The sequence below is a fragment of the Micromonospora sp. NPDC049044 genome, from assembly GCF_040649215.1.
Classification (GTDB): Bacteria; Actinomycetota; Actinomycetes; order Mycobacteriales; family Micromonosporaceae; genus Micromonospora.
In genome coordinates this window covers 1-57,355 of the sequence record NZ_JBEZFA010000039.1, presented here as the reverse complement: position 1 = coordinate 57,355, position 57,355 = coordinate 1, and the positions used below count along the sequence as shown (strand labels likewise).

Sequence of the window (57,355 nt, the reverse complement as noted above, 5' to 3'; positions counted from 1 at the left end):
CCGACCCAGCCCCCCGACGGCAAGCAGTGCCACCCCGTCCCGCGCCGGCAGGAGCCCTCGCAGGAACGCGTCGTAGGCGGCTGCGCGCCCCTGCCGGGCGGGTTCCCCGATTCCCCCGGGGACGCCGATGGCCTCGTTGATCAAGAGATTCGCGTCACCGTCAGCGGTGTCGCCTGACGCGTCCTTCTTGATCAACGAGGCCATGTCGGTAGCGGTCCAGATCAGAGCGCGTCGAGGCCGCGTTCGCCGGTACGCACCCGGACGACCTCTTCGACACCGGTGACCCAGACCTTGCCGTCACCGATCTTGCCCGTGCGGGCCGCCCCGACGATGGCGTCGACCACCTTGTCCACGTCGATCTCGTCGGTGAGCACCTCGACCCGGATCTTGGGCAGGAACTCGACCGTGTACTCGGCACCCCGGTAGACCTCGGTGTGCCCCTTCTGCCGCCCGTACCCCTGAACCTCGCTGACGGTCAGCCCGGCCACCCCGAGGGCGTGCAGGGCCTCCTTCACCGCGTCCAGCTGGTACGGCTTGATGACCGCGGTCACCAGCTTCATGTCCAACCCCTCCATCCCAGGAACGTTAACCGGCGACCTTTTCGCTTACCGGCTCGGCGGGCTCCGCCTCCGGCTTGGCGCCACTCGTCGTGCCGCCACCGGGGGTGCCGATGCCGGCCATCGCGAACGCGCTGCCCGTGCCGCCACCGGCCGGGGACAGGTCGTAGCTGCTCTCGGCGTGCTCGGCGATGTCGATGCCGTCGACCTCCGCCTCACCCTTGACCCGGAAGCCGATCGTCTTCTCGATGACGAAGGCGAGCACCCAGGCGACGCCGAACGACCAGGCGGTGACGATCAAGCCGGCGAGGGCCTGCCGTCCGAGCTGGGTGACGCCGCCGCCGTAGAAGAGGCCGTCGGAGGCGCCCACCACGTCGGTGATCGCGGCGTTCACCGAGTTCGTGGCGAAGAGACCGAGCCAGAGCGAGCCGATCCAACCACCGACGAAGTGCACGCCGACCACGTCGAGGGAGTCGTCGTAGCCGAGCTTGTACTTGAGGCTGACGGCGAGCGCACACACGGCACCGGCGACGATGCCGAGCAGGACGGACGCCCACGGGGCGATGAAACCGCAGGCCGGGGTGATGGCGACCAGACCGGCGACGGCGCCGGACGAGGCACCGACCATCGTCGGCTTGCGGGTCTTCACCCACTCGACGGCGATCCAGCCGAGCACCGCCGCCGCCGTGGCGAGCTGGGTGTTGATGAAGGCGAGGCCGGCGACCGAGTCGACTGTCAACTCCGAGCCGGCGTTGAACCCGAACCAGCCGAACCACAGCAGACCGGCACCGAGCGCGACGAGCGGGATGTTGTGCGGCTTCATGCCCTCCCGCGGCCAACCGAGCCGCTTGCCGAGCACCAGCGCCACGGCCAGGGCCGCCGCACCGGCGTTGATGTGCACAGCGGTGCCACCGGCGAAGTCGAGCGCGTGGATGTCACCGCCGATGATGCCGCCGCCCCACACCCAGTGCGCGACAGGGAAGTAGACGAGCGTGGCCCAACCGAAGGCGAACAGCAGCCAGCCGGCGAACTTGGCCCGGTCGGCGATGGCACCGCTGATCAGCGCGACGGTGATCACCGCGAAGACCATCTGGAACGCCATGAACACGTAGAGCGGGACCCCGATGCCGCTGGGGTTCTCCGCCGTGGCACCCCACAGGTCGGTCTCGGCGAGGAAGGTCTTGGTGCCGAGGTACGCGCCCGGGTCGCCCCAGAAGCCGTTCACGTCGGTCCCGAAGGCGACGCTGAAACCGTAGAACCACCACAGAATAGAGATGAGCCCGATAGCGGAGAAGCTCATCATCATCATGTTGAGTACGCCCTTGGCCCGGTTCAGGCCGCCGTAGAACAGCGCCAGTCCGGGGGTCATGAGCAGCACGAGCGCTGTCGAAACCAGCAGCCACGTGGTATTGGCGCCGTCGATCGTCGGTGCTTCAGGCACGCTGGCCTCCTAAAGGTGAAGTCCTCCTTCGCGGCTTTCCGGGGCAGCGTCGCCCGTAGGCCGGTTGCGCGGAAGCTTCGCGGCCGGCTGTTTCACCCACGGTCCCGTGCGGGTTTCCGGTTCGTGACAGCTTGTTTCGGACGTGTCACGAAGTCCGCACAGTCAGCGGCATGGACAATGGCGGATCGTTCGGACGGCGTACGTCGATGGCTGACCGGTCAGACGCATCGACCGGTCCGCTTGACGGGACCGGCCGAGCATCGACCGGTCCGCGCTCAGCGGAGGGCGTTCTCCAACGCGTGCCGCTCGTAGTCGAGCAGCCGGAGATCCCGCATCGGCCGGCGCAGGTGGCCCTTGTGCACGATCCGGACGAACGCCGGCTCACCCGCGGCGGCCATCCGCCGGATCCCCTCGACGTGGTCCACGATCCGTTTGCGGATGGTCCGGATCAGCCGGTGCCGGTCGCGCGGGATCAACCCGTACGCGTCGGCGAAGAGCCGGAGCCGGCGCGGCCGGTCCGGGTGCTTCCAGCCCAGCGTGATCGAGTCCCGGTCCGCGAAGATCGGCACCCAGGTCCACGCCGCGTACGCCACGTCGTAGATCCGTGCGCCGGGCGAGGCGAGATCGAAGTCGATGAGCCCGAGGGTGCCGTCCGGCCGCCAGATCACGTTGTGCGGCGCGGCGTCGTGGTGGCAGATCACCTCGGTGTCCGGCGGCGGGGGCCCGAACGAGCGCCAGACCGCCTGCGGTGGCGGGGTGAATCCGTACTGCGCGTCGTGGAACATCCGCAGCATCGTGGCGACGGTGACCAGCGCCTCGTCGGTCACCCAGTGCGGGGCGAGCGGATATTCGCCGCACTCCCCCTCCAGGTACGACAACACCTCACGGTTGCGCTCGTCCATGCCGAGCGCTCTCGGGGCACCGGTGAAACCCACGTACTCCAGGTGCCGCAGCAGGGCGTGCACCGACGGCGTCCACGGTCCGGCGTTGCGGCGGACCGTGTCACCGACGCGGACGACGGTGCTCACGTTGCCGCCGTGCAGCGGGATCTCCTGCGAAGTCACGTACGGTCTCCCGAGGCGCTGCGAGGGGTGGCCGGGCTCACGCCAGCCCGCGTACGCGCGGTTGTCACTGGACACCCGAGACTACGCGTCCCGTCCGGTGGCCTCGGTCCCCAGCAACGCGTCGACGAACTGCGCCGGGTCGAACGGGGCCAGATCGTCCTTGCCTTCGCCGAGGCCGACCAGCTTCACGGGGATGCCGAGCTTGCGTTGCACGGCGATCACGATGCCGCCCTTGGCGGTCCCGTCGAGCTTGGTGAGCACCACCCCTGTCACGTTCACCACCTCGGTGAAGACCCGGGCCTGCTCCAGGCCGTTCTGGCCGGTGGTGGCGTCCAGGATGAGCAGCGTCTCGTCGATCGGGCCCTGCTTCTCCACCACGCGCTTGACCTTGCCCAGCTCGTCCATCAGGCCGACCTTGTTCTGCAGCCGGCCGGCGGTGTCGATGAGCACGGTGTCCACGCCGGTGTCGATGCCGCGCTTGACCGCGTCGAAGGCGACGCTGGCCGGGTCGGCGGCCTCGGGCCCACGGACGGTCTCCGCGCCGACGCGCGAGCCCCAGGTCTCCAGTTGGTCGGCGGCGGCGGCCCGGAAGGTGTCCGCGGCGCCGAGCAAAACGCTCCGGCCGTCGGCCACCAGCACCCGGGCGATCTTGCCGCAGGTGGTGGTCTTGCCCGCGCCGTTGACTCCGACGACCAGGACCACGGCCGGCACGCCGTCCTTCGGGGCGGTCCGCAGCGACCGGTCCAGGCTCGGGTCGAGCGCGTTCACCAACTCGGCGGCGAGCAGCGCGCGCAGCTCGGCGGCCGAGCGGGTGCCGAGTACCCGGGTGCGCTCGCGCAGCCGGTCGACGATGTCGCGGGTGGCGTCGACGCCGACGTCGGCGGTGATCAGGCTGTCCTCGATCTCCTCCCAGACGTCCTCGTCGAGGTGGTCGCGGGCGAGCAGGCCGAGTAGGCGCTTGCCGAAGACGCTCTGCGAGCGGGACAGCCGCGAGCGGAGCCGGACCAGTCGCCCGGCGGTCGGCTCGGGCACCTCGACCTGCGGTTCGAGCACCGGCGGTGGCTCGACCAGGACGCCGGTGGACAGATCGGACTCCGGTGCCTCGACCGGCGGGCCGGCGAGATCCTCCTCGGCTCTGGTGTCGACCTCGGTGCGGGGAAGCGGGGGCTCGGGCCGCCGCCGCAGTCGCGGCACGACAAGCCCGACCGTGCCGGCGATCAGCACACCGAGCAGGACCAGAGCGAGGACGAGATATTCGGCCATGCCGGAATCCTGTCAGATGCCGGCGACGGCGTCCCAGCCACCGCACCCCGAGCGGTGCCCGGAGTCTCCACCACCGCCCCCGGCCGGTGCCCGCAACCGGCGGTAGGCTCGGCCGCATGCCCGCCGCACACCTTCTCATCGGCCCCTTGCTGCGGCGAGTCGTCGACACCCGGGCGACCATCTGGGTGGAGACGGCGGCGCCCGCCGTGGTCACCGTCCGCACCGCCAGCGGCGCCACCGGCACCGCGCCCACCTTCTCGGCGTACGAGCACCACTACGCGCTTGTGGTGGTGCAGGGGCTGACCCCGGGCAGCGAGACCACCTACGAGGTGCTTGTCGACGACGAGGTGGTCTGGCCGGTGCCGAGCACCGGCTTCCCGCCGAGCGTGATCCGCACCCGGGCCGCCGACGACCGGGACCAGCCGGTCAACCTGATCTTCGGCTCGTGCCGGGAGACCACCCAGCACGCCACCACCCGGAAGCTGCCGCCGGACGCGCTCGACGCGTACGCCCGGCGGATGATGGCCGACCCGGAGTCGAACCCGCTGCCCGACCTGTTGGTGCTGCTCGGCGACCAGGTCTACGCCGATGTCACCTCACCCACGGTGCGCCGGTTGCTGCGTCGACGGCGGCGGCGGCCGAAGGGCGCCCCTGCCGACCAGGTGGTGAGCTTCGACGAGTACACCAAGCTCTACCTGGAGTCCTGGCGTGATCCGGAGATCCGCTGGCTGCTCTCCACGGTGCCGAGCGTGATGATCTTCGACGACCACGAGATCATCGACGACTGGAACACCTCCGCGGCCTGGCGGGCCGAGGTCCGCGAGCAGCCCTGGTGGCAGGAGCGGATCGGCAGCGGGCTGGCCTCGTACTGGGTCTACCAGCACCTGGGCAACCTGTCCCCCGACGAGATCACCGCCGACCCGGTCTTCGCGAAGGTCGCCGCCGCCGAGGACGCGACGAGTGTGTTGCGCGAGTTCGGGCACCGGGTCGACCAGGAGTCGGACCTGGCGCACGACACCGAGCGCTGGCGGGCCGTGCAGTACCAGTGGAGTTACGCACTGGATCTGGGCCGGACCAGGTTGGTCATGCTCGACAACAGGTGCAGCCGGGTGCTCGAACCGGGCAGCCGGGCCATGCTGCCACCGGGCGAGTGGTCCTGGTTCCTGGACCAGGCGCACGGGGTCTACGACCACCTGGTGGTCGGCGCGTCGCTGCCCTGGTTGCTGCCGCAGGGCATCCATCACATCGAGGCGTGGAACGAGAAGCTCGCCGAGTCGCGCCGACCCTGGGTGGCACGCGGGGCGGAGAAGCTGCGCCGAGCGCTGGACCTGGAGCACTGGGCCGCGTTCCGGCGCTCGTTCGAGGCACTCGCGGAGACCTTCGCCCGGATCGGCACCGGCACCCCGAGGGAGTCCGGCGCGCGGGTCGGCGCCGGTCCGGCGTACGCCCCGCCGGCGTCGATAAGTGTGCTCTCCGGGGATGTGCACCACTCGTACGTGGCCCGGGCCCGGTTCCCCGACCCGGCGGTGGTCACGCCGGTGCACCAGCTCACCTGCTCGCCGATCCACAACCAGGTGCCGGCCGGCATCCGTCCGCTGATGCGGATGGGCTGGTCGGCGGGGCCGGCGGGGGCGACCCGGGCGTTGGCCCGTTCGGCCGGCGTACGGCGGCCGGGGGTGCGCTGGCGCAAGCTCGCCGGTCCCTACTTCGGCAACGCGGTCGCCACCCTTACCCATCGGGGGCGCGGGGCGGACGTGGTCATCGAGGGCACCACGAAGGACGGGCACCTACAGCAGGTGATGCGGCGCCGACTCTCCGGCGGCGACGAACCGACAGCGCCGTAGTCTCTACGCCGTGGATGAGCACCTGCCGGAGCCGATCCGGGCGGTCGAGCACGAGTTGACCGCTCTGCTGCGTCGTGGGCGGGCGGTTTCCTGGGAAATCGCCCGGGAAGTGCATCCGAACCTGGAGCCGAACACCTACGGCCTACTGCTCTGGTTGCGGCGCAGTGGGTCGATCCGGTTGACCGAGTTGGCGGCGCGGCTCGGTGTGGGCAAGGGCACGCTGAGCCGGCAGATCAACGCGCTGGAAGCCCTCGGGCTGATTCACCGCGACCCCGATCCGAGCGACCGGCGGGCCGCGCAGATCCGCCTCACCGAGGAGGGGCAGCGCCGGTTCGACGTCGCCCGCGCCGCCCGGTCGGGTGAGTTCCTGCGCGCGCTGGACGGCTGGCCGAGCCGGGACGTCGAGGAGTTCGCCCGGCTGCTCGGCCGGTTCAACGACTCCTGGCAGTAGCGCCGGTCGGCCGGGAATAGGGCACCGGTCCGTCAAGTTGTTGCTTCAGGCAACCAAGGCATACGGTTGCTTCAGGCAACTCACAGGCGGCCCCGTGCGCGTCAGCCCGCCGCCGTTCCACCTCGACTCCGCTCGGAGGCAACACACGATGAGCCAGGCCACAGCCCCCACTCGGGCGGCCGCCGTCGACATGACCCACCGGCAGATTCTGGAGGCCCTCTCCGGCCTGCTGCTGGGCCTGTTCGTCGCGATCCTCTCCTCCACGGTCATCTCGAACGCGCTACCGCGGATCATCACCGAACTGCACGGCGGCCAGTCCGCGTACACCTGGGTTGTCACCTCGGCCCTGCTCGCGACCACCGCGACCACCCCGATCTGGGGCAAGCTCGCCGACCTGACCAGCAAGAAGACTCTCGTACAACTAGCCCTCGGCATCTACGTGCTGGGCTCGGTGCTGGCCGGCCTCGCGCAGGGCACCGGAGAGCTGATCGCCTGCCGGGTGTTGCAGGGCATCGGCGCCGGCGGTCTCACCGCGCTGGCCCAGGTGATCATGGCCACGATGATCACGCCGCGCGAGCGGGGCCGCTACAGCGGCTACCTCGGCGCCGTGATGGCCGTCGGCACCATCGGTGGCCCGCTGATCGGCGGCGTGATCGTCGACACCTCGTGGCTCGGCTGGCGCTGGTGCTTCTACGTCGGCGTGCCGTTCGCCATCGTCGCCCTGATCGTGCTCCAGAAGACCCTGCACCTGCCGGTGGTCAAGCGGAAGGCGCAGATCGACTGGTGGGGCGCCACCCTGATCACCGCTGCCGTGTCGCTGCTGCTGATCTGGGTCTCGCTCGCCGGTGACCAGTTCGCCTGGGCGTCCTGGCAGACCGCCGCCATGGTTCTCGGCGCCCTGGTGCTCGGTGCGCTGGCGATCCGGGTCGAGACCCGGGCCGCCGAGCCGATGATCCCGCCGCGGCTGTTCCGCAACCGCACCATCACCCTCGCCGTCGTGGCCAGCATCGCGGTCGGTGTCGGCATGTTCGGCGCGTCGATCTTCCTCGGCCAGTACTTCCAGATCAGCCGCGGGCAGAGCCCGACCATGTCCGGCCTGATGACCCTGCCGATGATCCTCGGCCTGCTTGTCGCCTCCACCGTCATCGGGCGGGTCATCACCAAGACCGGCCGCTGGAAGCGGTACCTGGTGATCGGGTCGGCGCTGCTCACCATCGGCTTCGCGCTGATGGGCACGCTCCGCGCGGACACCAGCTTCGCCCTGCTCAGCGTCTACATGCTGGTGATCGGTGTCGGCCTGGGCATGACCATGCAGAACCTGGTCCTCGCCGTGCAGAACACCGTCGGACCGCACGAGCTCGGCGCGGCCAGCTCGGTGGTGGCGTTCTTCCGCAGCCTGGGCGGCGCGATCGGCGTCTCCGCCCTCGGCGCGGTGCTCGCCCACAAGGTCAAGGACTACACCGCCGACGGGCTGGCCCAGCTCGGCATCCCCGCCTCCAGCTCCGGCAGCGGCGGCACCCTGCCCGACGTGCACACCCTGCCCGGCCCACTGCGCGCCGTTGTGGAGAGCGCGTACGGCCACGGCGCCGGCGACATCTTCCTGGCCGCCGCCCCCTTCGCACTCGTCGCGCTGATCGCGGTGGCCTTCATCAAGGAGGTGCCGCTGCGCCAGCACAACGGCAACCCGGTTTCCGACGAGGTCGAGCGGGAATCGACAGTCGCAGCCGGCGCGGGCACGGCAGTGGTCCCTACCGGTGAGCAGAGGTGAGGTAGCCCGATGAGCGTGGGAGCACCGGACCGCGAGGAGTACGGCCCCCGGACCCGCCCGCTGCCCTTCGAGCGGGGCACTGACGGACCCCGGGTGGTCCTGGTGGGCGTGGACGGCACCCGCACCTCCGAGCGGGCCGGTGCCTACGCCGCCGGCCTGGCCCGCCGGCAGGGCGCCGCCCTGGTGGTGGTCTTCGTCAGCTCGGCCGGCGGGCTGACCGCGCTGGTGCCCGGAATGGACGCCGGCGCGATCCAGCGCACCCACGACGAGGTGGCCAACGAACTGCGCCGGGAGTGCCGGCGGGCGGCCGAACAGTTGGGCATCCCGGTGACCTTCCTGTTCCGGCGCGGCGACGCGTGCGGCGAGTTGTCCTCGGCGGCCGACGAGTTCCAGGCCGACATGGTCGTGGTGGGCACCTCTGAGCAGGCCGGTCACCGGCTGGTCGGCTCGGTCGCCACCCGCCTGGTGCGCGCCGGCCGCTGGCCGGTCGTCGTGGTGCCCTGATAACCCGTCGCGGGATGTCCGGTGTGCCGGGCAGGATGCGCGGCATGACGTGGACCGCACCCAAGATCACCCGGACTCCCGAACCGTACGTCGGCGACGAGCGCACCATGCTCGACGGCTGGCTCGACTACCACCGGCAGACCCTGCTGCTCAAGTGTTCCGGGCTGACCGAGGAGCAACTGCGGACGCCGAGCGTGCAGCCCTCCGGGCTGACCCTGCTCGGCCTGGTCCGCCACCTGGCCGAGGTGGAGGCCTGGTGGTTCCGGGAGAACTTCGCCGGCCAGCAGGTCGACTACCCGTACTTCACACCGGAGACGCCGGACGCCGACCACGACGTCAGCGACGCCGACGCCGAGGCCGACTTCGCGATCTTCCACCGCGAGGTGGCGCTGGCCCGCGAGGCCGCCGCCGGGCACTCGCTCGACGAGACGTTCACCGAGGTCGGCAGGAAGAAGCGCCTCTTCAACCTGCGCTGGGTGTACGTGCACATGATCGAGGAGTACGCCCGACACAACGGCCACGCCGACCTGATCCGGGAACGCATCGACGGCGTCACCGGCGCGTGATCGGGCACCCCTCAGTCCGGTCGTCCAGCCGACAGCAGGTGCTCGCCCAGCGGGGTCAGCGTGTGCACCACTGACGAACCGGCCCGGTGGGTGGCGATCAGCCCGGCCCGGCGCAGGGTGCTGGTGTGCTCGCTGGCGGAGGCGATCGAGATGCCCACCGCCCGGGCCACCTGTGACGTGCTGAGGCCGTCGGCGACCATCCCCAGCACCGCGGCCCGGCTCCGGCCGAGCAGGTGGGCGAGGGGTTCGCCGGTGGCCGGTTCCCGCCGGGCCGGCCGGATCGGGTAGGTCAGCACCAGCGGGCCGGCCGGGTCGTCGAGCACCGCGGGCTGTGGCACGAAGTACGAGGGCACCAGCGTGACCCCCCTGCCGTCCGGCGACAGAGCGACGTCGCCGCCGAAGGCGCACCGGTACGACAGCTCGTACGTGTCAGCCGTCGGCGTGAAGTGCAGATAAGGGCTGAGCCCCCGGAGTACGCGATCGAGCCCGGCGTCCACGATGGCTCGACCGCGCACCGCCCGGTCGGCGCGCACCGCCGCGACGATCGTCTCCCAGTACGCGCCCACCGCCACGGCATGGAACGCCTGCATCGCCTCGAGCAGCCGGCGTACCGCTGCCGGTTTCCCGTCGGCGAGCGGACCGGCCCGGGGTGGTAGCTCGCCGGCCTCGATCCGGGGTCGTAGCTGCTCGGTGAGGGTCGCCGCCGGGGTGGCCGCGACCTCGACCAGCGCCGGGCCCAGCTCCCTGCCGAAGCTGGGCGGGGTGAGGAAGTCCGGGAACCACCGCTCGTGGCGGCACAGGTCCAGGTAGGGCCACATGACCGGACGCAGCGCGGCCCGGGTACGGGCCCGCCAGACGACCAGATGGTCCGGCACGGTGCTCTGGAACACCCGTTGCCCGGCCGCGCCCAGCTCCAACAGCACCGACGGCTCGGAGCGCAACACGGTGCGGCTGAGGTCCGCCGCGCTCAGGTGCAGAGTCACCACGGCATCGACGCTAGCCACCTTTCGGGCAGGCGCGAAAGGGGCTGGATACGGCCCGGCGGTGCGGTGACCCTCGGGACATGAGGAAGCTGCTGGTATCGGCCACCGCCGGCCTGACCGCGCTGACCGGCGTCGTACCCGCGCCGGCTCTCGCGGTCGGCCCGCGCCCCGACACGTACGTGATCGCCCGGACACCAGGGGTGCTGCCCGAGGGGATCGCGGTGACCCGGGACGGCACCCTCTACGTCACCAGTTTCGGCACCGGCGCCGTCTACCGTGGTCACGTCCGCGACCGGGAGCTGCGACAGTTCCTGCCACCGGGGGCGGACGGACGCACCCGGGCCGCCGGGTTGCAGGTCGACCGGCGGGGCCGGATCTTCGTCGCCGGCTGGGACACCGGCACGCTCTTCGTGTACGCCCCGGACGGCGAACTGCTGGCCCGTCGGACCGGGCCGGGCGCCGCCCTTAACGACCTGGCGTTGACCGCCGACGCGGTCTACGTCACCGACTCGGCCACCGGCGCGCTGTGGCGGGCGGCGCTGGACGGCCCGAACGTCGGCGACCTCGTACCGTGGCTCACCGCCGCTGACTTCCCGGTCGCGCCGGGCTTCCTCAACGGCATCGTCGTCACCGACGGCGGGCGGATCGCGCTCGTGGCCGACCAGGGCAACGGTCAGCCCGGCACGGAGCGCCTGTGGCGGGTCGACCTGGTCCGGCGGACGGCCACGACCGTCGAGGTGGTCGACGGCCAACTGGGCGCGGACGGGCTGCTGTTGGAGGGCGACCGACTCTACGGGGTGGTGAACTTCCCCGACGGCGCCGGCGGCTGGGACTTCGCGGTGAATCTGGCGATGCTGGACGCCGACCGGCGAACCGCCCGGGTGGTACGGCAGTCCCGTCCGGCCGGCGTGGCGCAGTCACCGACCACGATCGTCCGGGACGCCGGCCGGCTGCTCTGGGTGAACAGCCAGCTCAACGCGCCCGCCCCGGCACCACCCTTCACTGTCACCCAGGTCCCCGGGCTGCGCTGACCCGACCCGACGCGCGAGCGTCGGCTGACCGGGCCACCGCGATGTCGCCCGGCTCAGTACGCCAGGGCGGCGCGCAGGTAGCGGAGGTCGGCGTGACCGCCCCAGCGGTGCGCCGACAGCCCGGCGGCCCGGGCACCCCGCACGGCCCAGTCCTCGTCGTCGACGAAGAGCACCCGGGCCGGTGGGGTGGCCAGCGCCTGGCAGGCCGCCTGGAAGTACTCCGGGGCCGGCTTGTGCACACCGACGACCGACGAGTTGACCACCACGTCCAACTCGCCGACCAGGTCGAGGGCGGCCAGGTCGGCATCGAGCAGGTCGGTGGCGTTGGTGCCCAGCCCGACCCGGACGCCGGCGGCCCGTACCTCGCGGACGAACGCCAGCACCTCCGGATCCACCTCGCCCCGGTACCGCTGCCACTGCTCGACGGCGGCGCGGGCCCGCTCCGGGCTGCCCACGGAGTCGGTGAGCGCGTCCGCCACGCTCGCCATCCAGTCGGCGTGGCTGATCTGGCCGGTCAACACCGGTTGGAGCTGACCCCACTGCATGGCGATCTCGCCGAGCACCCCCTCGGAGAGGCCGTACTCCCGCTCGACCCCGGCGGCCACCGCCGGATCCCACCGACGCAGTACGCCGTCGAAGTCCAGCAGGAGCGCCGTCGCGCGTTCCCGAGCCACTACCCGTTCTCCTCGCCGCGGCCGTGCCGCCTGTCGTCCTCGTCGGTCCGGTTGAGCCGTTGGCTGATCACCTGGGTGACACCGCTGCGCATGGTGACGCCGTAGAGGGCGTCCGCGATCTCCATCGTCCGCTTCTGGTGCGTGATGACGATCAGCTGGCTCTTCTCCCGCAACTGTGCCATCAACGTGATCAACCGGCCCAGGTTGACGTCGTCGAGGGCCGCCTCCACCTCGTCCATGATGTAGAACGGGCTGGGCCGGGCGCGGAAGATCGCCACCAGCATGGCCACCGCGGTCAGTGACCGCTCGCCACCGGAGAGCAGGGAGAGCCGCTTGATCTTCTTGCCGGGCGGGCGGGCCTCCACCTCGACGCCGGTGGTGAGCAGGTCGTCCGGCTCGGTGAGGATCAGCCGGCCCTCGCCACCAGGGAAGAGCACGTTGAACACCTGCTCGAACTCCCGGGCGGTGTCCTCGAAGGCGCTGGCGAAGACCTCAAGGATCCGCTCGTCCACGTCCTTGACCACTGTGAGCAGGTCCCGACGGGTGGCCTTGAGGTCCTCCAACTGCTCGGAGAGGAACTTGTACCGTTCCTCCAGCGCGGCGAACTCCTCGAGCGCGAGCGGATTGACCTTGCCGAGCAGGGTCAGCTCCCGTTCCGCCTTGGCGGCCCGCTTCTCCTGCACCGGCCGCTCGTACCGGACCGGCTCGGGCACCGGCAGACCGTCGCGTTCGGCCGTGGCGATGTCGACAGGGGTCGGTGGGACGGGTTGGGTCGGCCCGTACTCGGCGACGAGCGTCTCCACGTCCAGCCCGAAGTCCTCGGCCGCCTTCGCCTCCAACTGCTCGATGCGCAGCCGCTGCTCGGCGCGGGCCACCTCGTCACGGTGCACCTGGCTGGTCAACCGCTCCAGCTCCGCGCCGAGCCGCTTGGCCGCGCCGCGTACCTCCTGGAGCTCGGCCTCGCGGGCGGCGCGTTCCCGGGCGACCGCGTCGCGGCGCTCCTCGGCCGTCGCGATCGAGGTGGTGAGCCGGGTGAGGACCTCCCGGGCGCCGCCGGCGACGGCGCGGGCGATGCCCGCACCCCGGGTGCGCGCGGCCCGCCGGGCCGCTGCGCGTTCCCGGGCGGCCCGCTCCGCGGTGGCCTGCCGGGTCAGCGAGTCGGCCCGGCCGGCGATCGAGGAGACCCGCTCCTCGGCGGTACGCACCGCGAGCCGGACCTCCATCTCGTTCTGCCGGGCCTGCGGCACCATTGCCGCGAGCTGGTCCCGATCCTCGGTGGACGGCTCGGCGTCGACCGGGGTCTCCTCGGCCAGCCGCAGCCGTTCCTCCAGCTCGTCGAGGGTGGCGAGGTCCCGTTGCCGGGCCGCCTCGGCACGGGACCGGGACTCGCCGAGGCGGTCGGTCTCCGCCTTCGCCGAGCGGGCCGCCGCGCCCAACTCGGCCAGCCGGCGGGCGGCGGCGTTGCGGTGGCTCTCCGCCTCGCGCTTCTCGGCGGCGGCATGCTGCACGGCCTCCTTGGCGGCGGCCACCTCGGCGCGCGCCTCGACGAGCTGGTCGCGCAGCTCCGCGCCGGAGCGTTCGGCGGTCAGTCGGTTGGCGCGGGCCTCCTCGACGGCCGCCTGCACCTCGATGTAGCTGGGGGCCTTGGCCGACCCGCCGGCCGCCGCGTACGCCCCGACCACGTCACCGTCGGGGGTGACCGCCCGCAGCTCGGGGTTGCTGGCGACCAGCTCGGCGGCTGCGGCGAGGTCGTCGACGAGCGCCACGTCGCGCAGTGCGCGGTGCACGGCCGGACGCAGCTCGGCGCTGCACTCGACCAGGTCCGGAGCCCACCGGGCGTCGTCGGGCAGCTTCGGGCGTAGCGCGTCGGCGGAGCCGGTCATGCCCGGGCCCGCCGGGCTGCCGACCAGCAGACCGGCCCGGCCGGCGTCGGAGATCTTCAACAGCCGCATCGCCTCGACGGCCTCGTCCACCCCGCTGACGGCCACCGCGTCGGCCAGGCCACCGAGCGCGGCGGCCAGCGCGGCCTCGTGACCCGGCGCGACGGTGAGCAGCCCGGCGAGGCTGCCGAGCAGGCCCGGTACGTCCCCCGCGCGGGCGAGCAGCGCTCCCGCGCCGTCCTTGCGCCGCAGGCCGAGGGCGAGCGCCTCCTCCCGGGCCTTCCAGGTGGCGGCGTCCTTCTCCGCCGTCCGCTCGGCGTCGGCGAGCGACCGCACGGTGGCCTGGGCCCGCTCCTGCGCGGCGACCGCTTCGGCGTGCCGGGCGTCCAGGTCCGCGTTGTCCCGGTCGGCCTCGGTGGACTGGGCGGCCACCGCGTCCAGGTCGGCCTGCGCCTGCTCGGCGCGGCCCAACGCGTCGGCGTGCGCGACGGCGAGTCGTTCGATCTCCTCGCCGGCACTTGTGGTGCGGGCTCGGGCCGAGTTGACCTGACCGGTGAGCCGGGCCATCCCCTCGCGCCGGTCGGCGATGGCCTTGGCCGCCGCGACCAGCTCCCGCTCGGCGGCGGCGAGCTGCCGTTCCAGTTCCTGACGGTGCTCGACCGCCTCGGCCAGCCGGATCTGGTCGTCGGTGAGCGCCGCGCGCAGCTCCTCCTCCTGCTCGCGGACCCGTTCCGCCTCGGCCTCCAGCTGGTCCGGGTCGCGGCCGGGCCGTTCGTCGTCGCCACTGGCGCTGAGGTGCCGCAACCGTTCCCGGGCCAACTGCTCGATCGAGCGGAAGCGTTCCTGGAGGGCGGAGAGCTTGTACCAGGTGTCCTGGGCGGCGGCGAGCAGCGGCGCGTCCTCCGCGAGGGCCGCCTCCAGCTCGCCGAGGCGGCCCTGCACCTCGACGTGCTCGCCCTCGATCTGCTCGCGCCGCTCGCGCAGCGCTGTCTCGTCGGCGATCTCCCGATCGAGCGTGGTGCGCAGGGTGGCCAGGTCGTCGGCGAGCAGGCGCAGCCGGGCGTCGCGCAGGTTGGCCTGGATGGCTGCGGCACGGCGGGCCACCTCGGCCTGCCGGCCCAGCGGCTTGAGCTGGCGGCGCAGCTCAGTAGTCAGGTCGGTCAAGCGGTTGAGATTCACTTGCATCGCGTCGAGCTTGCGCAGCGCCTTTTCCTTGCGCTTGCGGTGCTTGAGGACGCCGGCCGCCTCCTCGATGAACGAGCGGCGGTCCTCCGGCTTGGCGTGCAGCATGCCGTCGAGGCGGCCCTGCCCGACGATGATGTGCATCTCCCGGCCGATGCCGGAGTCGGACAGCAACTCCTGGATGTCGAGCAGCCGGCAGGTGTTGCCGTTGATCTCGTACTCGCTCTCGCCGGAGCGGAACATCCGGCGGGTGATGGAGACCTCGGTGTACTCGATCGGCAGCGCGCCGTCGGTGTTGTCGATGGTGAGGGTGACCTCGGCACGGCCCAGCGGCGCGCGGCCGGCGGTGCCGGCGAAGATGACGTCCTCCATCTTGCCGCCGCGCAGCGCCTTGGCGCCCTGCTCGCCGAGCACCCAGGCGATGGCGTCGACGACGTTCGACTTGCCGGAGCCGTTCGGGCCCACCACGCAGGTGATCCCGGGCTCCAGCTTCAACGTCGTGGCGGAGGCGAAGGATTTGAAGCCCTTCACCGTCAGGCTCTTGAGATACACCTTCTCGATCCTCGTCCGGTGGCCGCCGTACCGTCGCCGGCTGTGGGGACCTGGGTGAACTCGCAGACTAACCCGGTGGTGGAAGCGGGCGGGCACGCGACCCGCCCCGGGCCGCGTGGAGCGCGGGCGCGAGGCGGGAGCGCGCTGTTGTTCCGGCGGTCACGAGAGGGACCCGGGCCGTTCATGATCGGCTTATCGCAAGGGCGAGCTAATCGGATACCCGAGGACGAGCTAAGGGCGGGGCCACCGCAAGATCGCAAATAGTCGGCACCGAAAGGGGCCGGACAGTGTTGCGCGCCGGCACAGAGGTGTCGGCGCGCATTTTGCGAGAGTGCGATTCAGTTTTGCGACACGGAGATCAGGTCAGTGCCGGCTCGGCCAGACGGAGCAGATCGTCTGCCTCCGCGGCGGCCGCCGCAAGCCGATCATTGTCGGCACGCAACCGGGTGATCTCGAACTCCAGTGCCTGAACCCTGGAACGCAGTCGGGTGACCTCGTCGAGCAGACGCCGGTCGGGCGCTGCACCTACGTGGCCGTAGAGGGCCTTCGCCATGCTGACTCCTTGATATGCGCTGCCGGAAAGGCCGGCCAACGCGCGCCCATTTATACGCGGCTGTCATTCCAGGCTGTATCTGGGCATGACCGGGCGCGACTGGCGACACCTATATATTGAGCCGCAAACCCCTCCTTCGTCAAGTTCTCGCAGGCCGTAGATCATCTCCACGTCGACCTGTCCACTTGTCGGGGGGCTGCCGCAATGGCACGGACACTCTCTGTCCGGACTCCTTTACTGTACGCCCGGATCCGAGGAATTCCCCACGCTCGCGTCCGACTTCCCCTTAACTCTTCCTTAGCCACGTTGCCGCAGCTCGCGGGCACGCCGTAGCGTCACCCCGGCCCGCAACCGACCCGTGGAGGCATAGGCGTGTACGGCTGGACCGACCCGATGGACCCGAACGGCGCCGCCCGGCGCGCCGAGCGGCCGACCGACGAGCCGACCTGGCTGCACGACCGTCCGGAGCCCCGCTCGGCCTACCTGTTCGGTGACGACCCGAACCAGGCCGACGACGAGTGGCACCGGGAGCAGCCTCCGACCGGCTGGCAGTCGGACCCGGAAATCCCCGGCGAGCCGGCCGACGCGCAGACCGCCGCCTGGCCGGGCCAGCACCCGGAGCACCAGCCGACCGAGAGCTGGCACGACGGCCGCCCGGCCGGGGCGACCACCCACCGCTGGCAGCCCGACCCCGACCCCCAGGCGACAGGTGGTTGGCGGTCCGAGCCCGACCCGGAGACGACAGATGGTTGGCGGCCCGAGCCCGACCCGGAGACGACAGGTGACTGGCCCGCTGGTGCCGGCCGGCCCGGCGAGGGGAGACACCGCTCCCGCCGCCGCTGGCGACGGCCGGTGATGATCGGTGGGGCCGCCGCGGCGGCCACCCTCGTGGTGAGTCTCGGCGTCGGCGCGCTCGGGCTACCCGGCGGTGACGACGGAGGCAGCCAGCCGACGGCCGTCGACGACACCTTCGCCGCGTCGGAGGCACCGACCGAGGAGCCGACCCTCGACACCCTCGCCGCGCCGTCCCCGACCAGCACGCCCAGCCCGGCCCGGCCGAGCCCGACCCCGAGCAGGACCGTCAAGCCCACCCCGGAGGCGTCGCGTACCACCGCCGCGTCACGGCGCGGCACGCCGCGCAGCAGCGCGCCGACCACGAGCACGAGCAACGGCTCCAGCGGTTCCACAGGCACCGTCAGCGCCCAGGCCCGTGAGGTGGTGGACCTGGTGAACGCCGAGCGGGCCAAGGCCGGCTGCGCGGCGCTGGGCATCGACGACAAGCTGATGACCGCCGCCCAGAAGCACAGCCAGGACCAGGCCGACCACAAGAACATGTCGCACACCGGCAGTGACGGCAGCAACGCCGGCGACCGGCTGGACCGGGTCGGCTACACCTGGCGCACCTACGGCGAGAACGTGGCCTGGAACCAGCAGACCCCGGCTGCGGTGATGGACGCCTGGATGAACAGCTCAGGTCACCGGGCCAACATCCTGAACTGCGCGTTCACCGAGATCGGCGTCGGGATCGCCAACAGCAACGGGCCGTACTGGACGCAGGTCTTCGCGGCGCCGCGCTGACCGCGCGTCGTTCGCACCCCCGCGCTCGTTTGACCCGGTGAGGTACGCCGGGCCGGAGCGTGGGGGCGGCGTACCGGTGAGGGCGGCGACGGGCCGTCCGGGACCCGGGAGCTGCCGATGCGGATCCGGCCGCGGCGACGTGTCGCCGTACGCCCCCTGCGCCGCGTCCTGTCGGCAGGCGTCGTACTCGTCCTGACGGTGCCGGCGTACGGATGCCGCGCCGAGCTGACCCCTCCCGGCGCGCCGACCCGGTGGCCGGCCGCACAGGCCCGCCACTGGCAGTGGCAGTGGCAGCTCAGCGGCCCGCTCGACCCGGCGGTGGAGGCGGATGTCTTCCTGCTCGATCCGGTGGACACCACCGCCGCGCAGACCGCCGAGCTGCGGTCCCGGGATCGCCGGCTGATCTGCCAGGTACACGTCGGCTCGGTCCGCGCCGCCGACCCGGACGCCAGCCGGTTGCCGACCGCCGTGCAGGGCGCCGCCGGCCGCCGACCCGACAGCCGTTGGCTGGACGTCCGCAGCTGGGACGCGCTGGAGCCGGTGCTTGCCGACCGGTTGCGGCTGTGCCGGGGCAAGGGTTTCGGGGCGGTGGCGTTCGCCGACGCCGACGGGTACGCGTCGCGCACCGGCTTTCCCCTCGACTTCGACGACCAACTGTTGTTCAACCGCCGACTCGCCGAGCTGGCCCGCTCGCTGAGCCTCTCCCCCGGGCTGGTCAACGACGTGCCGCAGCTCGCCGCGCTGGCCCCGGACTTCGACTTCGCGGTGAACGAGGAGTGTGTCCGGCTGGGTCAGTGCGCCAAACTGTTGCCGTTCGCCGACGCGGGCAAGCCGGTCTTCCACGTCGAGTACGACGCCTCGACCGACGACTTCTGTGTCACCACTGTCGGCTATGGCTTCGCCTCGATCCGCAAGGACCGCAACCTGGATGCCTGGCGGGAAGCCTGCCCACTGCCCTGAACCGGCGGTGGCCGGGCTGCCGTCGCAGCCCGGCCACACCCCGGCCCGCCCCCGCCACACCCCCGCCCCGCCACACCCGCCCCGCCGTCCCCGCCCCGCCCCCGCCGCTTGATCGACTCGACTTTCCTGATGTCGCGGTATCGGGCGGGCTGGGATACCGCGACATCAATGAGACCGAGTTGATCAAGCGGCGGGGCGGGGCGGGGACGGCGTGGGCGGTCTCCGAGTGAGGTCAGGGCACCGGCACCAGTTCCGGGGCCGGGGCCGGCGGATCGGCCGGCGCGACCGCGGGGCGCGGGCGCAGGAAACGCGGGGCCCACCAGTTGGCATCGCCGAGCATGGTCATCAACGCTGGCAACACCACTCCCCTGATGATCGTGGCGTCCAGCAGGATCGCCGCCGCCAGACCGATGCCGAGTTGCTTCATGTCGATGGTGCTCAACGTGGCGAAGATCGAGAACACGCCGACCATCACGATCGCCGCGCTCGTCACCACCCCGGCCGACGAGGTGATCCCGTACGACACGGCGTCGCGGTTCGGCATGCCGGCCCGGATCCCCTCACGGATCCGACTGACCACGAAGACGTGGTAGTCCATCGAGAGGCCGAAGAGCACGACGAAGAGGAACAGCGGCAGCCAGGACACGATCGCGCCCATCGAGGTGAAGCCGAGCAGCCCTTCGGCCCACTCGCCCTGGAAGACCAGCACCAGCAGCCCGTACGCGGCACCGGCGGAGAGCAGGTTCAGCGCGATCGAGCTGGCCGCGACCACCACCGACCGGAACGTGAACACCATGACCAGGAAGGTCAGCACCAGCACGAAGCCCATCACCAGCGGCAGCTTGTCCCGGACGTGGGACGCGTAGTCCTCGCTGTCGGCCACGCTGCCGCCGACCGCGTACTCGATGCCGGGGATGCCCCGCAGCTCGGCCGGGACCAGGTCCGCACGCAACCGCTCCAGCGACTGCACCGAACGGTCGTCACGGCTGGCGTACGGGGTGGCGACGTCGAGCACCGACACCCGCCGGTCGGCCGACACCTCGATCTTCGGGCCGTCCGCCTCGGCCGGGGCGAACAGCGGATCGCCGGCGGCCCGGGTGGCCAGGTCGGTGAGGGCGGCGCGCACCCGGTCGGCCTGCTCGGCCGGGGCCCGGACGGCCACCACGTGGTTGGTGCCGGTGCTCGGGAACGCGGCGGTGAGCCGGTCGTACGCCTGCATCGCGGGGGTGGTGCGGGGCAGGTCCTCCATGCCGGGGAACTTCAGCTTCATGCCGAGCGCCGGCGCGGCCAACGCGAGCAGCAGGCCGACGGAGATGACGAGCGTCACCACCGGAGCGCGCAGCGCCGGCCGGAGCAGCGCCGGCCACAGCCGGGGCGTGCGGGGCTCGCCGTGCCGGCCGGTGCGCGGGGCGGTCAGTCGCCAGAGCAGTGGCACCCGGGGCCGGTCGACCCAGCGGCCGAGCCTGGCCAGCAGGGCGGGCAGCACGGTCAGTGAACCGGTCACGGCGACGGCGACCACCAGGATGGAGCCGATCGCCAGGGAGGAGAAGACCACGTCACCGGCGAGCAGCAGCCCGGCCATCGCGATGATCACGGCGAAGCCGGAAACCACCACGGCGTGTCCGGAGGTTTCCGCGGCGATCTCCACCGCGTCGAGGCCGGCGCGGCCCCTGGCCCGTTCCTCCCGCTCCCGGCGGATGTAGAACAGCGAGTAGTCGACCCCCACCGCCATGCCGATCAGCAGGATCACCGGTGACGTGGTGTCGGTGGCCGGCACCAGGTGCGAGGCGAACGTGGACAGTCCCATCGCGGCGGCGACCGAGGAGAGCGCCAGCAGCACGGGGACGCTGGCCGCGATCAACGCACCGAACGCGATGATCAGGATGGCCAGGGTGACCGGCAGGCTGAGCAACTCGGCGCGTTCGAAGTCCTTGCCCAGGGTGTCGTCGAGCGCCTGGCCGATCGACGGACCGCCGACCTGCTCGACCCGCAACTGCGGGTGCGCGGTCTGCACGGCGGCGGTGACGTCGCGCAGCGGCTGCACCCGGTCCGAGGCGGTCTCGGGGTCGCCGGCCATGGTGATCGGCAACAGCAGCGCCGAGCCGTCCCGGGCCGTGACCGGCTGACCCACCTCGGCGACCCCGGTGACGGTACGCAGCCGGGCCGCCGCGTCGTCGGCCGCCGCCTTCGCCGCCGCCGGGTCCAGCGCACCGTCCCGCGCGGTGATGAGCACGTTGTCCACTGCCGGGTCGTCGAAGTCACCGGCGTCCACGATCAGGCTGGCCCGCCCCGCCTCACCGATCGCCTGGTCGGCGCTGGTGGCCTCGTTGAGGCCGGCGGCGTTGCCGCCCACGAAGCACACCGCCACGAAAACGACCCACAGTGCGATCGCCCGCCACGGGTGCTCGGCGCTCCACCGCGCCAGCCGCACCGTCACCGGTCTTGCCCCCATCTCGGGTCCCCCTGTCACGTCAACCCCCTGCCAACCGTGCTGACGTTAGGTGCGTGACGAGGCGGTCACATCGGGGAACGGCCCTGGCCCGCCCCGGAGCCGGCACACCGAGGACGAACGGTCCACCAAACGGGCAGCGGAGCGCGATTCGGGCGTACACCGGGGTGCGGCCCGGAGCGTCCGGCGGCGACCCGCCGGTGCCGACCCGGAGCCGGCTCCGGGTCATCCCCGAAGGGAACCCCGGGGCCGTGGTTGGCAGCGCGGGCAGCTGTACGAGGATCGGTTCATGAACGCCTCACGGCGGATCGGCGTTCCGCACCGCCGGCACGGCTCGCCCTCGCGACCGTAGGCGTTGAGGGCCCGATCGAAGTAGCCGCTCTCGCCGTTGACGTTGACGTAGAGGGCGTCGAAGCTGGTGCCACCCACGCTTATCGCCTCGGCGAGCACGTCGCGGACGTGGCCGAGCAGGCGTTGCGCCGCCGGCCCGGTCAGCGCGTCGGTGGGTCGGCCGCCGTGCAGCCCGGCACGCCAGAGTGCCTCGTCGGCGTAGATGTTGCCCACCCCGGAGATCAGGGTCTGGTCGAGCAGTGCCCGCTTCACCTCGGTGTGCCGGCGGCGCAGCGCGGCGACGAACTCCACGTCGGAGAACTCCGGGTCCATCGGGTCGCGGGCGATGTGCGCGATCTCGTCGGGCAGTTCGGCGCCGCCCTCGCTCACCGAGAGCCCGCCGAACGTGCGCTGGTCGACGAAGCGCAGCTCCGGACCGTCGTCGGTGAACCGGAACCGGACCCGCAGGTGGGTCTCGTCCGCGGTGCCGGGTGGCTGGAGCAGCAGCTGACCGGACATACCGAGATGGCCGATGATCGCGTCGCCGCTGTCCAGTGGCAGCCACAGGTACTTGCCGCGCCGACGGACGTCCAGCACGGTCCGGCCGGCGAGCACGTCGGCGAAGTGCACGCCGCCGGGGACGTGCCGGCGCACGGCACGCGGGTGTCGGACCTCGACGGAGGCGATCCGACGGTCGACGACCCACTGGGCCAGCCCCTGCCGGACGGTCTCCACCTCGGGTAGCTCAGGCACGCCGCAGGCCGGTCTCGTGGCCGTCGGCACCCCCGGCCGGCAGGGCCTGCGCCAGGTGGTCGGCCTGCTCGGCCTCGGCCGCCCGAGCGGCGCGTTCGAGCGGACCGAACGGCTCATCCCGGTCGGCCGAGCCGTCCGGGTCGACCAACTGGCCCCGGCCGTCGCCGCCGCTCCGGCCGGACTGGCCATCGCCGGCCTGACCGGTCTGGCCGTCGTCGCCGGCCCGGCCGTTCTGCTCGGCGAGCGTTCGCCAGGCGGCCTCGGCGGCCCGCTGCTCGGCCTCCTTCTTGCTGCGCCCCTCGGCGCCGCCGTACCGGTTGCCGGCCACCACCACCCAGGCGGTGAACGTCTTGAGGTGATCCGGGCCGGTGCCCTCGATCCGATATTCCGGGACGCCGAGCCCGAGCGCCGCCGTCAGCTCCTGAAGGCTCGTCTTCCAGTCCAGTGCGGCACCCCGACCCGCCGACTCGGCCATCAACGGGTCGAAGAGCCGGTGGATGACGATCCCCGTGGTGTCCAGGCCGTACTGGAGGTAGATCGCGCCGAGCAGCGCCTCGAGTGTGTCGGCCAGGATGCTCGCCTTGTCCCGGCCACCGGTGGTCTCCTCACCCTTGCCGAGCAGCAGGTACGCGCCGAGGCCGTCCGGGCCCAGACCACGGGCCACGTCGGCGAGCGCCCGCATGTTGACCACGCTGGCCCGCAGCTTGGCCAACTGCCCCTCGGGCAGGTCCGGGTGGTTGTGGAAGAGCGCGGTGGTGATCACCACGCCGAGCACCGAGTCGCCGAGGAACTCCAGCCGCTCGTTTGTGGGCAACCCGCCGTTCTCGTACGCGTACGAGCGGTGGGTCAGGGCGCGCTGGAGCAGCTCCGGTTCCAGGCTCACGCCGAACGCGGCTTCCAGGTGACCGACGGACGCCCGCCGCCGCTTGTCGTTGCTCATGATGTGCGTACCTCGGTGTCGGTGGAGCGGTCGGTGCGGTCCATCGCGGCGTCGCCGTCGAGCAACGCCGAGACCAGATCGGTGGCGCGCCGCCGCCACAGGTGGGCGGCGAGGGCTATGCCGGAGGCGACGTCGTCGGCGCGAGCGGATCCGTGGCAGACCACCACCGTCCCCGCGACGCCCAGCAGGGCGGCCGCCCGGGGCGCCCCGCCCTCGGCGGGTGGGCCACCGGCCATCGCGTATGCGCCTTCGATGGCCTTGAGCAGCACGTTACCGGTGAAGCCGTCGGTGACGACCACATCAACGCGCGAGCCGAGGGTCACGTCGTACCCCTCGACAAGGCCGACGTAGCGCGCGCCACCGGGCAGCGGCTCGACGGCGAGCAGGGGGTCGGTGGCCCGGCGGACCCGGTCGCCCTTGCCGGCCTCGGTGCCGACCGACAGCAGGCCGATCCGCGGCGCGGCGATCGAGTGCGCCACCGCGGCGTACGCGGCGCCGAGTACGGCGTGGCGGGCGAGGGTGGCCGGGCGGGGCTCCAGCGAGCCGCCGACGTCGAGGAGGACGACCGGCCCGGCCACGGTGGGCAGGGTGGCGGCGAGCGCGGGTTGGCGGATCTCCGGCCAGCGGCCGAGGCCGAGCACGGCAGCGGTGACCGTGGCACCTGTGGCGCCGGCGGAGACCAGGGCGTCGGCGGTCCCGTCGCGAACGGCGGTGACCGCGGCCCGGACCGTGCTCTCCGCACGGGCGGCGCTGGGATGGTCGGCCATGCCGACGACATCACGAACGGGCCGCACCGTGATCCGCGCACGTTGCGGCGGATCGAGGGCAGCGATCAGCTCGTCGGCGACCTCGGCCGGGCCGACGAGAAGCAGGTGCAGGTCAGGGTCGGCGCGCATGGCCCGCAGAGCGCCGTCAACCACGACGGCGGGAGCGTCGTCCCCGCCGAGGAGGTCAACGGCGATCCGCGCGGTGCCCGGCTCCACCGGAACGCCGGCCGGAGTGGGCCGGCCAGCGTCGGCGGAAGCCGGGGCACCGGGCGAATGCCAGGGTGCGCGCGCCGCCCGACCTGGGGTCGGGGGCGTCACTCGGCGTCCAGGTCAGACCTCGAGAACCTGGCGGCCGTTGTAGGTGCCGCAGACGGAGCAGGCGGCGTGCGGCAGCTTCGGGGACTTGCACTGCGGGCACGCGACGGTCGCGACCACTGTCGCCTTCCAGTTCGCCCGGCGGGACCGGGTGTTGCTGCGCGACATCTTGCGCTTCGGGACGGCCACGGTTCTTACTCCTCTGTAACGGTCAGTTGCGACAGGCCCGCCCAACGCGGGTCGATCTGCTGGTGACTGTGGTCGGCCGGCAGATCGTCCCAGTGTGTCCCGCATTCGGGGCACAACCCTGGGCAGTCCTCCCGGCAGAGCGGGTTGGTCGGCAGCGTGAGCACCAACGCGTCCCGCAGCGCCGGCTCCAGGTCGATCAGATCGCCCTGCATCCGGCCCACCTCGTCCTCGTCGGTCGTGGCGTCCGTGGTGCTGTCCTCGTACGCGTACAGCTCCTGGATCGTCACGCCCATCGAGTCGTTGATCTCGCGCAGGCAACGGCCGCACTCACCCCGGACGGGACCGGTGATGGTCCCGGAGACGAGCACGCCCTCGGACACCGACTGCAACCTCAGATCGAGGTCGAGGTCCGCGCCCTCCGGCACGCCGATCAACTCCACACCGAGGTCCGCCGGTGCCGGCACGACCCGCTGGACCTCACGCAACGCGCCAGGGCGGCGCGGCAGGTCCCTCGTGTCGAGGACCAGCGGCGACCTGGGGTTGAGTGTTGATGGCGAGTGCTTGGGCATAGTCAGACTCCGGCCGGTGAGAGGCCGACAAAAAAGGTTACCTGGGTGACCCCCGGACCGTCGAACCGGGGGCGACACCCGAGCGAGAATGTCGGCTGGTGAGGTGCCGCTCAGAAGGGTAGCGGGCGTTCCGCCTCATCCCCACCGAAGGTGCCGATCTCCCGCAGCGCGTGCATCTTGTCCCGGCCCCGCTCTATCGAGGCCAGGGCCCGGGTGAGGAACTGCTCGAAGTTGGCGAGCGCGGTGTCGACGTAGTCGTCGACCTCCTCCCTCAGGCGCTGGGCCTCGGCCCGGGCCTCGGCGATGATCCGCGCGCCCTCGTGCTCGGCCGACACGGTGATCTCGTTCACCGAGACCAGGCGGGCGTGTTCTGCCTCACCCTCACTGATGATCCGGTCCGCCTCGCGCTTGCCGGCGTCCATGATCTTGTCGCGTTCCTCCAGGAGCGCGGCGGCGCGACGCAGGTCAGCAGGGAGATCAGCACGCATCTCGTCGAGGGCGGCGATCATCTCACCCCGGTCGACCATGCAGTTGTTACGCGACATCGGGACGGAGCGGGCCTGCTCCACCATGGCGATCAGTTCGTCGATGCGATCGAGCGGGTCCACCGGTACCTCACTCCTGTCGTTCCTCGGCCGACCTCCATGATGCGGGCTACGGCCGTTCCCCGCGTCACCAATCATGTCGTGCTCGACCCACCCGGGCCCCATCCGCCCCAACCCGGCGCGTCGCGACATCGTCACCCGCCGCCACACCGCCCGACAATCTTCCGCAAAAGGGGTGCCTGAGCAACAAGCGGTGCCGGCTCGGCCGGGTGCAGCGGTCAGGGGCGGGGGCGCAGCCGAGCCTGCAGGGCCTCGCGGACCGGGTCCGGCACGTGGGCGGAGATGTCGCCGCCCCACTTCGCCACGTCCTTCACCAGGCTGGAGGAGAGGAACGAGTAGAGCGGGTTGGTCGGCATGAACAGCGTCTCGACGCCGGCCAGACCGATGTTCATCTGCGCCATCTGCAACTCGTAGTCGAAGTCGCTCACCGCCCGCAGGCCCTTGATCAGCACACTCGCCTGCTGGGCCCGGCAGAAGTCGACAAGCAACCCACGGAACGACTCGACCCGCACGTTCCCGTACGACGAGGTCACCTCGCGGAGCATGTCGATCCGCTCCTCGACGGTGAACAGACCACTCTTCGACTGGTTCACCAGGACGCCGACCACCACCTCGTCGAAGAGCCGACTGGCCCGCCCGATGATGTCGAGGTGTCCGTTGGTGACCGGGTCGAACGAACCGGGGCAGACCGCACGTCTCATGATCGGCGACCGTACCAAAGGGTGGTCTCGCCGTACCGGCGACTGCGGTCCGGGGTGATCCCCTCCACCCAGTCGAACTGCCTGGTGCGGCTGGACCGCTCCACCACCACCAGCGCGTCGGGCACCAGCCAGCCACCATCGACAAGCGTCGTCAGCAGCGCGGTGATCTCCGCGTCCGGCACCGCGTACGGCGGGTCGGCGAAGACCACGTCGTACGGCCCGCCGTCCGGACCGGCGGCCAGCACTGTCGCCACCTTCCCGGCGACCAGACGAACGGCCGGGCCGACGCGCAGGGTTGCCACGTTCTCCCGGATCACCCGGGCCGCCCGGGGGTCGGACTCGACGAGCAGGACGTGCCGGGCGCCCCGGGAGAGCGCCTCCAGCCCGACCGCGCCCGAGCCCGCGTACAGGTCGGCGAAGCGGGTGCCGTCGAGGTCGACCTCGGCCTGGACGGCGCTGAACAGCGCCTCCCGGACCCGGTCGGACGTGGGTCGGGTGCCGGCGCCGGCCGGCGCGGCGATCCGCCGCCCGCCGAGCGTCCCGGCCACGATCCGGGTCACCGTCTCCTCCTGCTCATGCCCGCGACGCTACGCGAGTCGACGCCAACCACGACCGACACCGCCGGTATCGCGAGGGCCGGGCAGCGCCCCAGGTGAGGTCTTGACGTCGTCGGCCGCACCTGAAATGCCCCTGACCTCCCTCGCCGCCGTTCGGTCCATTGCGGATCCACCCATCGGTCATCGACGCTACACGTCCTCAGTGATCAGTCGAGCACCTTCCGTTCATCAAAGATCACGAATTCACTACATTGCCCTTAGGTAATGATGAGGACTCCCCTCATTGATGACCGGTCAGTACAGTCACCGTCTGTCCCCGCTTCGCGCGGGAACGCCCCCGCGTCGCGGACGTCCCGGTGAGCAGACGACCCACCCGGTCGCCCCGCCTCCCGACCTCCCGCCGCGATCCGTACCCCCCTCACCAGGAGCAGGCGTTGAACCTCCCCAAGTCTCCGATGCGGCGCGTCGCGGCCATCGCCGCAGGCGCGCTGATCGGCCTCACCGGCGCAGCGACCTTCGCCGGTCCGGCACTCGCGCACCACACGACCATCAGCGGCACCGCCTGCCTGACCACTAACGGCGTGCACCGCGTCGAGTGGAAGGTGGAGAACAGCGAGCGCGACCTCGAAGCCACCATCACCGAGGTGTGGACCCCCTCCGGCACCACCATCAACGGCATCGCCAAGGGCACCAAGATTGCCGCCAACGGCAAGGTTTCCGGCACTCAGCTCACCACCAAGGGCAAGGCCCTCGAGCTGAAGGTCACCGCCAAGTGGATCCGCAACGGCAAGCTGATCACCAACACCGCTTCCGGCACCGCGAAGCTGAGCAAGAACTGCACCACGCCGCCGACGGCCACGCCGACGCCGACGCCGACGAAGCCCACCCCCACGCCGACAGTGACGCCGAGCGCGACCCCGAGCGCGAGCGCGACCCCGTCTGCGACCCCGAGCGCGACGCCGACCACTCCGGTCCCGACCACTCCGGTCCCGACCAGCCCGGTGCCGACCACGCAGCCGAGCGAGCCGACCGGCCCGCTGGTGCCGGAGGAGCCCAACGCTCCGGTGTTCGAGATCGTCTTCGACTGTGACGCGCTTGTCATCACCGCCGACAACCCGGCCGACGGCGTCACCGAGACCGTCGTGCTGACCTCGGAGAAGAACGTCGTCAAGAAGCTCGAGCTGGTCCCGGGCAAGAAGACCGAGGTTTCCTTCGAGGCGTACGAGGGCCTGACCGTCACCCCGAGCGTCGAGGGTGAGCAGGCCGACCCGGCCGACGCTGTCAAGTGGGTCAAGCCGGCCGAGTGCACCCCGGGCCAGGGTGGCGGCGACAACGACGGGCCGGCGCTGCCGCTGACCGGTGCCGCGACCGGCGGGATCATCGCCGGCGCCGCGGTGCTGCTCGCCGCTGGTGCTGTCCTGTTCGTGATGGCGCGTCGTCGTAAGGTTCGCTTCACCGCCTGAGACAACACGCTCTAGCTGACAACTGAGGGCGCGTCGACCATCTGGTCGACGCGCCCTCAGCCATTGCGGGTGGACACCTGCCGGTCACCAGGTCAACGGGAAGGCCCGCGACGAACTCGCCGTCGCCCAACCCACCTCGTCACCGGGGCACAGCCACGGGTGGCGGACGCCTCAGCCCTTCTCCAGGTATTCGGCGCGGTCCTCGTCGACGAGCGCGGCGACCGAGGCGGCCAGCGCCGGGTTGCCGCTCAGGTCCGGGTCCTGCTCGATCAGGGTGATCGCCTCGGCGCGGGCGTCGCGGATCAGGTCCGCGTCGCGGCGCAGCGACAGCAGGCGCAGATGGGAGCGGTGCCCGGACTGGGTGGCACCCAGCACGTCGCCCTCGCGGCGCTGCTCCAGATCCAGCTCGGCGAGCTTGAAACCGTCGCTGGTGGACGCGACCGCGTCGAGCCGCTCCCGTGCCGACGAGCCCTCGGCGGCCTCGCTAACCAGCAGGCACAGCCCGGCGGCCGCGCCCCGGCCGACCCGGCCCCGCAACTGGTGCAGTTGGGAGACACCGAACCGGTCGGCGTCCAGCACGATCATCACCGTGGCGTTCGGCACGTCGACGCCGACCTCGATCACCGTGGTCGCCACCAGCACGTCCAGGTCACCGGCGGCGAAGGAACGCATCACCGCGTCCTTCTCGTCGGCCGGCAGGCGACCGTGCAGCACGCCGATCCGCAGCCCGTGCAACGGCCCCTCGGCCAGCAGCGGGGCCACCTCGGTCACCGCCAGCGGTGGGCGTCGACCGTTGTCGTCCTCGGGTGGCGGCTCCTCGTCGGACGTGGGACCGTCACCGATCCGGGGACACACCACGTACGCCTGGTGGCCGGCGGTCACCTCCTCACGCAGTCGACGCCAGGCCCGGTCCAGGTAGGCCGGTTTCTCGGCGGCGGGCACCACGTGCGAGGCGATCGGTGACCGCCCCCGGGGCAGTTGGGAGAGGGTGGAGACCTCCAGGTCGCCGTAGACGGTCATCGCCACAGTGCGCGGGATCGGGGTGGCCGTCATGACAAGCGTGTGCGGCGGCTGGTCGGCCTTGGCTCGCAGCGCGTCGCGTTGCTCGACGCCGAAGCGGTGCTGCTCGTCGACGACGACCAGGCCGAGGTCGGCGAAGTCGACGCCCTCGTAGAGCAGGGCGTGGGTGCCGAGCACGATGCCGGCGGCACCGCTGGCCACCTCGCCGAGCGCCCGCCGCCGCGCCGCCGCACCCAGCGAGCCGGTGACCAGCTCGACCCGGGTGGCGTGCTCGGCGGACCCCAGCTCACCGGCCCGCCCGAGCGGCCCGAGCAGGTCGAGCATGCCACGGTGGTGCTGGGCGGCCAGCACCTCGGTGGGTGCCAGCAGCGCGGCCTGCCCACCCGCGTCGACCACCTGGAGCATCGCCCGCAACGCCACCACCGTCTTGCCCGAACCCACCTCACCCTGCAACAACCTGTGCATCGGGTGCGGGGTGGCCAGATCCCCGGCGATCTCCACGCCGACGTCGCGTTGACCCGCCGTCAGCTCGTACGGCAGTCGGGCGTCGAAGGCGTCGAGCAGCCCGCCGGGGCGGGGCGGGCGGGGCCGGGCCGGCCAGTCGGCCGCCCGGTGCTTGCGCTGCACGAGCGTCAGCTGGACGGCGAACGCCTCGTCCCACTTGAGCCGCCGCCGCGCCCGGTACAGCGCCTCCTTGCTGGTCGGCCGGTGGATCTCGGTCAACGCGGTGCCCAGCCCGACCAGCTTGCGGCTGGCCCGCACGTCATCCGGCAGCGGATCGTCGGGCGGGGTGAACGTGTCGAGCACGACCCGCACACAACGCGCGATCACCCAGGTCGGCACTGCCGCGGCGGCCGGGTAGACCGGGATCAGCGCACCGGCGAACTCCTCGATCTCGTCGTTGGCCGCCGCCTCGCCGTCACCACCCTCGCCGAGCAGGACGTACTCCGGGCCGTTGAGCTGCCGTTTGCCCCGGAACTCGGTGACCTTGCCGGCGAACAGCCCCCACCGGCCGGGGCGCAGCTCCCGCTCGCGCCACGCCTGGTTGCCGAAGAAGGTAAGCGTCAGCAGCCCACCTGAGCCGTCGCCGACTGTCACCTCCAGCAGGTTGCCCCGTCGCTGCCGCATCGGGCGCACGGCGGTGCGCTGCACCTGAGCCAGCACGGTGACCTGCTCGCCGACGTCGAGCGAACGGATGTCGGTGTGCTCGCCCCGCTCGTCGTAACGCCGCGGGAAGTGGTAGACCAGGTCACCCGCTGTGTGCAGGTCGAGGTGCGCGGCCAGTGCCTTGGCTGTCTTGTCCCCGACCAGCTTCTTCAGCGCGGTGTCGACGGTGGCTGGTTCGCTCATTCGATCCCTACCAGGAGCGGATAAAACGGCTGGCCGCCCGGGTACGCGTGCACCTCGACGAACGGCCACCGTCGCGCGACGTGCGCGCGGACGGCATCGGTGAGCCCGGCCGGGGCGTCCACCCCGGACAGCAGGGTGACCATCTCACCACCGCCGCCGAGCATCCGGTCGACCACCGCGGCGCAGGTCTCGGTGAGGTCGGTGCCGATCAGGTGCACCTCCCCCTCGACGAGCGCCAGCACATCGCCCGGACGGCACGGGCCGGCCACGGTGAGCGCCTCCCGGCTGGCGTGACAGACCTCGGCGTACCGGCAGGCGCCGGCGGCCTCGGCCATCGCGATCACGTCGTCCTCGAAGCGGCGGTCGCCGTCGCGGACCGCGAGGGCGGCAAGCGCCTGCACCGGCGATCGGGTCGGCACCACGCTCACCCTGATGCCGTGCCGACGGGCCTCCCGGGCTGCCGCGCCCGCCACCGCCCCGGTGTTGGCGTCGTTGGGCAGGACCACCACCCGGGCCGCGCCGGTGCCGCGGATCGCGTCGAGCAACTCACCGGTGGACGGGTTGCCCGGCACCACTGTGGCGCCCTCCGCGGCGAACAACTCGGCGATGCCGCCGCCGGTGGCGACCACCACCGCGGCCCGGCCGTCCGACACCGGGCCGCGGGGCGTCTCGGGTTGGTCGGCGAACCGGGTGACCGAGATCCGGTACGGGCGGCCGGCGGCGACGCCCGCCTCGACAGCCGCGCCCACGTCGTTGACGTGCACGTGGACGTTCCAGGTGCCCTCCGGCTCCCGACCGTCGCCGACGACGACCAGCGAATCCCCCAGGGCGTCCAGTGCCTGGCGCATCCCGGCCACCGCCTCGGCCCGCGCGTCGAGCAGGAACTGCACCTCGTACGCGTACTCCTCGGAGCCGGTCTCCCGGGCGGCGGTGGCCGCCGGGCGGGCCGAGCGCGGGGTGGGTGCCGGCTGGCCGGTGCTCTCCCCGGTAAGCACCTCGACCAGGGCGTCGAGCAGCACGCAGAGCCCGCGCCCACCGGCGTCGACCACGCCCGCGCGGGCCAGCGCCGGCAACTGCTCCGGGGTGCGGGTGAGCGCGTCGGCCGCCGCCCGCGCCGCGACCCGGGCCACCGCCACCAGGTCGTCGCTGTCCGCCCGGTCGGCCGCGGCGGCGGCCGCCGCGACCACGGTGAGCACTGTGCCCTCGACCGGCCGGGCAACCGCTGTGTACGCGGCGGTGGTGCCGCACCGCAGCGCGGCGGCCAACTCCCGGCCGCGCACCGCCGGGGACGCGGCGACCTCGTCGGCGAACCCCCGCAGGATCTGCGACAGGATGACCCCGGAGTTGCCCCGCGCGCCGAGCAGCGCACCCTGGGCCATCAGCCGCAGCGCGTGCCCGTGCCCGGTCGGCCCGCTGTCGGGGAGAGTGTCCAGATCCATCGCGAGGGCCTGCTGGGCCGAGGTGAGGGTGAGCACCAGGTTGGTGCCGGTGTCGCCGTCGGGCACCGGATAGACGTTGAGCCTGTCGATCTCACCCTGGTGGCGCTTGAGTGCGGCCAGCCCACCCGCGCACCAGCGGCGCACCGCGGCGGCGTCGAGGGTGTCCAGCACGGCCAGAAGCCTACTGGCGCGCACCGACACGCGCCGGGCTCGTCCGGCGTGTCCGGTTGCGCCGCACGTGGCCGGCCCGCCCGCCCGGCCGCGACGGACGGGATCCGCCCGGCAGGTACAGTTGCCGCCGGAACCACCGCCGTCGCCTGGCCGGCCGCCCACCACCCACCTGCGGAGGGGCGGCTGATCACCGGGCCAGGGCGGTTGGTCACCTCGGCGGGGCATCGGGTAGGCTGACGCGGTTGCCCGTGCAGCACCTCGGCCGGCAACCTCATGAACGTTTCAATCCCAGGAGTATCCCGTGGCTAGCGTGTGCGACGTCTGTGGCAAGGGGCCGGGCTTCGGCCACAACGTGCCCTGGTCCAAGAAGAAGACCAACCGCCGCTGGAACCCGAACATCCAGTCGGTGCGCACCCCGGCCGGTGGCGGCAACACCAAGAAGCTGCAGGTCTGCACCTCGTGCATCAAGGCCGGCAAGGTCACCCGCGCCTGACGCGGCGGCACCCACCTTCTCGTACGACTCAGCCGGCGGACCTCCGGGTCCGCCGGCTCTGTCGTGCGCGCACCAACCCGTAGCCGGTCAGAGCGTACGGCCGAACGAGACGCAGCCCTCCGCGTCCTTGTAGAAGCCGAAGTTCGGGATCCGCTCGTAACCGGCGGAGCCGTACATGGCGATCGCCTCGGGCTGCTTGTCGCCGCACTCCAGGACCACCCGCTTGCGGCAGTGCTCGCGGGCCGAACGCTCGACGGCCGCCAGCACGGCACGGGCCACGCCCCGCCCACGTGCCGCCGGGGTCGTGTACATCCGCTTCAGCTCCGCGCAGTCCGTGCCGTGGCTGCGCCAGCCACCGCAGCCGACCGGCTCGCCGGCCAGATAGGCGACGAGGAACGCGCCGTCGGGCGGCTCGAACTCGGTAGCGTCGACCGGGGTGTCGTCGCCGGAGCCACCGTAGCGGGCGGCGAGGTCGGCAAGGGCGGCCTGGATCAACCGCTGCGCCACCGGTGCGTCGAACCGCACGGCTCGGATCTCAATCTCACTCACGGTATCCACAATACGACCGGCTCCGGGCCTCACCGGAAGTGGTCCCAGCCGGCAGGGCCGTCGTGGGGTGCGCCGTCGACAGTCACACCGCTACCGTCCGTGACCATCCCGATCGGCCGCCAGTCCGGCGGCAACACCACAGCGGGCGGGAACGTCGCGGCCAGCGCGTGGTCGTCGCCACCGGCGAGGATCCAGGTGTACGGGTCGACGCCGAGCGCCCGCGCCGCGTCGGCCATCTGCCGGGGCACCTCGAACGCGTCGCGGCGTACGTCGATCGCGACGCCGCTGGCCGCCGAGACGTGCCCGAGGTCGGCGAGCAGGCCGTCCGACACGTCGATCATCGAGGTGGCGCCGAGCCGGGCGGCCTGCGGGCCGGCCGGATAGGGCACCTGCGGCCGACGGTACGCCTCGACGAGTAGCCGGGGAGTGCGGAAGCCCCGGGTGAGCACTGTGAGCCCGGCTGCCGCGTACCCGGTGCGCCCGGCCAGGGCCAGCACGTCCCCCGGTCGGGCACCGGAGCGCAGCACCGGCGGGCGGCCCGCGAGGTCGCCGATCGCGGTGACCGCGACGGTAAGGGTGGGACTTGCCGACATGTCGCCGCCGACGACGCTCGCGCCGACAGTGGCCGCCTCGGCGGAGAGCCCGTCGGCCAACTCCTCCGCCCAGCCGGTGTCCAGGTCCGCCGGCATGCAGAGGGCGACCAGCAGGGCGGTCGGCGTGGCTCCCATCGCCGCGATGTCGGCCAGGTTGGCCGCCGCCGCCCGGTGCCCGACGTCGCGGGCGGAGGACCAGTCCCGCCGGAAGTGCCGTCCGTCGACGAGCACGTCGGTGGAGGCCGCCACCCGTCCGTCCGGCGCGGCCACCACCGCCGCGTCGTCGCCCGGACCGAGCAGGGTCGCCGGTCCGTAGGTGAGCCGGGCGGTGATCCTCCCGATCAGCCCGAACTCCCCGATCCCGGACACGCTGGCACCGCCGCCGGCGTTCCGCCCGTGCTGCCCGGCTCCGCCGTTCTCGCTCACCGCTGCTCCTTGACCACCGATAGGGATCAGACCTGGTCCGTAAGGTAGTTTCACCCTTCGGGCCGCTCCCGGGCGGCGACGGACGGAGGTCTAGTCGTGGTACAGGCGTACATCCTCATCCAGACCGAGGTGGGCCGGGCACGTGACGTGGCGGGTCTCATCGCGGACCTCGCCGGCGTGGTGCGCGTCGACGCCGTCACCGGGCCGTACGACGTGGTCGTCCTCACCGAGGCGAACACCGTCGACGAACTCGGCAAACTCATTGTCAGCAAGGTGCAGATGGTGCCCGGCATCACCCGCACCCTCACCTGTTCGGTGGTGCGGCTGTAGGTGGACGAGATGACGAACTCCTCCGCTGCTCTGAACGACGACGGGGCGCGCGACGGGTCCGACGCGACACCTGAGCCGGCTGACGGTATCGGTGCGGCGGCCGACCCGGCCGCCGCCGCGCCGGCCGGACGGGACCGGACCATCCGCGGTGCCGCCCTGCTGGCCACGTTGATCGCGCTGCCGATCACGCTGCTGGTGGCCGTGTTGGCCTTCACCAAACTCACCCCGGACGCGCCGGCCGCCGCGCCGTCGCCGTCCGCGACCACCGCCCGGGTGCAGTCCACCGCCCCGGTGGAGATGGCCGCCCCGGCGCTGGCCGCCCGCCCGGCCACTGTCTGCCGGGCCCTGCTCTCCCAGCTGCCGACGAGCATCCGCGACCTGGCCCAGCGGCCGGTCACCGCCGGCCCGGAGCAGAACGCGGCGTACGGCGACCCCGCGCTCACAGTGGCCTGCGGCGGCACCGAGCCGACCTTCCCCGCCACCGACGAGGTCTGGACGGTCAACCGGGTCTGCTGGCACCTGGCCGAGCAGGGCGAGCAGACGGTGCTCACCACTGTCGACCGGGAGACGTCGATCGAGGTGCGGGTCCCGCGGGCGTACGCGCAGCCGTTGCAGTGGGTGCCGTCGATCTCCAGCACGATAGTGGCGAGCGTGCCCTCCGGCGGTGCCATCCCGTCCGGCTGCCAACGCTGAGCTGGCCCCCCACGCCGACTGAACCGCGCGGGGGGACCGGGTGGCTCAGTGCAGGCCGACGCCGCGCCGTTGGGCGGTCCGGATCAGCCGGTTGACAAGCTTCGGGTACTCCAGGCCGGAGGCCGCCCACATCCGGGGGAACATCGACGTCGGGGTGAACCCGGGCATCGTGTTGATCTCGTTGAGATAGACGTCCAGCTCGGGGGTGACGAAGAAGTCGGCCCGGGCCAGACCGGCGCAGTCAAGCGCGGTGAACGCGCGAACCGCGTACTCCTGCACCTGGCGGGTCACCCGCTCGGGCAGGTTGGCCGGCAGGTCGTACTCGCAGGAGTCGTCGAGGTACTTGGCCTCGAAGTCGTAGAAGTCGTGGTCCGCGACGACCCGCACCTCGGCCAGGACGGACGCCTCGGGCGTGCCGCCGGCCTCACCCTCCAGCACGCCGCACTCGATCTCGCGGCCGACGATCGCGGCCTCGATGATGACCTTCGGGTCGAACTGCCGGGCGGCGGCGACAGCGGCGTCCAGGTCGGCCCAGTCGGTGACCTTGCTGACGCCGAACGACGACCCGGCCCGGGACGGCTTGACGAAGACCGGCAGGCCGAGCCGCTCCTTGTCCTGCTCGCTGAGGGTCATCCCGTTGCGCAGCACGGCGTACGTGCCGACCGGAATGCCCTCGACGGCGCAGAGCTTCTTGGTGAACTCCTTGTCCATGGCGGCGGCGGAGGCGAAGACGTTCGCCCCGACGTAGGGGATGCCGGCCATCTCCAGCATTCCCTGGATGGTGCCGTCCTCGCCGTACGCGCCGTGCAGCACCGGGAAGACCACGTCGACGTCGGCAAGCACCCGGGGCCCCTCGGTCGGGTCGAGCACCATCAGACCGTTACCGGTGGGGTCGGCGCGCAGCACGACGTCGTCGCCGGAGTCGGCGGTGATCTCCGGCAGCTGCCGGGCCTCGATCGCGAGCTGGGCCGGGTCTCCGCTGGTCAGCACCCACTGGCCGGCCCGGGTGATGCCGACGGGCACCACCTCGAACTCGTCCGGGTCGAGTGCGCCGAACACGCTGCCGGCGCTGACGCAGGAGATGCCGTGTTCCGGGCTGCGGCCGCCGAAGACGATCGCCACACGGGTTTTGCCTGGGGTGGTCACTCCGGTCACCTCTTCGTACGCGACTGCGGCTGGTCGTGCTCGCCGGTGGCGCTCACCCGGTTGACCTTACTGTGCGTGGCCACGGGGCGAGGCGATACCCGGCGAGCCGCGGCGCGACACGTCGATCGGTCATCAGAGGATATACGGTGCGTGACGGGACTATTGCCACGTGAGGGACGGGCAGCCGGTGCGGGATCAGTCCCGAGCGTGCCGACGGCCGACCGCGATGACCTTCACCCGTTGCCGACCTGCGCGCACCATGCCGAGCGCCATGAACGCTCCGGCGATCCGGTCGGCGGCCTCCCGGGTGTTGGCGCCGACCACCTGCCGTCGCCGCTCGGGCACGGTCCGCTCGTCGCGGTCGACACCCTCGACCGGACGCACGTCGGTGAGCACCACCAGGAAGCGGGTCACCGGGGACCGACCGGTTGTGCAGCGCAGGGCTCCGGACCGGTACGCACGTCGTCGCCTCCTTCCGGCGGGCGGGATGGCGCGGCACGCGACGATCGGGCACGGGGGAGAAACCCGATCGCCGCGCGCCCCATCCCTCCGGTCGCTCACCACCACCGTCGCCACGACAACCGGCGGTGAGGACGCGCTAACAGATTGACACGTTCACAGCCGTGAATGCAACTCTCATCGACGTTCTCTCATGCAGACGTTCCCAGAGATGTGTGCGACCATCGATGTATGGCCCCGAAGACAGCCCGTGCCCGCCGGCTCGGCATCGCCCTGCGCCACCACCGGGAGGCGGCCGGCCTGACGCTGGAAACCGCCGCGGATGAGATCAACAGCACCCGCAGCACCCTCTCCCGGTACGAGAACGCCCAGACCCTGATCACCCCGGCCACCGTGCGCGCGCTGCTCACGTCGTACGGGGTAAGTGCCGAGGAGGTGGCGGCGGCGGTGCAGCTCGCCAAGGACGCCCGCAAGCCGGGCTGGTGGGTGTCGTACTCGTACCTGCTGGATCCGCGCACCATCGACTTCATCGCGCTGGAGGCCGAGGCGACCGCCATCGCCAACTTCGAGCCCTCGGTGGTGCCCGGTCTGCTCCAGACCGCCGACTACATCCGTGGCGTGATGCGCGGCGGCCCGCACACCCTCGGCGACGACCTGGTGGAGCAGCGGGTCAAGATCCGACTAGATCGGCAACAACGGCTCACCGGCGAATCCCCGCCCATCCTCGACGCGATCATCGACGAGGGCGCGCTGTTGCGCCCGGTCGGCGACCAGTCGGTGATGGACGGCCAACTGCGGCACCTGGTCAAGATGGCCGAGTTGCCGAACATCACCGTTCAGGTGATCCCGCTCTCCGCCGGCTACCACCGGGGCACCCGAGGCTCGTTGCACATCCTCGAGTTCGCCGATCCCGAGGATCCGATCATCGCCTCGGTGGAGACCGTCGCCGGTCAGATGATCCTCGACCGCGCCGGCGAGACGCGGACCTGCACCAAGATCATGGAGCATCTCCGAAGCGTGGCGCTCAGCCCGGCCGACAGCCGCGGAATGCTCCTGACAGCCCTGAAGGGACGGTAAGACCGATGACACCGACGATCACAGCGGCCATGGCCGCGGCGGCGTGGCGCAAGAGCAGCCGCAGCGGCGACGAGGGCGCCTGCGTGGAGGTGGCCGCCATCGCGCGGCTGGTGGCCGTCCGCGACTCCAAGGACCCGTCCGGGCCGGCGCTGCTGTTCCCGCCGGCCGCCTGGGCCGCCTTCGCCCAGGCACCACCCCTGCGGTGACCGGGCGGCCGAGCCGCTGAGCTGACCGGCAAGGGCCAGCCACGGTGGCTGCCCACCGGGCCGGTGTGCTGGTGAGCGGTATGCCTCGGAGGTACGAACAATGGCCCCGAGGTGTGCCGCTCACCACCGCTTCCGCACCCACGGCACTGACCGATGGTCACCGCCCGAGACGGTCCTGATGACGGCGCGACAGCCGCGCGGGCCTGACCTCAGGCGACAAGCGGTCGGGGCTCCGGGACGGCACGCAGCGTCTCCAACGCCGCGATCGCCACGCCCCGGGCACCGGCCATGTCCCGCTCCGGCACCAGGGCGAAGGTGGCGACCGCCGCCTGCTCCTCGCGCAGCACGGTGTGCTCGCGGACCGTCGCCAGGAACCAGTCGCGGAACTCCGCCGCCGCCTCCACCACCCCACCGCCGACGAAGTAGGCGTGCGGATCGGTGAAGTTGGCCGCGAGGGTGAACAGCCGGCCCAGCGCCATCGCCTGCTGGGTGAAGAGGTCCCGCGCGAGGGCGTCCCCCCGCTCGCCGTACCCCCGGACCAACTTCGCCGCGCGGGCCACCGGCTCGGCCGCGAGCGGGTGGTCGGGATAGCGGGTCAACCAGTACGGCAGCAGGTTGCGTTCGATGCCGGTAAGCGAGGCGATGCTCTCCACGTCCCCGGTGAAGCCGCAGGCGCAGGTGGGCTCCGACTGCCCCGGGCCGATCAGCCCGCCCAGCGGGATGTGCACGTGACCAAGCTCCCCGGCCATCCCGGCGGCGCCGGCGATCACCCGGCCGCTCTCGACCACACCGCCGCCGAGACCGGTGCCGACGATCGCGGAGACCGACGAGCGGTTCATCGCGTCGTCGCCGAAGTGCACGTGGTGGGCGTAGAGCGCGGCGGCGTTGCCGTCGTTGTGGTAGATCACCGGCAGGCCGAGCCGGCGCTGCAACGCGCCCCGCACGTCGAAGCCCCGCCACGCCGGCTGGGAGAAGTTCGTGGAACCCCGCGACGAGATGACGCCGTCGGCGCTGGCCGGGCCGGGAGTGTCGAGGCCCACCGCCCGGACCAGCTCACGCGGCACGCCGGTCTGCGCCAGCGCGCCGTCGAACGCCCGGGCCAGCGCCTCGATCGCCGCCTCCGGTCCGGACCGCACCTCGCTGGGGATCTCCAACAGCCCGTCCACCAGGAAGCGGCCGTCCACCGTCAGCACTGTGGCGTTGTTGCTGGTGCCGCCGTTGTCGAGCCCGACGACCACCGGCACCCCTGCGCTGCCCACCGAAACCGCCTCCCGCCCGTCATGAGTGTGAGCCGAGGCTAGTGCCAACCCCGCTCCCCCGTCACGCCCGACCACCTCACCCCGCCCCTCCCCTGTCGATCATGGAGTTGTGGTGGGGGACGAACACCGTGTTGTTGGCCCAACTGGACACCACAACTCCATGATCAACCGGTTGGGCGGCGGGCTAGGAGTGCGGTGGCGTCTAGGTCGTCGTCGTGCCGGACGGTGGGCAGCAGGCCAGCGTCCTCGAAGGCCGCAGCGAGCGCGTCCACCTGGGTGACGCCGGCCTCGACCACCAGGTGCCCACCCGGCGCCAACCACTCGGCCGCCTCGACAGCCACCCGGCGCAGCACGGAGAGCCCGTCCGGCCCGCCGTCGAGCGCCACCGGGGCCTCGTGCAACCGCGCCTCCGGCGGCATCAGCGCCACCGCGTCGGTCGGCACGTAGGGGGCGTTGCAGAGGACGAGGTCCAGCCGACCCCGCCACTGCGGCGGCAGCGGCGCGAACAGGTCACCCTCGTACACCTCGGCGTTCAGGCCGGCCAGGTTGCGGCGCGCACACGCCACGGCCGCCGGGTCGATGTCGGCGGCGGCCAGCCAGCGCGGCGCGAGCCGGTGCGCCAACGCGACAGTGGTCGCCCCGGAGCCGCAACACAGGTCGACCACCGCCGGAGCCGGGCCGGTCAACCCGGCGGCCACCTCGACCAACAGGGCCGTCCGACCGCGGGGCACGAAGACGCCGGCGTCGACGGCGATCCGCAGACCGCAGAACTCCGCCCAGCCGAGCAGGTACTCAAGCGGCTCACCCGCCACCCGACGGTCGGTCAGGTCGGCCAACATCGCCGGTGAGTCGGCCGCGGCCAGCAACAGGTCGGCCTCGTCCTCGGCGTAGACGCAGCCGGCGGCCCGCAGCCGGCTGATCAGGGCGGACCGGTCGGGGTTTGTCGCCGGAACGGTCAACGCGGCCCGGCCGCGTCCAGCGCGGCGGCGATGTCGGCCACCAGGTCGGGGGTGTCCTCCACCCCGCAGGACAGCCGGACGAAACCGGGCGCGGTGTCGTCACCCCACTGCGCCCGCCGGTCCGCGGTGGTGTGCAGGCCACCGAAGGAGGTCGCCGCCACCACCAGCCGAGCGGCCTCGACGAATCGACCCACCCGCTCGGCGGTACCCAGGTCGAAGGAGAGCACCCCGGGCATCCGGCGCATCTGCGCCGAGGCCACCGCGTACGCCGGGTCGTCCGGCCGCCCCGGCCACCGCAACCCGGCGACGTCCGACCGGTCGGCGAGCAGGTCGGTGACGGCGGCGGCGTTCGCGCTCTGCCGGGCCAGGCGCAGGTCGAGGGTGGCCAGCGACCGGTGTGCCAGCCAGGCGTCGAACGCGCCCGGGACCGAACCCGTGCCGGTACGCCAGGTCGTCACCGCCTCGATCACCTCGACGGAGCGACTGGCCAGGTAGCCGAGCAGCAGATCCGAGTGACCGGTGAGCGCCTTCGTGCCGGAGGCCACCACCAGGTCCGCGCCGAGGTCGAGCGGGCGCTGCCCCAGCGGGGTGGCGGTGGTGTTGTCGACGGCGAGCAGGGCGCCCGCGGCATGCGCCTGCTGCGCCAGGGCGGCCACGTCGACAACGTCCAGGCCCGGGTTGGCCGGGGTCTCGACAAGCACCAGCCGGACGCCCTCGAAGGACGGGTACGGCCCCACTGTCGGCACGAAGAGCACCCGCACGCCGATCGTCTCCAACACGGCGGTGGCGAAGGCCCGGACGGGGAAGTACCCGTCGGCGGGCAGCACCACTGTGTCCCCCGGGCGCAGCAGGGTGAGCAGCGTCCCCGTGATGGCGGCCTGACCGCTGGCGAAGACCCGGCAGTCGCCGCCCTCCAACTCGCCCACCGCGGCCTCCAGCAGCCGTCGGGTCGGGTTGTCCGGGCGGCCGTAGCCGTTTGGCGAGCTGCCCTGCCCCTGCCACGGGTCGAGGTGGTACGGCGCGGCGAACACCGGGCCGGGCAGGAACGGGTCCCCCGGGGCCGGCTCCGGCAGACCGGCGCGTACGCAGCGGGTGCCGTCACCAAGTTCGCTCATTGGTTCCTCACTCATACGACTCGGGTTTGGCGGTCCGGCTCATCAGGGTCTCCACGGCGAGGCGTGGATCCATCCCCTCATGGCAGATCCGCTCGACGTGCTCGGTGATCGGCATCTCCACACCGTGCGCCCGGGCGAGGTCCCGGATCGCCAGGCAACTCTTCACACCCTCGGCGGTCTGCCGGGTGGCGGCCTGGGCCTGCTCCAGCGTCTCACCACGGCCCAGATGCTCGCCGAAGGTGCGGTTGCGGGCGAGCGGGGACGAGCAGGAGGCGACCAGGTCCCCCATGCCCGCGAGGCCGGCGAAGGTGATCGGGTCCGCGCCGAGTGCCACGCCCAGCCGGGCCGTCTCGGCCAGCCCCCGGGTCATCAGCATGGCCCGGGTGTTGTCGCCGAAACCCATAGCGGTGGCGATGCCGTACGACAGCGCGATCACGTTCTTGACCGCCCCGCCCAGCTCACAACCGATCACGTCGTCGTTCGTGTACGGGCGCAGGTAGGGCGTCCGGATCGACGACTGCACGAGCACTGTGCGGTGGCTGTTCGTCCCGGCGACCACTGTCGCGGCGGGCTGCTCGGCGGCGATCTCCGGCGCCAGGTTCGGGCCGGAGACCACTACCACCCGGTCCGCGGCGACCCCGGCGGTCTCCACGATGACCTCGCTCATCCGTTTGGTGGTGCCGAGTTCGATGCCCTTCATCAGCGACACGAGGGTCGAGTCGGGGTGCAGATGCCCGGCCCACTCGGCGAGGTTGCCGCGCAGGGTCTGCGACGGCACGGCCAGCACCACCACCTCGGCGCCGGTGATCGCCTCGGCCGCGTCGCCGGTGGCGGTGACCCGGGCCGGCAGCAGCACACCGGGCAGGTACTCCGGGTTGCGGCGCTCGGTGCGGATGCTCTCGGCGACCGGCGCACGGCGGGCCCACACCGTCACGTCCCGGCCCGCGTCGGCGAGGATCTTGGCGAACGCGGTGCCCCACGAACCGGCACCGAGCACCGCGACGTGGCCGGTCACGCGACCGCTCCCGAACGCGTCGGGACGGCCGGAACCACACCGGTGCCAGGTCCGACGTGTCGCCCGTTCACGCCGCTTCACCCTGCCGGTCGCGGCTGGCGGAGGACCGGGCAGGTCGCTCCCACAGCGGCGGCGGGGTGCCGCCACGGACCTCGCCGAGCATGTCCCGCAGCCGCAGCATGATGGTGTCCGTCATCTCCTCGAGGGTGACCCGGGTCGGCTGGGCGTCCGCCCACCGGCTCAGGTCGATAGGTGCTCCGGCGACAACCGTCACCGGGATCCGGGGACGCGGGTTGACACGGCTGGTCCGGGGGTCGAAGAGCCGCTCCGGTCCCCACATCACCACCGGTACCACGGGAGCGCCGGTGGCCAGGGCCAGCCGGGCGGCACCGGTCTTGGCCTTCATCGGCCACAGCTCGGGCTGTCGGGTGGTGGTGCCCTCCGGGTAGATCACCACGGCGCCACCCTGGTCGAGCGCGGCGACCAGGGAGTCCAGCGAGCGGACCGCGTCGACGCTGCCCCGCTCGACCGGGATCTGCAGGCACCGGTGCAGGATCCAGCCGACCACCGGCACCCGGAACACGCTGGCCTTGCCCAGGTACTGCGGCCAACGTCCGGAGTCATAGATGAAGTGCGCGGAGACCAGCGGGTCGGCGTGGGAGATGTGGTTCGCCACGATGATGATGCCGCCGTCGCGTCGAAGGTGCTCCTGGCCACGCCAGGTCCGGCGGGTCCATACCGTCATCACCGGCTTCACCAGCCCCACGGCGAACCGTTGCCAGAACCCCAGCCTCCGCCGTGCCACTCTGCCTCCTCGTCGCGCCCCAACCCCGGCCGCGAAACCCGCCCGCGACACCCGCAGCGGAAATCATGCCTGCTCGCCCCCGGTACGGCCAGCGAGGGTCCCGCCGTCCGGCTGGCAGGATTGCGGGCGTGAGTCAGCCGAGGTGGGCCGTGGTGGTGCCGGTGAAGCAACTGGCCGCGGCAAAGAGCCGGCTGCGGGGCGCACTGCCGGGCGTACCGCACGAGGAACTGGCGCTGGCCCTGGCGGCCGACACGCTCCGCGCGGTGCTGGCCTGCCCGGCGGTCGCCGAGGCCCTGGTGGTGACCGACGACGCCCGGGTGGCGGGGGCGGCGCGGGCCGCCGGCGCGCGGGTGCTGCCCGACGAACCGGCCGCCGGGCTGAACGCCGCGTTCCGGCACGGCGCGACAGCGACCACGGCCGGGTGGGTGGCCGGGCTCACGGCGGACCTGCCGGCGCTGCGCCCCGCCGAGTTGGCCGGCGCACTGCTCGCGGCGCAGAACGGGCGACCCGCGGTACGCCGTTTCGTGCCCGACGCACCCGGCAGCGGCACCGTGCTGCTCACCGCGCCGCCGGGGGTACCACTTGACCCCCGCTTCGGGGTGGGCTCGGCGGTAGCGCACGCGGCGAGCGGGGCGCTGCCGCTCAACGGCGACTGGCCCAGCCTGCGCCGGGACGTGGACACCGCCGCGGACCTGACCGCCGCCGCCCGGCTCGGGCTGGGGCCACGCACCGCCGCGCTGGTCACCGCCGGCCGCCCGGCCCGCTCCGCGGGCTGACCCGCTCGGCCCGCCCGGCCCGGGCTGACCCACAAGCCCGCCCGGCGCGGACTGAACCGCCCGGCCCGCCCGGTGGGCTGACCTCCGGGTGTACGGTGCCAGCATGCAGGGCACGGTGGCCAGCTATGACGCGGCGACGCGCAGCGGGGTCCTGCTGCTCGACGACGGCACCGAGATGCGCTTCCCCGCGCGGGCCTTCGACGCCTCCGGGCTGCGGTTACTCCGGCTCGGCCAGCGGGTTCGCATCGACACCGATCCCGACGGCGAGGTCGTCCGGGTGACATTGCCGACGATGATCTGAGCCGGCGAGCCCAAGTTCATTTTGCGTTTACCGTAATCGGGTGATTATGAGCGGGTGAGCACCCCTCGCGAGCAACCGGCCCGCCCGCCCGCCACCGACCTCCGCAACGGTTCCCGCGTACGCGGCACCGACGGCCGCTTCCGCCCGTCCCGCGCCGAACGGGCCGGTGCCGCCCGCGCCGACACCCTCGCCGACGATCCCGGTGGTGCCTCCTCCGGGCTGGACGAGGTCCTCGACCCTCCGGCGGCCGTCGAGGCGGACGGGCCGGGCGCCGGTGCCGTCCATCCGGTCCTGCCGAGTGACCTGCCGGCCGGGGACGAGGACGAGGACGAGGCGGCCCGGCCGCTGCCGGAGGACCGTTTCCTCAACCGGGAGCTGTCCTGGCTCGACTTCAACGCCCGGGTGCTCGCCCTGGCCGAGGACCAGCGCACCCCGCTGCTGGAACGGGCCAAGTTCCTGGCGATCTTCGCCAGCAACCTGGACGAGTTCTACATGGTGCGCATCGCCGGGCTGAAGCGGCGGCTCTCCGCCGGTCTGCCGGTGCGCGGCGGGGACCGGCTGCCCCTGCGTACCCAGTTGGAGATGATCGCCGAGCGGACCGCCGAGCTGGGCGCCCGGCACGCCGCCTGCTTCGTCGACGACGTGCTGCCCAAGCTTGCCGAGGAGGGCATCCGCATCCTGCGCTGGGGTGAGCTGGGCGACCCCGAACGGGAGCGGTTGCGCACCTACTTCCGGGAGCACATCTTCCCGGTGCTGACCCCGCTCGCGGTGGACCCGGCGCACCCGTTCCCGTACATCTCCGGGCGGTCGCTGAACCTGGCGGTGGCGGTACGCGACCCCGACGGCGGTTCGGAGCTGTTCGCTCGGGTGAAGGTGCCGAACAACGTGCCCCGCTTCGTCCGGGTGGACCGGGACCAGCCGGGCGTGCGGATGCTGCCGGTGGAAGACCTGATCTCGGTGCACCTGGGGCAGCTGTTCAGCGGCATGCAGGTGGTCGAGTGCCACCTGTTCCGGGTCACCCGCAACGCCGAGGTGGAGGTCGACGAGGACCGCGACGAGGATCTGCTCCAGGCCCTGGAACGGGAGTTGGCCCGGCGCCGGTTCGGCCCCCCGGTCCGCCTGGAGGCCGCCGCGTCCATCTCCGATCACATGCTTGAGCTGCTCGTCCGCGAACTGGACATGAACGACCAGGACGTGCTGCGGGTGCCCGGGCTGCTCGACCTGTCCGCGTTGTGGCAGGTCTACGGCGAGGCCGACCGGCCGGACCTCAAGGATCCGCCGTTCGTGCCGGCCACCCATCCCCGGCTCGCCGAGGGTGAGGTGCCGCGCAGCGTCTTCGCCACCCTGCGCGACGGCGACATCCTGGTGCACCACCCGTACCACTCGTTCGCCACAAGCGTGCAGCGCTTCATCGAGCAGGCCGCCGCCGACGAGAACGTGCTGGCCATCAAGCAGACCCTCTACCGCACCAGCGGCGACTCCCCGATCGTCGACGCGCTTGTCGACGCTGCCGCCGCCGGCAAGCAGGTGGTGGTGCTCGTGGAGGTGAAGGCCCGGTTCGACGAGGTGGCGAACATCGGCTGGGCGCGCACGCTGGAACGGGCCGGCTGTCACGTGGTGTACGGCCTGGTCGGCCTGAAGACGCACTGCAAGACAGCGCTCGTGGTCCGCCAGGAGGGCAACCAGATCCGCCGCTACTGCCACATCGGCACCGGCAACTACCACCCGAAGACCGCCCGGATGTACGAGGACTTCGGCATGCTGACCGCCGACCCGGAGATCGGCGCGGACCTGACCGACCTGTTCAACGTGCTCACCGGGTACAGCCGACAGACCGCGTACCGGCGGTTGCTTGTCGCCCCGCAGGGCATCCGCAGCGGACTCATCGAGCGGATCGAGCGGGAGATCTCGCACGTCCGGCTGGGCATGCCCGGTCTGGTGCAGTTCAAGGTCAACTCGCTGGTCGACGAGGGGGTGACCGACGCGCTGTACCGGGCCTCCCAGGCCGGTGTACACGTCGACCTGCTCATCCGGGGCATGTGCACACTGCGACCGGGGGTGCCCGGGTTGTCGGAGAACATCCGCGTCCGCTCGATCCTCGGTCGGTTCCTGGAGCACTCCCGGGTCTTCCGGTTCGGCAACAACGGCGAGGCCGAGTTCTGGATGGGCTCCGCCGACCTGATGCACCGCAACCTCGACCGTCGGGTGGAGGCGCTGGTGCAGGTGAGCGACCCGGTCGCCCGCGCCGAACTGGACCAGGTGCTGACCGCCGCGATGAGTCCCGACGTGGACGCGTTCGAACTGGCCGGCGACGGCAGCTGGACCCGGCGTACCGGCGAAGACGCGAAAGCGCGGGCCCACCTGCAGGAACTACTGCTGCGCCGGGTCGGTGGCACGGCCAGGTGACCGATCAACGCCTAGGCTGAGCTGATGGTCGAGGAGGAGCAGAAGTACGAGGTGGACGACGCCTACGTGCTGCCGGACCTGACCGGCGCGGCCCCGGCCGGAGGTCGGGTCCGGGTGCTGCCACCGGTGACGCTCGTCGCCCGCTACCTCGACACCGTCGACCTGCGGCTGGCCCGTGCCGGTGCCTCGCTGCGCCACCGCCGGGGCGACGAGCTGCCCTGGACGGTGAAGCTGCCGACCGGGACGCCGGGCGTCCGGCACGAGGTCTCCCGCCCCGGGCCGAAGGGCCAGCCGCCGCCGGAGCTTGTGGAGTTGGTCACCGTCCTGCACCGGGGCGCCCCGCTGGCCCCGGTGACCGTGGTGCGGACGGTCCGGCACGCGTACGAGGTGTGTGACAGGGCCGGCGCGGTGCTCGCCGAGGTGGTGGACGACCGGGTGACAGTGCTCGACGAAGCCGGCACCACCACCGGCGCGTTCCGTGAGCTGGAGGTGGAACGCAAGGCCGGCGACCGGGCGCTGCTCGACCGGCTCGGCGCGGTGCTGCGCGAGGCGGGCGCCCAGAGCGGCACGTTCACCCCGAAGCACGTCCGAGCGTTGGGCGCGTCGGCGCAGGCCGACCCGGACCTGGTCGCGCCGGCCGGGCTGACCGGGGAGCCGAGCGCCGGCGACGTGGTGACCGAGTCGATCCGCAAGGAGATCCACCGGCTGTTGGCGCACGATCCGCTGGTCCGGCTGCGCGCCCCCGCGGGCGGCGGCGACTCCGGCGTGCACCAGATGCGGGTGGCCTGCCGTCGCCTACGCAGTGACCTGCGTACCTTCAAGCCGCTGATCCGCAAGACCTGGTCCCGCCCGCTGCGCGACGAGCTGCGCTGGCTGGCCGGTGTCCTCGGCGCGGCCCGCGACGCCGAGGTGCTGCGCAAGCGGTTGCGCGACACCGCGAGCGCCGACCCGCTCAGCCCCCTGGACCAGGGCGCTGTCGACCGGCTCGACGAGGTGCTCGCGCAACGGCAGCGGCAGGCGCTCGCCGCCATCGACAAGGCGTTGCGCTCCCCGCGTTACCTGGCTCTGGTGGACGCTCTGGTACTCGCCGCCCGCGCGCCCCGGCTCACCCGTGGCGCGGCTGCCCCCGCGGCGGAGGCGTTGCCCGCGCTGGTGGCCCGGCCCTGGCGGCGGCTGACCGGGCCGGACGGCGTCGACGGGCTCGACGCCCAGTCGCCGGACGAGCGCTGGCACGCCGTTCGCAAGGAAGGCAAACAGACCCGGTACGCGGTGAACGCGGTGGCACCGACAGTCGGCAAGGGCGCGCGTCGGCTGTCCCGCGCCCTGGCCGGGGTGCAGGACGTGCTCGGCGAACACCAGGATGCGGCGGTGGCGGCGGACACCTGGCTGGAGATCGCCGCCGAGCGGCCGGACGACCACGAGTTGGCGGTGACCGCCGGGCGGCTGGCCGAACGGGAACGCCTGTCGGTACGCCGGATGCGGGCCCTCTTCCCGGCCGCCTGGCACCGGGCCACCCGTCGACGGCGGACCAGTTGGCTGCCGTGACCGGCATCCGGGCGGCCGGCGGGGTGGCCTGGCGGCCGACCGCCGACGGCGTACGCGTCTGCGTGGTGCACCGCCCTCGCTACGGCGACTGGACGCTGCCGAAGGGCAAGTTGGAGCCGGGTGAGCACGCGCTCGCCGCCGCCGTACGCGAGGTCGCCGAGGAGGCCGACGTGCGGGGCGTGCCGCAGGTGCGGCTGCCGTCGGTGCGGTACCACAGCGAGGGGCAGCCCAAGCTTGTCGACTACTGGTCGATGCTCGCTGTCGCCAGCGGGGGTTTCCAGCCGGGCACCGAGGTGGACGACATCCGCTGGCTGGCGGTGGACGACGCGATCCAGTTGGTCAGCTACCCGCACGACGCTGAGGTGTTGGCGGCGTTCGCCGCGCTGCCGGCGGTCACCGCGACGCTCGCGCTGGTCCGGCACGCGCACGCCGGCAAGCGGGCCACCTGGTCCGGCCCGGACGTCGGCCGGCCCCTGGACGCCGAGGGGTGGGCCCAGGCGGCCGTGCTGGCCGACCTGCTCGCCCTGATCCGACCGGCCCGGCTGGTGTCGGCGTCACCGCGCCGGTGCGTGCAGACACTGGACCCGGCCGCCGCGCTGCTCGACCTGCCCATCGAGGTCTGCGGTGACCTGGACGAACCACAGCCCGGCCAGCAGGCCGACGAGCAGATCCTCGCCACCGCCGCCCGGCTGCTGGAGTTGGCCACCGCCGGTGGGCAGGCGGCGGTGTGCAGCCAGGGCAAGGTGCTGCCGGGTGCCCTGGAACGGCTGACCGGGCGCACCGACGAGGACTTCACCACGCCCAAGGGCGGCGGTTGGCTGCTCGCCTTCACCGCCGACCGCCTGTTGTCCGCTGACCGCTTGTAGGGCGGCTCAGCGGGGCGGGAGGGTCAGCGTCACCGCGACCGGCAGGTGGTCGCTGGCCGTGCTGCGGGGCGCGACCGGGTCGCTGGGGCTCAGACCGGCCGAGACGAAGATGTGGTCGATCTGTTCGCGCGGGTCGTCCGCGGGGCTGGTCGCCAGCGGTCGGGCGGCAGCCAACGCGTCGACAAGACCGACGTCCGTGAACTGCCCGAACGCCTCGTCCCCCGGCTCGGTGTTCATGTCTCCGGCCACCACCAACGGTCGACCCGCGGCGTACCGGGTGGCGAAGTCGGCCACCGCGCGGGCCTGGACCACCGGGCCCTGCCCGGGTGGCGGTTGCAGATGGGTGCTGACCACCGCGGTACGGACGTCGTCGCCCAGGTCCAGCGTGACGGCGAGGGCCTGCGCTCCGGTGGGCGCGCCCACGGCCGCCAGCGGGAGGGTACGCGGATCACGCATCGGCCAACGGCTGAGCACCGCGTCACCCCAGACCGGGTCGGCGGCCGGCCCGAAGACGTACGGCATGCCGAGCCGGTCGGCCACCACGTCCAGGGTGTCGTGGCCACCGTTGAGCAGCCAGGCGCGGTCCACCTCGCTGAGCAGCACCACGTCGGGGCGTTGCCGGTCGACCACCTCGGTGAGCCCGTTCAGGTCGAACCGACCGTCCAGCCCGAAGCCCATCCGGATGTTGTACGCCACAACGGTCAGCCGCTCCGGTGGGCCGTCCCGGTTGCTGGCCACCGGAATCTCGTCGGCGAGCACCGGTGCCAGCAGCGCCAGCGAGGCGACCGCAGTGGTGGCCCGTAGCGGCGGGAACGGCCCGGGAAGCCACTGGACGGCGGGCCGGGCGGTGAACGCCACCACGGCGACCAGGACGGCCACCGCCACCGGCACCGCCGCGTTGGGATATCCGAGGTCGTAGGCGGAGTAGTACCCGACGGCACCCAGCGCGAAGACCAGCATGCCGGTGGCCACCGCGTATCCCCGGCGGGACGCCCACCGCCCGTCATCCCCCTCGTGGTCGACAGCGTCAGCGGAACCGGCCCCGTCAGCTGGACCGGCGGTGGGGCTGGTCGTCGGGTCGTTGGCGGCGTCGGTCAGGGCCAGGCAGGCGCCGAGACCGACGGCGGCGAGCAGGATCGCGGGCAGCAGCAGGTTGCCCCGGTCGAGGGCGAACAGCACCGCGCCCACCAGCAACGCCACCGGCCCGTACGCGCGGCCCCATCCCCGTGGCGGCCGGGTCGACGCGGTGTACAGGAACGCGGCGACCGCCACCGGTACCGGCGCCAGGCCGAACAACGGCGAACCCGCCACACCGTCAACGGCGACCAGGTACGACATTCCGGTGCGGGCCAGCGCCGGGGAGAGCGCCACCATCGCCGCCAACAGCAGTGCGGGTCCGGCCAGCAGCCAGGCCCGCGCTCCACCGGCACCGGCGCGGTTACCGGGCCGCGCCGTACCGACCAGGAACAGCGCCGCCGCGACGGGGCTGAGCAGCCAGGCCACCCAGTCGCCCCGCCAGACCAGGTCGACGGTGTCGAGCACCGCGTGCACTGCCGCGTTGACAGCGAACCCCAACGCCAGCCCCGGGACCGGACGGTCGGTGTCGGCGGCGACGCCGACCAGCCAGACGAGCCCGGCGAGCAGCCCGGCGGTGGCCAGCCAGAGCTGCGGACGCCCGCCCGGCGCGGTGGTGAGCGCGAGCCGGGCGAGGGCGAGCACGACGGCCGCGACAACCGTTACCGGGCGGGCACCGACCCGGCGAACCACGGCCGGTGCGCCCAGCGGGAGCACGAACCAGCAGAGGGCGAACGCGCCCATCAGCTCGGCCGGGGTGGACGCCGCCTGACCGAAGATGGTGATGATGCCGGGCAGCCAGACCCGCAGCACGTCGATGAGGAGGATGACGCCGAGCGCGAGCGTCCCGGTGGTGACCTGGCGGTAGCGCACCGGCGCCCCATTTCGGTGTCGGCAGGCCGGCGGAGGGGGGCCGGCACGGCGATTCTGCGCGAGCGCGCCGACCGGGTCAACGGTCTCCGTACGCCGAAAGGGCGCCCACCCGCGGGTGGACGCCCTTTCCGGAGCTGGTCGGTCAGCGCTTGCTGGCCGCCTTCTTGGCCGGAGCCTTCTTCGCCGGCGCCTTCTTTGCCGCCGTGCTCTTGCTCGCCGACGCGGTGGTCTTCTTCGCCGCTGCCGACTTGGTCGCCGCGGTGGTCTTCTTCGCCGCGGTGGTCTTCTTGCTGGCGGCCGTCTTGGTCGCCGTGGTGGTCTTGCTCGCCTTGGCCGGGGCGGTCTTCTTGCTGGCGGCCGTCTTGGTCGCCGTGGTGGTCTTGCTCGCCTTGGCCGGGGCGGTCTTCTTGCTGGCAGCCTTGGCCGCGGTTGCCTTGGTGCCCGCGGCCTTGGCGGCGGTTGCCTTGGTGCCCGCCGCCTTGGTGCCGGCCGTCTTGGCCGTGGCGGTGGTGGTGGCCTTCTTCGTCGCCACCGTGGCCTTCGGCACCTTGCCGCTGGCCACCATCTCCTTGAACCCGGCGCCGGGGCGGAAGGTCGGGACTGATGTCTTCTTGACCTTCACCGCCTCGCCGGTACGCGGGTTGCGCGCTGTTCGCGCACCACGCACACGCTTTTCAAACGCTCCGAATCCGGTGATCGCCACCTTCTCGCCCTTGGTGACCGCCGCCTGGACCTCGGTGAGGACCGCCTCGAGGGCGTTCGTCGCCGTCTTCCGGTCCCCCAGGCGAACGGCGAGCGCCTCGATGAGCTCGGCCTTGTTCACGACTTCCTCCCGATTGTGCAACTGACTCGTCGCGAGCCATTCTGCGCGCACGTTATGCCCTGTGCTGCCGGGACACAAACATTCGGTAGAAAAAAGCCCTTGTGTCGTAACGGATTCACCCCCACCGGTCGGGCCGATGGGGGTGAAATCCGCTGTGCGGCTATGCCACGGAGGGCAGGAACGGCAGTCGCCGGGCCTCGTAGGAGTCGATGTCGGCGGCGTGGCGGAGGGTGAGTCCAATGTCGTCGAGGCCCTCCAGCAGCCGCCAGCGGCTGAAGTCGTCAAGCGGGAACGACCAGTTGGCGTCCCCTGCCCGGAGCTGGCGGGCGGTCAGGTCGACGGTTACCGGGGTGGTCGGATCCGCCTCGACCAGGTCCCACAACTCTTCGACGGCTTTCAATTCCAGCTCGACCGGCAACAGACCTTCCTTGAGGGCGTTGCCCCGGAAGATGTCGCCGAAGCGTGGTGCCACCACCGCCCGGAAGCCCCAGTCCCGCAGGGCCCAGACAGCGTGCTCCCGAGAGGAGCCGGTGCCGAACTCCGGGCCGGCGATCAGGATCGACGCGCCGGAATAGCGCTCATCGTTGAGAACGAATGTCGGATCTTCCCGCCACGCGCTGAACAACCCGTCGGCGAAGCCCGTACGCGTCACCCGCTTGAGGTACACGGCCGGGATGATCTGATCCGTGTCCACGTTGGACCGCCGCAGCGGCACTGCCGTGCCTGTGTGGGTGGTGAACTTGTCCATCTCCTGGAGTCCCTTCTACAGGTCGGCGGGGGCGGCCAGCCGGCCGACCACGGCGGTGGCGGCGGCGACCGGCGGGGAAACCAGGTGGGTACGCCCACCCCGGCCCTGACGGCCCTCGAAGTTGCGGTTCGAGGTGGAGGCCGAGCGCTGGCCCGGCTTCAGCGTGTCGGGGTTCATCCCCAGGCACATGGAGCAGCCGGCGAATCGCCACTCGGCCCCGGCGTCGGCGAAGACCTTGTCCAGCCCCTCGGCCTCGGCGGCCTCCCGGACGGCCGCGGAACCGGGCACCACGAGCATCCGGACCCCGTCGGCGACCCGGTGGCCGCGCAGCACGTCGGCGGCGGCCCGCAGGTCCTCCAGTCGACCGTTGGTGCAGGACCCGACGAAGACCACGTCGATGGGCAGCTCCCGCAGCGGGGTGCCGGGGCGCAGGTCCATGTATTCCAGGGCGCGGCGGGCGGCGGTGCGCTCCGAGTCGGTGACGAAGTCCTCCGGGTCCGGCACCGGAGCGCTCAGCGGCGCCCCCTGCCCCGGGTTGGTGCCCCAGGTGACGAACGGGGTGATCCGGCTGGCGTCCAGTGTCACCTCGGCGTCGAAGCGGGCGCCCTCGTCGGTGGGCAGCGTCCGCCACCACGCCAGCGCCGCGTCCCAGTCCGCGCCCTGGGGCGCGTTCGGCCGACCCTTGAGGTACGCGAAGGTGGTCTCGTCCGGCGCGATCATGCCGGCCTTGGCACCCCACTCGATGGACATGTTGGCGATGGTCATCCGCCCCTCCATGGAGAGGGCCTCGATCGCCTCGCCCCGGTACTCGACGATGTGCCCACGCCCGCCACCGGTGCCGACCTGGGTGATCAGCGCCAGCACCAGGTCCTTGGCGGTGACGCCCGGGGACAGTCGCCCGGTGACGTTCACGGCCATCGTCTTCGGCCGGCTCTGCGGCAGCGTCTGGGTGGCCAGCACATGCTCCACCTCGCTGGTGCCGATACCGAAGGCGAGCGCGCCGAACGCGCCGTGGGTGGCCGTGTGCGAGTCGCCGCAGACGATCGTCATGCCCGGTTGGGTGACGCCGAGCTGCGGGCCGATCACGTGCACGATGCCCTGGTTGTCGTCGCCGAGCGGGTGCAGTCGTACCCCGAACTCGGCGCAGTTGCGCCGCAGCGTCTCGATCTGGGTACGCGACGTGGGGTCCTCGATGGTGAGCAGGTCACCACGGCGCAGGCGGAACGCCGGGTCGGCGTACCCGGTTGGGGTGTTGTGGTCCTCGGTCGCGAGGGTCAGGTCGGTACGACGCACCCGGCGCCCGGCGAGCCGCAGCCCGTCGAACGCCTGCGGGCTGGTCACCTCGTGCAGCAGGTGCAGGTCGATGAAGAGCAGATCCGGCTCACCAGCGGCGGACCGTACGACGTGCGCGTCCCAGACCTTCTCGGCCAGGGTCCTCGGCTCAGGAGTGACTCCCACCATCTGGACATCCTAAATTCTGGGAGGTAAGTTTCGGTTTGTGGGACACAGTATGAGCGGTGTCGGCGTTCTCGACAAGGCGGTGGTCATCCTGGCCGCCTGCGTGGACGGCGCCAGCCTGGCCGAACTCGTTGAACGCACCAAGCTGCCCCGAGCCACCGCGCACCGGTTGGCACAGGCCCTGGAGATCCACCGGATGCTGGTCCGGGACACCCAGGGCCGATGGCGCCCGGGCCCCCGCCTCGGCGAGCTGGCGAATGCCGCACCGGACGTCCTGCTGACCGCCGCCGAGCCGTTGCTGGCCGCGCTGCGCGACGCCACAGGTGAGAGCGCGCAGCTCTACCTGCGCCGCGCCGACGAGCGGATCTGCGTGGCCGCTGCGGAACGCGCCAGCGGCCTGCGGGACACCGTTCCGGTCGGCTCGGTGCTGCCGATGACCGCCGGCTCCGCGGCGCAGATCCTGCTCGCCTGGGAGCCGCCGGAGGCGGTGATGCCGCTGCTGCCGCGCAGCAAGTTCACTGGCCGCACCCTGGCCGAGGTACGCCGCCGCGGCTGGGCACAGAGCGTCGCCGAGCGGGAGGCCGGTGTGGCGAGCGTCTCCGCCCCGATCCGCGACCGCACCGGCCGCGTGATCGCCTCGGTCAGCATCTCCGGCCCGATCGAGCGCCTGGGCCGCCGCCCCGGCGAACGCCACGCCATGGCGGTAGTGAGAGCCGGCCAACGCCTCTCCGGCCTCTAACCCCCACCCCCACCCCCTTTCGGCGTTGATCATGAAGTTATTGCGCCCCACTCCGGCGTGTCGTGACAATAACTTCATGATCAACGGGGAGGAGGTGGGGCAGGGGGGTGGGGGTGGGGGAGACGGGAAAGGCTCACTTCGCTTCAGCGAGGTGAGCGCTTCAGCGAGGTGAGCCTTTGGTTGTAGCCCCGACCGGATTCGAACCGGCGCTACCGCCTTGAGAGGGCGGCGTCCTGGGCCGCTAGACGACGGGGCCAGAACTTCTTCCGTTCACCACCCTCGCGGGTGGTGCGGCAGTAGTCTAGCGGCACCACTAGCGGCCGCGAGCGGGGGGTGGGGCCATCGCAGCGCACCGGCCGATGGACACGAAACAGCCCGCCTCACCAGGTGAGGCGGGCTGTGCACGATGTAGCCCCGACCGGATTCGAACCGGCGCTACCGCCTTGAGAGGGCGGCGTCCTGGGCCGCTAGACGACGGGGCCAGAACCAATTGTCGCTCCCCCACCCTGTCGGGCGGAGGAGCTGCACTCCACCGAAGCGCACTCCGCCCCCGTGGGGGCGGAGTGAAACTCCGTCAGAATCCAGCGTCCGGAATTCTCGCGAATTCCAGCAGCGCTGGGGTACCAGGACTCGAACCTAGACTAACTGAACCAGAATCAGTCGGGCTGCCAATTACCCCATACCCCATTGGCCCCTTGCGGTGCCGGGAGTGAACTTTACCCTCCCGGTGCCGGCGGGCCAAATCGGATCCCCCCACAACGCCCGTGAGCTGCGCAGACGGGGGCATCCGACGGATCAGGCGACGGGCACCACCGGGTTGGTGAGCTCGCCGATGCCCTCGATCCGCACGGTGACCGTATCCCCCTCGACGAGCGGGCTAACCCCGGCCGGAGTGCCGGTGAGAACGACATCGCCGGGCAGCAGCGTCATCACGTGCGAGATGTACGACACCAGACCCGCCACGTCGAAGACCATGTCCTTCGTGCGGCCGAGCTGGCGTACCTCCATCTCCTCCGGATTGCGACCCACCTCACAGCGGATCTCCAGGTCGGAGACGTCCAGAGCGGTGGTGATCCACGGGCCGATCGGGCAGAAGGAGTCGAAGCCCTTGGCCCGGGTCCACTGCCCGTCGGAACGCTGAAGGTCCCGAGCGGTGACGTCGTTGGCGCAGGTGTAGCCGAAGATGGCGCGTTCGGCGGCGGCCCGGTCGGCGCGACGCGCACCCGGCGCCCCGATCACGACCGCCAGCTCCGCCTCGTGCTCGACCTGCTTCGAGAAGATCGGCAGTCGGATGGCGTCCCGGGGGCCGATCACCGAGGTGGAGGGCTTGAGGAAGAGCAGCGGCTCCTTGGGCACGTCGTTGCCGAGCTCGGCCGCGTGGTCGGCGTAGTTGCGACCGACACAGACGACCTTGCTGGGCAGGATCGGCGAGAGCAGTCGGACGTCGGAGAGGGCCCAGCGGGCCCCACTGAAGGACAGTTTGCCGAACGGGTGGCCCTCGATCTCGGCGATGGTCAGGCCCTGCGGCCCGGCCTCCGGTTCGCCTTCGACGGCTCCGAACGACATTCCCTTGGCATGGGCGAAACGAGCGATACGCACCCGGCCAATCTAGCGCCGCCGACCCCGCCACCGGCCAGGACCGGCCGTCGGGTGTGCGCAACCCGTCAGTGCGCGGCACCTTACCGGAGCTGGCGGTGACCGGGGTGGGGTTCCCGACTTCGTACCCGCACGGAGGCGGCTCGCCCCTAGCGTCGGCTCCGGAGGTTCGTTCGTATGCCTGCATCGACACGACACCACAGAGCCCTCGCAGTGTTCGTGCACTGCCTCGGCATCCTCGCCGCCGTGCCGGCCCTGCCAACGGCGGCGCCGGAGGCGTCGGCCGCGCCGCGACCACCAGCCGCGACGGCCCGACCACCGGACGCCACCTCGCGACCACCCGCCGCGCCGGCTCGACCGCCGGACGCCACACCACCGCCGGGCGGCGCGGCCCGACCGGGCCCCACACCACCGCCGGGCAGTGCGGCCCGACCGGACACCACACCACGACCGGGCGGCGCGGCTCGACCGGGCCCCACACCCCCGCCGGGCGGCGCGGCTCGACCGGGCGGCGGGCCGACCGGGGTGCCGACGGCCGCGCCACCGGAGCGCACGC

General features: G+C 72.2%; 53 protein-coding genes, 3 tRNA genes and 2 pseudogenes (1 of these 58 cut by a window edge). 21 read left to right on the top strand and 37 right to left on the bottom strand.

Annotated elements, in window-relative coordinates; translation table 11 throughout:
• The 5 genes from AB0B85_RS26885 to ftsY form a co-directional block, all read right to left on the bottom strand.
• A protein-coding gene (locus tag AB0B85_RS26885) for a [protein-PII] uridylyltransferase (protein ID WP_357411739.1) crosses the window boundary here: on the bottom strand, positions 1-204 show its 5' portion. It extends 2,073 nt beyond the left edge of the window; only the first 204 of its 2,277 coding nucleotides appear in the window; it begins with the start codon at positions 202-204; its stop codon lies off the left edge, out of view.
• A gap of 17 nt (positions 205-221) precedes the next feature.
• Positions 222-560, bottom strand: coding sequence for a P-II family nitrogen regulator (locus AB0B85_RS26880; RefSeq protein ID WP_172862163.1), 339 nt, complete (start codon positions 558-560; stop codon positions 222-224).
• Positions 561-585: 25 nt separating this feature from the next.
• Positions 586-1,998, bottom strand: a complete 1,413-nt coding sequence (locus AB0B85_RS26875) for an ammonium transporter (protein WP_357411738.1) — start codon at positions 1,996-1,998, stop codon at positions 586-588.
• Between the two features lie 275 nt (positions 1,999-2,273).
• Positions 2,274-3,137 (bottom strand): aminoglycoside phosphotransferase family protein, encoded by an 864-nt coding sequence (locus AB0B85_RS26870; RefSeq protein WP_357411737.1) that lies wholly within the window; start codon positions 3,135-3,137, stop codon positions 2,274-2,276.
• A 6-nt stretch (positions 3,138-3,143) separates the two neighbouring features.
• Positions 3,144-4,325, bottom strand: coding sequence for a signal recognition particle-docking protein FtsY (ftsY, locus tag AB0B85_RS26865; protein ID WP_357411736.1), 1,182 nt, complete (start codon positions 4,323-4,325; stop codon positions 3,144-3,146).
• Positions 4,326-4,441: 116 nt separating this feature from the next.
• On the opposite strand from ftsY, the gene AB0B85_RS26860 reads away from it, so the two are divergent.
• The 5 genes from AB0B85_RS26860 (at position 4,442) to AB0B85_RS26840 (ending at position 9,458) form a co-directional block, all read left to right on the top strand.
• A complete protein-coding gene (locus AB0B85_RS26860; RefSeq protein ID WP_357411735.1) occupies positions 4,442-6,169 on the top strand; it encodes an alkaline phosphatase D family protein in 1,728 nt (575 codons plus the stop codon).
• A gap of 10 nt (positions 6,170-6,179) precedes the next feature.
• Positions 6,180-6,620, top strand: coding sequence for a MarR family transcriptional regulator (locus tag AB0B85_RS26855; RefSeq protein WP_357411734.1), 441 nt, complete (start codon positions 6,180-6,182; stop codon positions 6,618-6,620).
• A 148-nt stretch (positions 6,621-6,768) separates the two neighbouring features.
• Entirely contained in the window at positions 6,769-8,388 is a 1,620-nt protein-coding gene (locus tag AB0B85_RS26850) for an MDR family MFS transporter (protein ID WP_357411733.1), read from the top strand.
• A 9-nt stretch (positions 8,389-8,397) separates the two neighbouring features.
• Positions 8,398-8,892 carry a universal stress protein gene (locus AB0B85_RS26845; RefSeq protein ID WP_357411732.1) on the top strand — a complete coding sequence of 165 codons (495 nt, stop codon included), beginning with the start codon at positions 8,398-8,400 and terminating at the stop codon, positions 8,890-8,892.
• A 44-nt stretch (positions 8,893-8,936) separates the two neighbouring features.
• Complete coding sequence (locus AB0B85_RS26840; protein ID WP_357411731.1) at positions 8,937-9,458, top strand: DinB family protein; 522 nt, start codon at positions 8,937-8,939, stop codon at positions 9,456-9,458.
• A gap of 11 nt (positions 9,459-9,469) precedes the next feature.
• On the opposite strand, the gene AB0B85_RS26835 is transcribed toward AB0B85_RS26840, so the two are convergent.
• Positions 9,470-10,444: a helix-turn-helix domain-containing protein gene (locus tag AB0B85_RS26835; protein ID WP_357411730.1), complete on the bottom strand. Its 975-nt coding sequence runs from the start codon at positions 10,442-10,444 to the stop codon at positions 9,470-9,472.
• 77 nt (positions 10,445-10,521) lie between these two features.
• On the opposite strand from AB0B85_RS26835, the gene AB0B85_RS26830 reads away from it, so the two are divergent.
• Entirely contained in the window at positions 10,522-11,472 is a 951-nt protein-coding gene (locus tag AB0B85_RS26830) for a superoxide dismutase (protein ID WP_357411729.1), read from the top strand.
• A gap of 53 nt (positions 11,473-11,525) precedes the next feature.
• Here the strand turns inward: AB0B85_RS26830 and AB0B85_RS26825 are convergent, their stop codons facing one another.
• From AB0B85_RS26825 to AB0B85_RS26815, 3 genes are all read right to left on the bottom strand, one after another.
• Positions 11,526-12,146: an HAD-IA family hydrolase gene (locus tag AB0B85_RS26825; protein WP_357411728.1), complete on the bottom strand. Its 621-nt coding sequence runs from the start codon at positions 12,144-12,146 to the stop codon at positions 11,526-11,528.
• Positions 12,146-15,760 (bottom strand): chromosome segregation protein SMC, encoded by a 3,615-nt coding sequence (gene smc, locus AB0B85_RS26820; protein WP_357411727.1) that lies wholly within the window; start codon positions 15,758-15,760, stop codon positions 12,146-12,148. Before smc ends, AB0B85_RS26825 begins: the two co-directional genes overlap by 1 nt.
• A gap of 358 nt (positions 15,761-16,118) precedes the next feature.
• A complete protein-coding gene (locus AB0B85_RS26815; RefSeq protein ID WP_030487463.1) occupies positions 16,119-16,313 on the bottom strand; it encodes a hypothetical protein in 195 nt (64 codons plus the stop codon).
• A gap of 393 nt (positions 16,314-16,706) precedes the next feature.
• Between AB0B85_RS26815 and AB0B85_RS26810 the strand changes: the two genes are divergently transcribed.
• Together AB0B85_RS26810 and AB0B85_RS26805 are read left to right on the top strand one after the other, a co-directional pair.
• Positions 16,707-17,891: a CAP domain-containing protein gene (locus AB0B85_RS26810; RefSeq protein ID WP_357411745.1), complete on the top strand. Its 1,185-nt coding sequence runs from the start codon at positions 16,707-16,709 to the stop codon at positions 17,889-17,891.
• Positions 17,892-18,008: 117 nt separating this feature from the next.
• Entirely contained in the window at positions 18,009-18,851 is an 843-nt protein-coding gene (locus tag AB0B85_RS26805) for an endo alpha-1,4 polygalactosaminidase (protein WP_357411726.1), read from the top strand.
• Between the two features lie 232 nt (positions 18,852-19,083).
• Here AB0B85_RS26805 and AB0B85_RS26800 read toward each other — a convergent pair whose 3' ends face one another.
• The 9 genes and pseudogenes from AB0B85_RS26800 to rsmD all read right to left on the bottom strand — a co-directional run bounded on the left by AB0B85_RS26800 (position 19,084) and on the right by rsmD (position 27,029).
• Positions 19,084-21,303, bottom strand: a complete 2,220-nt coding sequence (locus AB0B85_RS26800) for an MMPL family transporter (RefSeq protein ID WP_357411725.1) — start codon at positions 21,301-21,303, stop codon at positions 19,084-19,086.
• 222 nt (positions 21,304-21,525) lie between these two features.
• Positions 21,526-22,383: a bifunctional DNA-formamidopyrimidine glycosylase/DNA-(apurinic or apyrimidinic site) lyase gene (mutM, locus tag AB0B85_RS26795; protein ID WP_357411724.1), complete on the bottom strand. Its 858-nt coding sequence runs from the start codon at positions 22,381-22,383 to the stop codon at positions 21,526-21,528.
• Positions 22,384-22,615: 232 nt separating this feature from the next.
• Positions 22,616-23,323: pseudogene (gene rnc, locus AB0B85_RS26790) on the bottom strand (ribonuclease III); the annotation flags it as partial.
• Positions 23,320-24,306, bottom strand: a complete 987-nt coding sequence (locus tag AB0B85_RS26785; RefSeq protein WP_357411723.1) for a phosphate acyltransferase PlsX — start codon at positions 24,304-24,306, stop codon at positions 23,320-23,322. The gene AB0B85_RS26785 and the pseudogene rnc, both read right to left, overlap by 4 nt.
• Positions 24,307-24,420: 114 nt before the next feature.
• Positions 24,421-24,594 carry a 50S ribosomal protein L32 gene (gene rpmF / locus AB0B85_RS26780; RefSeq protein WP_030335284.1) on the bottom strand — a complete coding sequence of 58 codons (174 nt, stop codon included), beginning with the start codon at positions 24,592-24,594 and terminating at the stop codon, positions 24,421-24,423.
• Positions 24,595-24,599: 5 nt separating this feature from the next.
• Complete coding sequence (locus AB0B85_RS26775) at positions 24,600-25,163, bottom strand: YceD family protein (RefSeq protein WP_357411722.1); 564 nt, start codon at positions 25,161-25,163, stop codon at positions 24,600-24,602.
• 110 nt (positions 25,164-25,273) lie between these two features.
• On the bottom strand, positions 25,274-25,771 hold the full coding sequence (locus AB0B85_RS26770; protein WP_234590503.1) for a hypothetical protein: 498 nt from the start codon (positions 25,769-25,771) through the stop codon (positions 25,274-25,276).
• 215 nt (positions 25,772-25,986) lie between these two features.
• On the bottom strand, positions 25,987-26,469 hold the full coding sequence (gene coaD, locus AB0B85_RS26765; protein ID WP_357411721.1) for a pantetheine-phosphate adenylyltransferase: 483 nt from the start codon (positions 26,467-26,469) through the stop codon (positions 25,987-25,989).
• Positions 26,466-27,029 (bottom strand): 16S rRNA (guanine(966)-N(2))-methyltransferase RsmD, encoded by a 564-nt coding sequence (gene rsmD, locus AB0B85_RS26760; RefSeq protein WP_357411720.1) that lies wholly within the window; start codon positions 27,027-27,029, stop codon positions 26,466-26,468. Before rsmD ends, coaD begins: the two co-directional genes overlap by 4 nt.
• 431 nt (positions 27,030-27,460) lie before the next feature.
• Here rsmD and AB0B85_RS26755 point away from each other — a divergent pair, with 431 nt between their 5' ends.
• Positions 27,461-28,489 carry an LPXTG cell wall anchor domain-containing protein gene (locus tag AB0B85_RS26755; RefSeq protein ID WP_357411719.1) on the top strand — a complete coding sequence of 343 codons (1,029 nt, stop codon included), beginning with the start codon at positions 27,461-27,463 and terminating at the stop codon, positions 28,487-28,489.
• Between the two features lie 171 nt (positions 28,490-28,660).
• Here AB0B85_RS26755 and recG read toward each other — a convergent pair whose 3' ends face one another.
• Entirely contained in the window at positions 28,661-30,859 is a 2,199-nt protein-coding gene (recG, locus tag AB0B85_RS26750) for an ATP-dependent DNA helicase RecG (RefSeq protein WP_357411718.1), read from the bottom strand.
• Positions 30,856-32,469, bottom strand: a complete 1,614-nt coding sequence (locus tag AB0B85_RS26745) for a DAK2 domain-containing protein (RefSeq protein WP_357411717.1) — start codon at positions 32,467-32,469, stop codon at positions 30,856-30,858. The genes recG and AB0B85_RS26745 overlap by 4 nt, the downstream gene beginning before the upstream one ends.
• A gap of 301 nt (positions 32,470-32,770) precedes the next feature.
• On the opposite strand from AB0B85_RS26745, the gene rpmB reads away from it, so the two are divergent.
• Positions 32,771-32,962, top strand: a complete 192-nt coding sequence (gene rpmB / locus AB0B85_RS26740; protein ID WP_091671657.1) for a 50S ribosomal protein L28 — start codon at positions 32,771-32,773, stop codon at positions 32,960-32,962.
• A gap of 87 nt (positions 32,963-33,049) precedes the next feature.
• On the opposite strand, the gene AB0B85_RS26735 is transcribed toward rpmB, so the two are convergent.
• Both AB0B85_RS26735 and AB0B85_RS26730 read right to left on the bottom strand, forming a co-directional pair.
• Positions 33,050-33,511: a GNAT family N-acetyltransferase gene (locus tag AB0B85_RS26735; protein ID WP_357411716.1), complete on the bottom strand. Its 462-nt coding sequence runs from the start codon at positions 33,509-33,511 to the stop codon at positions 33,050-33,052.
• Between the two features lie 29 nt (positions 33,512-33,540).
• Positions 33,541-34,530, bottom strand: coding sequence for a thiamine-phosphate kinase (locus AB0B85_RS26730; protein ID WP_357411715.1), 990 nt, complete (start codon positions 34,528-34,530; stop codon positions 33,541-33,543).
• Positions 34,531-34,626: 96 nt separating this feature from the next.
• On the opposite strand from AB0B85_RS26730, the gene AB0B85_RS26725 reads away from it, so the two are divergent.
• Together AB0B85_RS26725 and AB0B85_RS26720 are read left to right on the top strand one after the other, a co-directional pair.
• Positions 34,627-34,860, top strand: coding sequence for an Lrp/AsnC ligand binding domain-containing protein (locus tag AB0B85_RS26725; protein ID WP_013284547.1), 234 nt, complete (start codon positions 34,627-34,629; stop codon positions 34,858-34,860).
• Positions 34,861-35,553 (top strand): DUF3515 family protein, encoded by a 693-nt coding sequence (locus AB0B85_RS26720; protein WP_357411714.1) that lies wholly within the window; start codon positions 34,861-34,863, stop codon positions 35,551-35,553.
• A gap of 45 nt (positions 35,554-35,598) precedes the next feature.
• Here the strand turns inward: AB0B85_RS26720 and AB0B85_RS26715 are convergent, their stop codons facing one another.
• The gene (locus AB0B85_RS26715; protein WP_357411713.1) at positions 35,599-36,699 is read right to left on the bottom strand and encodes a D-alanine--D-alanine ligase family protein; all 1,101 of its coding nucleotides are present in this window, start codon (positions 36,697-36,699) and stop codon (positions 35,599-35,601) included.
• A 195-nt stretch (positions 36,700-36,894) separates the two neighbouring features.
• Entirely contained in the window at positions 36,895-37,113 is a 219-nt protein-coding gene (locus tag AB0B85_RS26710) for a hypothetical protein (protein WP_357411712.1), read from the bottom strand.
• Between the two features lie 276 nt (positions 37,114-37,389).
• Here AB0B85_RS26710 and AB0B85_RS26705 point away from each other — a divergent pair, with 276 nt between their 5' ends.
• Positions 37,390-38,235 carry a helix-turn-helix transcriptional regulator gene (locus AB0B85_RS26705; RefSeq protein ID WP_357411711.1) on the top strand — a complete coding sequence of 282 codons (846 nt, stop codon included), beginning with the start codon at positions 37,390-37,392 and terminating at the stop codon, positions 38,233-38,235.
• A 5-nt stretch (positions 38,236-38,240) separates the two neighbouring features.
• Positions 38,241-38,441 carry a DUF397 domain-containing protein gene (locus tag AB0B85_RS26700; protein WP_357411710.1) on the top strand — a complete coding sequence of 67 codons (201 nt, stop codon included), beginning with the start codon at positions 38,241-38,243 and terminating at the stop codon, positions 38,439-38,441.
• A gap of 209 nt (positions 38,442-38,650) precedes the next feature.
• On the opposite strand, the gene AB0B85_RS26695 is transcribed toward AB0B85_RS26700, so the two are convergent.
• From AB0B85_RS26695 to AB0B85_RS26675, 5 genes are all read right to left on the bottom strand, one after another.
• Positions 38,651-39,700 carry an ROK family protein gene (locus tag AB0B85_RS26695; protein ID WP_357411709.1) on the bottom strand — a complete coding sequence of 350 codons (1,050 nt, stop codon included), beginning with the start codon at positions 39,698-39,700 and terminating at the stop codon, positions 38,651-38,653.
• Between the two features lie 164 nt (positions 39,701-39,864).
• On the bottom strand, positions 39,865-40,659 hold the full coding sequence (locus AB0B85_RS26690; RefSeq protein WP_357411708.1) for a putative protein N(5)-glutamine methyltransferase: 795 nt from the start codon (positions 40,657-40,659) through the stop codon (positions 39,865-39,867).
• A complete protein-coding gene (locus tag AB0B85_RS26685; protein ID WP_357411707.1) occupies positions 40,656-41,774 on the bottom strand; it encodes a cystathionine gamma-lyase in 1,119 nt (372 codons plus the stop codon). Before AB0B85_RS26685 ends, AB0B85_RS26690 begins: the two co-directional genes overlap by 4 nt.
• Before the next feature lie 7 nt (positions 41,775-41,781).
• A complete protein-coding gene (locus AB0B85_RS26680; RefSeq protein ID WP_357411706.1) occupies positions 41,782-42,789 on the bottom strand; it encodes an NAD(P)H-dependent glycerol-3-phosphate dehydrogenase in 1,008 nt (335 codons plus the stop codon).
• A gap of 67 nt (positions 42,790-42,856) precedes the next feature.
• Positions 42,857-43,594 (bottom strand): lysophospholipid acyltransferase family protein, encoded by a 738-nt coding sequence (locus tag AB0B85_RS26675; protein WP_357411705.1) that lies wholly within the window; start codon positions 43,592-43,594, stop codon positions 42,857-42,859.
• A gap of 128 nt (positions 43,595-43,722) precedes the next feature.
• Here AB0B85_RS26675 and cofC point away from each other — a divergent pair, with 128 nt between their 5' ends.
• From cofC to AB0B85_RS26650, 5 genes are all read left to right on the top strand, one after another.
• On the top strand, positions 43,723-44,370 hold the full coding sequence (gene cofC / locus AB0B85_RS26670) for a 2-phospho-L-lactate guanylyltransferase (RefSeq protein WP_357411704.1): 648 nt from the start codon (positions 43,723-43,725) through the stop codon (positions 44,368-44,370).
• 103 nt (positions 44,371-44,473) lie between these two features.
• The gene (locus tag AB0B85_RS26665) at positions 44,474-44,671 is read left to right on the top strand and encodes a hypothetical protein (RefSeq protein WP_030335323.1); all 198 of its coding nucleotides are present in this window, start codon (positions 44,474-44,476) and stop codon (positions 44,669-44,671) included.
• A gap of 54 nt (positions 44,672-44,725) precedes the next feature.
• The gene (locus tag AB0B85_RS26660) at positions 44,726-47,077 is read left to right on the top strand and encodes an RNA degradosome polyphosphate kinase (protein ID WP_357411703.1); all 2,352 of its coding nucleotides are present in this window, start codon (positions 44,726-44,728) and stop codon (positions 47,075-47,077) included.
• Between the two features lie 24 nt (positions 47,078-47,101).
• Positions 47,102-48,622 (top strand): CYTH and CHAD domain-containing protein, encoded by a 1,521-nt coding sequence (locus AB0B85_RS26655; protein WP_357411702.1) that lies wholly within the window; start codon positions 47,102-47,104, stop codon positions 48,620-48,622.
• Complete coding sequence (locus AB0B85_RS26650; protein WP_357411701.1) at positions 48,610-49,488, top strand: NUDIX hydrolase; 879 nt, start codon at positions 48,610-48,612, stop codon at positions 49,486-49,488. The genes AB0B85_RS26655 and AB0B85_RS26650 overlap by 13 nt, the downstream gene beginning before the upstream one ends.
• Positions 49,489-49,494: 6 nt before the next feature.
• Here AB0B85_RS26650 and AB0B85_RS26645 read toward each other — a convergent pair whose 3' ends face one another.
• The 4 genes from AB0B85_RS26645 to leuC form a co-directional block, all read right to left on the bottom strand.
• Positions 49,495-51,435, bottom strand: a complete 1,941-nt coding sequence (locus AB0B85_RS26645; protein ID WP_357411700.1) for an endonuclease/exonuclease/phosphatase family protein — start codon at positions 51,433-51,435, stop codon at positions 49,495-49,497.
• Positions 51,436-51,577: 142 nt separating this feature from the next.
• Complete coding sequence (locus tag AB0B85_RS26640; RefSeq protein WP_357411699.1) at positions 51,578-52,258, bottom strand: HU family DNA-binding protein; 681 nt, start codon at positions 52,256-52,258, stop codon at positions 51,578-51,580.
• A gap of 160 nt (positions 52,259-52,418) precedes the next feature.
• Positions 52,419-53,006: a 3-isopropylmalate dehydratase small subunit gene (gene leuD, locus AB0B85_RS26635; RefSeq protein WP_357411698.1), complete on the bottom strand. Its 588-nt coding sequence runs from the start codon at positions 53,004-53,006 to the stop codon at positions 52,419-52,421.
• 15 nt (positions 53,007-53,021) lie between these two features.
• Positions 53,022-54,467 carry a 3-isopropylmalate dehydratase large subunit gene (gene leuC, locus AB0B85_RS26630; protein WP_357411697.1) on the bottom strand — a complete coding sequence of 482 codons (1,446 nt, stop codon included), beginning with the start codon at positions 54,465-54,467 and terminating at the stop codon, positions 53,022-53,024.
• Between the two features lie 49 nt (positions 54,468-54,516).
• On the opposite strand from leuC, the gene AB0B85_RS26625 reads away from it, so the two are divergent.
• On the top strand, positions 54,517-55,203 hold the full coding sequence (locus AB0B85_RS26625) for an IclR family transcriptional regulator (protein WP_007456408.1): 687 nt from the start codon (positions 54,517-54,519) through the stop codon (positions 55,201-55,203).
• A gap of 183 nt (positions 55,204-55,386) precedes the next feature.
• On the opposite strand, the gene AB0B85_RS26620 is transcribed toward AB0B85_RS26625, so the two are convergent.
• From AB0B85_RS26620 to AB0B85_RS26605, 4 genes are all read right to left on the bottom strand, one after another.
• Positions 55,387-55,459: transfer RNA gene (locus AB0B85_RS26620), tRNA-Glu, on the bottom strand.
• Between the two features lie 153 nt (positions 55,460-55,612).
• Positions 55,613-55,685 (bottom strand) — tRNA-Glu (locus tag AB0B85_RS26615).
• A 133-nt stretch (positions 55,686-55,818) separates the two neighbouring features.
• Positions 55,819-55,890, bottom strand: a tRNA-Gln gene (locus AB0B85_RS26610).
• 108 nt (positions 55,891-55,998) lie between these two features.
• Positions 55,999-56,802: a fumarylacetoacetate hydrolase family protein gene (locus AB0B85_RS26605; protein ID WP_357411696.1), complete on the bottom strand. Its 804-nt coding sequence runs from the start codon at positions 56,800-56,802 to the stop codon at positions 55,999-56,001.
• A 210-nt stretch (positions 56,803-57,012) separates the two neighbouring features.
• Here AB0B85_RS26605 and AB0B85_RS26600 point away from each other — a divergent pair.
• A pseudogene (locus AB0B85_RS26600) lies at positions 57,013-57,355 on the top strand (hypothetical protein); the annotation flags it as partial.

Coding starts and splice junctions, on each gene's coding strand:
- AB0B85_RS26800 (WP_357411725.1), bottom strand. CDS start 21,303: ATGGGGGCAAGACCGGTGACGGTGCGGCTGGCGCGGTGGAGCGCCGAG.
- AB0B85_RS26840 (WP_357411731.1), top strand. CDS start 8,937: ATGACGTGGACCGCACCCAAGATCACCCGGACTCCCGAACCGTACGTC.
- AB0B85_RS26860 (WP_357411735.1), top strand. CDS start 4,442: ATGCCCGCCGCACACCTTCTCATCGGCCCCTTGCTGCGGCGAGTCGTC.
- leuD (WP_357411698.1), bottom strand. CDS start 53,006: ATGGACAAGTTCACCACCCACACAGGCACGGCAGTGCCGCTGCGGCGG.
- coaD (WP_357411721.1), bottom strand. CDS start 26,469: ATGAGACGTGCGGTCTGCCCCGGTTCGTTCGACCCGGTCACCAACGGA.
- AB0B85_RS26810 (WP_357411745.1), top strand. CDS start 16,707: ATGGACCCGAACGGCGCCGCCCGGCGCGCCGAGCGGCCGACCGACGAG.
- recG (WP_357411718.1), bottom strand. CDS start 30,859: ATGAGCGAACCAGCCACCGTCGACACCGCGCTGAAGAAGCTGGTCGGG.
- ftsY (WP_357411736.1), bottom strand. CDS start 4,325: ATGGCCGAATATCTCGTCCTCGCTCTGGTCCTGCTCGGTGTGCTGATC.
- AB0B85_RS26845 (WP_357411732.1), top strand. CDS start 8,398: ATGAGCGTGGGAGCACCGGACCGCGAGGAGTACGGCCCCCGGACCCGC.
- AB0B85_RS26665 (WP_030335323.1), top strand. CDS start 44,474: ATGCAGGGCACGGTGGCCAGCTATGACGCGGCGACGCGCAGCGGGGTC.
- AB0B85_RS26850 (WP_357411733.1), top strand. CDS start 6,769: ATGAGCCAGGCCACAGCCCCCACTCGGGCGGCCGCCGTCGACATGACC.
- AB0B85_RS26880 (WP_172862163.1), bottom strand. CDS start 560: ATGAAGCTGGTGACCGCGGTCATCAAGCCGTACCAGCTGGACGCGGTG.
- AB0B85_RS26655 (WP_357411702.1), top strand. CDS start 47,102: ATGGTCGAGGAGGAGCAGAAGTACGAGGTGGACGACGCCTACGTGCTG.
- AB0B85_RS26685 (WP_357411707.1), bottom strand. CDS start 41,774: ATGAGCGAACTTGGTGACGGCACCCGCTGCGTACGCGCCGGTCTGCCG.
- AB0B85_RS26700 (WP_357411710.1), top strand. CDS start 38,241: ATGACACCGACGATCACAGCGGCCATGGCCGCGGCGGCGTGGCGCAAG.
- AB0B85_RS26775 (WP_357411722.1), bottom strand. CDS start 25,163: ATGCCCAAGCACTCGCCATCAACACTCAACCCCAGGTCGCCGCTGGTC.
- AB0B85_RS26625 (WP_007456408.1), top strand. CDS start 54,517: ATGAGCGGTGTCGGCGTTCTCGACAAGGCGGTGGTCATCCTGGCCGCC.
- AB0B85_RS26815 (WP_030487463.1), bottom strand. CDS start 16,313: ATGGCGAAGGCCCTCTACGGCCACGTAGGTGCAGCGCCCGACCGGCGT.
- leuC (WP_357411697.1), bottom strand. CDS start 54,467: ATGGTGGGAGTCACTCCTGAGCCGAGGACCCTGGCCGAGAAGGTCTGG.
- AB0B85_RS26830 (WP_357411729.1), top strand. CDS start 10,522: ATGAGGAAGCTGCTGGTATCGGCCACCGCCGGCCTGACCGCGCTGACC.
- AB0B85_RS26805 (WP_357411726.1), top strand. CDS start 18,009: ATGCGGATCCGGCCGCGGCGACGTGTCGCCGTACGCCCCCTGCGCCGC.
- AB0B85_RS26705 (WP_357411711.1), top strand. CDS start 37,390: ATGGCCCCGAAGACAGCCCGTGCCCGCCGGCTCGGCATCGCCCTGCGC.